The sequence below is a fragment of the Kibdelosporangium aridum genome (assembly GCF_900176515.1).
Lineage (GTDB): Bacteria > Actinomycetota > Actinomycetes > Mycobacteriales > Pseudonocardiaceae > Kibdelosporangium > Kibdelosporangium aridum.
On sequence record NZ_FWXV01000005.1, the window covers coordinates 474,270 to 531,940 of the forward strand.

Below are 57,671 nucleotides of genomic sequence, written 5' to 3' on the forward strand. Positions count from 1 at the left end.
GAGTCGCATTGGCGCGTGCGCTCGCGCCCAAGCCTGGCGTCATTTTGATGGACGAGCCCTTCTCATCGCTTGACGCAGGTCTGCGCGACGAGCTGCGCGGTGACGTGCGGGCAGCCCTCAGGGCCACGGGTGCGACGGCTTTGTTGGTCACGCACGACCAGGAGGAGGCGCTGGGTGTCGCGGACCTGGTCGCGGTTCTGCGGGACGGAGCGGTCGCGCAACTCGGGACACCGCAAGAGATCTACACGTCCCCGGCCGATCTCGGGGTGGCGTTGTTCGTCGGCGAGGCGGTGACTTTCCCGGCCACGGCAACGCAGGGGTCGGTGGAGACACCGTTGGGCAGGTTCGGGGTGAAAGGCCAAGGCGCGGGCACGGTGCTCATCAGGCCGGAGCAACTACGCCTGGGTGAGGGAGCGGAGGCGGCCGTGGTCGACGTCCGGTTCCACGGCCATGGCGCGACTGTGCTGTTGCGGCTGCGCGACGGCACGCAGGTGCGTTCCAGAGTGCTGGGAACGCACGTCAAACCGGGGGAGAACACTGCGGTGACCGTACGGGGGCCGGTGCTGTTCTTCCCTGGAAATGAGCTATGAGCCAGACAATCGAGACCGTTGGTGCCCTGTTCGACCTGCGCAGGCACGGGCATCGGCTAGCCGTCGTCACACCGGACGGTACCGAGGTGTCCTATCACGACCTTGCCGATCGTGTGTCCGAAGTGGTCGATGAGCTCGGGTCTGACCGACGGCTTCTGCATGTGACGGCACGCAACGACCTCGACTCGCTCGTGACCTATCTGGCCGGTCTGCAAGGCGGTCACGTGGTCCTGCTAGCCGCGGACGACAGCCTGCGATCGGTGTACGACCCGGAAAAGGTGCACGATCTGCACCCGGATCTCGCGTTGTTGCTGTCCACATCGGGCTCGACCGGCTCGCCGAAGCTGGTCCGGCTTTCCATGGCGAACCTGCGGGCGAACGCTGCGAGCATCGCCCAGTACCTGGACATCCGTGCCACTGACCGCGCGTCCGCGACGCTGCCGATGCACTATTGCTACGGCCTGTCCGTGATCAACAGCAATCTGCTGTCCGGGGCCGGTTTGCTGCTGAGTGACAAGTCGGTGGTGGACAACGACTTCTGGGACATGTTCGGGCGATACGGCGGCACGAGCCTGCACGGTGTTCCGTACACGTTCGAGCTGCTGGACGAGCTCGGGTTCGACCAGATGGACCTGCCCAGCCTGCGGTACATCACCCAGGCGGGCGGCCGGCTCGCTCCGGCTGACGTCCGCCGCTACGCCAGGCTCGGACAGCAGCGCGGATGGCGATTTTTCGTCATGTACGGCCAGACCGAGGCCACGGCACGGATGGCGTACCTGCCACCGGACCTGGCCGCGGACAACCCCGCGGCGGTGGGTGTGCCGATCCCCGGCGGATCGTTCGACATCGCCGAGGACGGTGAGCTGATTTATCGCGGCCCGAACGTGATGCTCGGATACGCCGAGAAACCGGCGGATCTGGCTTTGGGGCGAACGATCGACGCATTGCCGACCGGTGACATCGCTCGCCGCAACGCCGCCGGGCTGTACGAGATCGTCGGCCGCAAAAGCCGGTTCGCCAAGATGTTCGGACTGCGGATCGACTTGCCGAACGTCGAACAGCTGCTTGCCGGCAACGGATTCCAAGTCGTGTGCGTGGACTCGGGTGATTCGTTGGTCATCGCGGTACTCGATGGGGATGTTGAGCGCGTGAGCGAAATTGTCCACGCGCGAACAGGTTTGCCACCAAGCAGCATCTGTGTCGTGCGAGTGGAGCGATTTCCGCGATTGCCCAACGGCAAGATGGACTATCAGGCGATCCGGCGGATGGCACCGGATCGGCCGGCCAGGGAACGGACTGTGCGCCAAGCGTTCGCCCGTGTGCTGGGGCGCCGTGAGATCGCTGATGACGCGTCCTTTGTCAGCCTTGGCGGCGATTCACTGTCGCATGTACGGATGTCGATCGAGTTGGAACGTGTCCTTGGCCGGGTTCCGGTCGGCTGGCATACGATGCCGGTGGCGCAATTGGAACGGCTGCGGCCACGGCGCTCGGCCGGAGCGATGGTGGAGACCGACATCGTATTGCGTGCCATAGCGATCACGCTGATCGTCGGCACCCACGTCGGCTTGTTCACGATCATGGGTGGCGCGCATTTGCTGCTGGTGATCGCGGGCTGGAGCTTCGCCAGATTCGGCCTGTCGCACGCTCGTCCGAGCGGCGCGATTCTGCGCAGTACGACCAGGATCGCGATCCCGTCGATGGCATGGCTGACCTACCGGATGTTCGTCTCGGACAATGTCACGCCGGCGAATGTGTTCCTGGTCAACAACTATCTGGACACCGGCACGTGGGCGTACTGGTTCATCGAAGTGCTGGTGCAGATCCTGCTTTTCCTCGCGATCGTTTTCGCGATCCCCGGTGTCGCGAACTTCGAGCGGCGGCACCGTTTCGGCTTCGCCTTCACCGGGCTGTGCGCTGCCGTCGCCGTGCTCGTTCTCCTGGAGTCCACCGGGGTCACTCCCGAATGGGGACTGAGCACCCACGGTGTGTTGTGGTTCTTCATGCTTGGCTGGATGGCGCAACGGGCGACCACGGGGACGCGGAAATGTGTCGTACTGGGTGTATGTCTGTTGCTGGTACCGGATTTCCTCGGCCATCCACTCCGAGAGATCGTAGTGATGGGCGGTGTGCTCGCGTTGATGGTGGTACCGAGATTGGTCGTGCCGAAACCGTTGGTACGACTGGTCGGATTGCTCGCGGGCGCGTCCCTCTACATCTACCTCACGCACTATGCGGTCTATTTGTCGCTGTTGCCGTACCTGCCACTCTTGCCCGTTGCCGCGATCACGCTCGCGATCGGCGTCGTCGCTTGGCGTGGTGCCGAGTGGGTCCGATGTGGATGGCGCCGGTCGCATGCTTACACTGCGCTGGAGACTTAGGCTTGGCTTTCCTAATTGCAGTGAGGTGGCGGTGGGTGGACGGCGGCGTTCGCTGGTGCTTGTCGGCGCCGGCGTGCTGGCGATTCTGGCGGTTTTCGCCAGCCTCGCCGTCGGCAACCTCGGGATCCCGCTCGGCGAGGTGTGGCGGGCGCTGGTCAGCCCGGACGACTCGGCGAGCAGCCTGATCGTCCAGACCCAGCGGATCCCGCGAACCGTGCTCGGTGTGGCGGCCGGAGCGGCACTGGCGGTCGCGGGCGTGCTGATGCAGAGCCTGACCCGCAACCCGCTCGCCGAACCGCGGATCATGGGCGTGAGCTCGGGGGCGTCGCTCGGTGTGGTCATCGCGATCTTCGTGTTCGGGGTCGAGACGCTGCCCGGATATGTCTGGTTCGGCATTCTCGGTGCGCTGGCCGCGGGCTTGCTCGTGTACGGACTGGCCGCCAGGACCCGCAGCGGATCAAGCCCGGTCACGCTCGCCCTGGTCGGCGCCGCACTCGACGCGTCGTTCGGCGCGGTGGTGATCGCGGTGCTCACGCTGGACGCGCAGACGTTCGAGCAGTACCGCTACTGGGTGATCGGGTCGTTGACCGGACGGCCCGCGGACGTCTCGTTCACCGTCCTGCCTTTCATCGTGGTCGGCCTGCTGCTTGCGATGATCTCGGCACGCGGCCTGGACGCGCTCGCACTCGGCGAGGACGTGGCCGTCGGCCTCGGTAACCGGGTCGCGATCACCCGCTACTCGGCAGCGGCGGGATCGGTGCTGCTCACGGGCGCGGCGGTGGCGGCAGCGGGCCCGATCGGGTTCGTGGGACTGGCCGTGCCGCATTTCGCCAGGGCGCTGGTCGGCAGCGATCACCGGTGGCTGCTGGCGGTGAGCGTGCCGCTGGGCGTGGTGTTCCTGCTGGGTGCGGACGTGATCGGACGCGTGGTCCTGTTGCCGGACGAGATCCGGGCCGGCGTGATCACGGCCGTGCTCGGCGCACCGTTCCTGCTGTTCCTGGTCCGCAGGCCCCGGTTGGTGACGGCATGACACGACTCGTCGTGCGGCCCGCCACGGCCGTGTCGTTCACGCTGCACCGGCGCGGCATCGTCACAGGCGGCGGGCTTGTCGTCGCGCTGGTTCTCGCTGTGGTCGCTTCGCTGAGCATTGGTTCGACGTTCGTCGAGCCCGGCGACGTGCTGCGGGCAGTGTTCGACATCCCGACGTGGGCCGAGAAGGTCGTCGAGCTGCGCACACCCCGGATCGTGCTCGCGATGGTCATCGGGGCCGCGTTGGGCCTGGCCGGGGCGTTGCTGCAGGGCGTCAGCCGCAACCCGCTGGCCAGCCCGGACGTCATCGGCATCTCCCAAGGCGCGGGCTTGGCCGCGACGATCGTGATCGTGGCCGGCGCGCCGATCGCCGTACTGCCGCCGCTCGCGTTGCTCGGCGGTCTCGGCGCCGCCGCGGTCGTCCTGCTGTTCGGGTCCGTTCGGGCGAATCGCTTTGTGCTCGCCGGAATCGCGGTCGCGGTGGCGCTCAAGGCGTTGACCGAGATCGTGATCATCGGTGCGGCTCCGATCGACGGGCAACGCGCGCAGGTCTGGCTCGTCGGGACGCTCGCGGGTTGGGGCTACGACGAGGCATTGGTCGTCGCCATCGTGATCGCCGTACTGACGCCCGTGCTGTTCTGGGCTGGCCGCGCGCTGGACACCTCAGCCCTGTCGGATGACGTCGCGCGAGCGATCGGCGTCCGGGTCGGCCCGCGTCGACTCGTGATGGCGTTGTCCGGCGTCATCCTCGCGGCGTTCGCGACCTCCCAGGTCGGGTCGGTGGACTTCGTGGCGCTGGCCGCGCCACAGATCGCACGCACGCTCGCCAAGGCCGAGCGGCCACCTTTGTTTTGCGCCGCGCTGACCGGCGCGTTGCTGACGGTCGTCGCCGACACCGCCGCGCGGACCGTCTTCGCTCCCACCCAACTTCCAGTCGGTGTACTGACCGCCGCGTTCGGCGGCGTGTACCTGGTCTGGTTGCTAGTGCGCCGCAAGCGCTGAAGGAAAGGAACACCCATGCGGAAGATCGCGACGCTGCTCGCTGCCGCGCTCGTGCTGAGCGCGTGCGGGACGGGCACCACCCCGCCTGGCGGCGCACCCGCTCCCGAGTCCGGCCAGACCCGGGCGATCAAGCACGCCATGGGTGAGACCCAGGTGCCCGCGTCGCCGCAGCGCGTTGTCGTGCTGGACACCGACAAGCTGGACTCCATGTTCAGCCTCGGCATGACGCCGGTCGGTGCGGCGCAGGCCGCGCAGAACGCGACCATCCCGAAGTACCTCGGCGCGGGGTTCCAGTCGGTCAAGCCGGTCGGCACCCTGACCGAACCCGACCTCGACGCGATCAGGGCGCTGAAGCCGGACCTGATCCTCGGCTCGAAGTTCCGCCAGGAGAAGTTCTACGACGAGCTGGCCACGATCGCTCCGACGGTGTTCACCGAGAAGGTCGGCATCACCTGGAAGGAGAACTTCCTGCTCGACGCGGACGCGTTGAACAAGAAGGCGGAGGCGCAGGCGCTGCTGGACAAGTACAAGCAGCGCGCCACCGGGTTGAAGCGCACCTCGCAGAAGGTGTCGATCGTGCGGTTCCGGCCGGACGAGATCCGGGTGTACGGCCCCGAGTCCTTCAGCGGCATCGTGCTGAAGGACGCCGGCGTGCCCCGCCCGGCTCGCCAGGAACTCGCCGACAAGTCGGACAAGCGGTTCGACGCGGTCTCACCCGAGCGCATCCAAGAGGTGGACGGTGACGTCATCTTCGTCTCGGCCTTCGGTGAGAAGGCCGCGCAGAAACAGGCCGAGACGACTGCCGGTCCGTTGTGGAACAAGCTGTCCGCGGTGGCGGCCGGCCGCGTGTACGTCGTGGACGACGAGATTTGGATGACCGGCATAGGCGTGACCTCGGCCAACAAGATCCTCGACGACCTGGAGAAGCTCCTCACCGCCTGACCCCTCCGGCGTGTCCACCACTCCGGCACACCGAAATACACATTCCGGCACACCGAAATGCCCGGCGCGACCAGCCGCCGGGCGTTTCGCCGTGTGGGCTTACCCCGTTTTGGCAGACATCGTTCACTCGATCCTGGTGCGCCAGCGTTGCCGGTCGAGTTGCTCGGTGTGCGGGCGTGCCCAGAATGCCTCGGCCAGGGCGTTGTCATACGGGTCGCCGACGGTGCCCAGTGAGGGCGGACTGCGTAGGCATCAGCTTCTTTGGTGGCGGCGGGACTCAGTCTTTGGTGGACGCCCCTGGTCCAGTCGCGGCGTACCGGGCGGCGATGGTGCGGACGGCCTCGTCGACTACCTGAGCGACGCGTTCGGCGCTAACCTCCCAGCCCGGCACTAGGAGTGTCGGCCAGAAGACGTAGTTGGAGATCATGCCCAGGAACTGGGTGGCTGCGAGATCCACGTCCTCTACCCGCACCGTTCCCGCCTCGTGCTCGGCTAGGAGGTAGCTGCGTACGGACTCGAAGTAGGGCATCTTCCCGTGCGAGAACTGCGCGTGGGCCAGCTCGGGGAATCGCGGCAGCTCGGCGATGACGATTCGGAACAGGTCGGTCATCTGGGGGCGGCTCAACAGCTCGGCGTAGCGGCGACCGATGCTGCTGAGCCCGTCGATGACGTTGCCTGCTGGCGGAGGATCCTCTTCGTCAGCGGTCGACCAGGACTCCGTGACGATGGCGTCGAAGAGGGCAGCTTTGCTCGGGAACTGCTTGAACAAGGTGGCCCGCGAAACGCCCGAGCACTCTGCGATCCGTGCCAGCGACGTGCGGTCGTAGCCCAACTCGAGGAACAGTGCGGTCGCGGCCGTCACGATCAGCGCGCGCTTCTCTTGGGCGACGCGCTGGTGGTACGTCGTCACAACCCTGCCCATGGGCCGAGCATACGAGGTGAGTGGCTTGACTCGCCACTGCGGCCGACCTAGTGTCAGGGATGGTGAGTCGCCCGGCTCACCATTGGCCGCCGTCCTTCATTGATGATCCCGGTCATTCACGCACGTACCGAAGGAACATTTGATGCCTCGCTTCGACAACCAGACCGTGCTCGTGACCGGTGGGACCGGTGGTCAGGGCTCGAGCCACGTGCGCGCCTTTCACGCGGAGGGAGCGAACGTGGTGATCGGCGGCATCGACGCGGAACGCGGCGCCGCTCTCGCGGACGAGCTCGGGACCCGTGCTCGCTTCGCCCGCCTTGACGTTACCGACGAGAGGTCGTGGTCCGCCGCTGTGCTAGCCGCCGAGAGCGCCTTCGGCGCCCTGAACGTGCTCGTCAACAACGCGGGCGTGCAGAACCCGCCTGCAACAATCGAAACCACGGACCAGGCCACGTGGTCGCGCATCCTCGACATCAACCTCACAGGGACCTTCCTCGGCATCAAGGTCGCAGCCCCCGCTCTGCGCCGCGCAGCAGGGGGAGCCATCGTCAACATCGCCTCGACCATGGGCCTGGGCGGCACGGCTCACTACGCGCCGTACGTCGCCAGCAAGTGGGCCGTGCGAGGCCTCACCCAAACGGCAGCACTCGAGCTCGGCCGCGACCACATCCGGGTGAACACCATCCACCCCGGCGTGATCGCGACCTCCTTCATCCACGAACCAGCAGCTGGCGCAGTCGCGGCAATCGCCGACTTCTACTCACCCGAGCCGTTCGCCATTCCCCGGCTTGGAGAACCGGCCGACGTCACCCAGCTGCTCCTGTTCCTGACGTCATCAGACGCCTCGTTCATCACGGGGTCGGAGTACGTCATCGACGGTGGACTCCTCCTTGGCCCCGCCCTTCAGACCGAGACCGCATGAGCAGTCCGGACACAACCGGATGGAACGACTCCGCACGGGACGCCACGACTACACCCTCAACCGTGAAGAGCCGGATAAGGCTTCGGCACGACCAACGATCTCCTTCGGCAAGATCGTCGAACCGCATCTCTCCAACATCCGTGCCCGCCAAACGGGTCAACCCCGTGCCGGAAAGCGCATCTCGACGTGCTGGTGTGGTGGACACGGTGTGCTGGTGTGGTGGACACGGGTTTAGAGGGGGAGGGGCTCGGCGGCTTGCCACCACTCGGCTGGTACGGCGTCGAGCCCGGTCCGGGGCGCGATGATGCCCGCGACCATCGCACTGTTGGTGTCCGTGTCGCCGCCTGCGATGACCGTGTCCCACAATGCTTCGACGAGGTCGTCGAGGCGCCTTGCCGCGCTCCACACCACGAACGGCACGGTGTCGGGCGCGGACAGCTTGCTCCCGTTGCCAAGCGTGCCCGCCGCGTTGCGGGGATCCACCTCGAACCCGATCCGCTGAGCCCGCCGCAGACCCTCGCGGACCAGTCCGTCCGGCACGCGGTCGATCACCTCGTCGAGCAGCTCCGAGCCAGTCACACCGTTGATTGACAACGCTGTCGCCACCGCGACAGCCACGGCTCCGGCCGCCGCCTCGGGATGAGCATGCGTCACGACCGCGGACTTGATCGCCTGGTCAGCGACCTCATCCAGCGGGAAGTACGCGCCGACCGGCGGGACTCGCATCGCCGCGCCATTGCCCCACGATCCCAAGCCGCCGAACTGCCGGGCCGCCACTTCGCGCCACGGTTCGCCGTTGTGGATCGCCTGGAGAACGTCGTGCATCGCAGGCCCGTAGTTCCGGTGCGGGTCGCGGGTGTACTCGGCGGCGAACTCCTGCGCCAAGGCGTCCTGGTCGATCTCGCCATGGCGGTTGAGCACTCGAAACACGCCAAGGGCCATCGCGGTGTCGTCAGTCCAATGCCACGGACCTGGCGCGAGCAGGCGCGGTGCACGGGTGCTACGGAACCACGTCTCGCCGAATGCGTCGCCCAACGCCAAACCCCGCAACGAGACCTCAGCACTGTCCATGTCCACGATCGTGCCAGGCAACCTTCGGCGGGTTCCGCCGACGCCGAACAGGGCCATAACATCGGGCTATGGCGCCGGCATGAACCCCCGGCGCCACGGTTACTCCAAACCCCTGCAAAGCGAGGAGTAAATCGTGCTTCGACGCACAATCACAGGTGTCATGGTCGGCGCGGCGCTGGCTATGCCCGTCACGGTGGTCACCGCGACCTCGGCCGCTGCGGCGCCCGCGGTCCTGGCGACCACGCTCACCTATGACGACAGCCAGGCAACGCAGTACTCGAGCCAGATCGCGGCGGCCGTCCAGGTATGGAACAGCAGCGTGACGAATGTGCAGATCCGCAAGGCCACCGCGGGCCAGCGGGTGAACATCCGGCTGATCGCTGATCCAGGCTGGCCGCGCGCCCAGCTCGGACCGGTCCGTCCCAACCAGACAGTGACGATCTGGATGGGCAGGCAGGCGGTCGACCAGGGGTACAACGTGACCCGGATCGCGGCCCACGAAATGGGCCACAGCCTCGGGCTGCCGGACGTCAAGCCCGGTCCGTGCTCGTCGCTGATGTCCGGCTCGACGGGCGGCGTGAGCTGCACGAACCCCAACCCGAACGCCAGCGAGAAGGCCAGGGTCGAGCGCAACTACGCGGGTACAGCGCAGGTTGCTGACACCAGCGTCGTCCTCGAGGACGCCGCGTACTGAGTGATCAGGGGGCGCCTACGGGCGTCCCCTGGTTCAGTTGTTGAGGATGGCGTCGGCCTTCAGCGCCGCCTGGGTGCGGCTGGGCACGCCGAGTTTCGCCAGCACGTTGCCGACGTGGACCTTCACCGTCCGTTCGGCAAGGCCCAGCTCGCTCGCGATGTCGCGATTGGACAGTCCACGGCCGAGCATCGCCAGCACGTCACGTTCTCGCGGCGTCAGCACCGGATGGTGGATGGACAGGCTCGTCGCCGCTACCGGGCTGATCACCGTCATTCCGCAGTGGACCGCACGGACCGCGGAGGCGAGTTCCGACCCGGTGGAGTCCTTCAGCACGAAGCCGCCGGCGCCGAGACTCAACGCCTGACGGATGTCCCTGTCCCGGCCCACAGTGGTGAGCATCAGCGTTTTGGTGACCGTGCCGATCCGCCGCAAGGTCTCCAGACCGTCCATCCCGGGCATGTAGAGATCGAGCAGGATCACGTCGATCCCGTCCAGTGCCTGTGCGAGCAGTTCCTCGCCGGACGCGCACTGCGCGACGACCGTGATGTCCGGGTGGGCATTCAGGACGAAGGTCAGTCCTTCCCGGACCAGAGTGTGATCGTCGACCACCGCCACGCGGATCATCGGACCACCTTAACCTAAGGCGTGCGATCGAGGTGGCCGGCCGACGCCGGAATAGCGCTCATGGTGGCCGTGTTGTTCTGGGGCAGCGGTGTTTGGTCCACGACCTTGGCCATTCTGCTTGGTACCGCGCAGATCGTGCCGTTGCTGGCGCGCAGACGCGCGCCCGTAACAGTTCTGGTGGCAGTCACGGCCGCGACGGTCGTCCACGTGTTACTCGGTCTGACAGTGAATATTGGATACGTTCCCGTACTGATCGGTATCTACAGCGCGTCGAGCAGGCTGTGGCTGTGTTCCGGTGCCGCGCTGGCCATCGCTTCGGCGATGTCCACAGTAAAGGGACCGGTCAACGGCGGCATGCTGACGCTCGCGATTTCCGCTGTGGCGTGGACACTCGGCGTCGAGCGGCAGAAGCACCTGTCCGAACGGGCTGAACTGGAGGCGGCGCATCGCCGTGAGCGCACGGCGATGCGCCTGCACGACACGCTCGGGCAGACCACGACCGTGATGTTGGTGCAGGCCGAGGCACTGCGATCGGCCGGCACACTGACTGAGGCGGAACGCGGCCGGGTGGACGCGATCCTTGCCGCTGGGCGGGAAGCGATGACCGAAGTCCGGCGTACGCTGGCGGACTTGCGTGACGACGTCGTGCCGGACCGGGAAACCGACCTGTCTGAACTTGTCGAACGCTTGCGGCAAGCCGGACTCGTCCTCGACGACCTGCCGGACATCCCGGAGTGGGCGCAACGCGTTGTCGCAGAGGCGTTGACGAACGTTCTCAGACACGCGGGCCCCGGCACCAAGGCAACGGTGACTGTCAACGATGTCCACGTCGAAGTCCGCAACCGGATCCCGGGCGTGATCAGGCCGCGCGGCGCAGGTTACGGACTGTCCAGTTTGGAACGCCACTTCGGATCGCGGCTGGTGTACGGCCGGCGAGGGCTGCACTGGGTAGTTCGTGTCTACTTCCCCTGATACGTCAGCAGTTCGCCGACGGTGACGAACCGGTAGCCGTCCGCCTTCAAGCGGTCGAGGATCGGCCCCACCGCCCGCCGAGTCTGCTCGCGGCCGGCGTACATGCCGTGCAACAGGATGATCGAGCCCGGCCGGACGTGCTCGACGGTGAAGTCGACGATCCGCTCGGCACTGGCGTCCACGTCCGGGTAGGTGTTCGGCTCGACGTCCCACATGATCGTCTTGCGGTTGTGCTCGTCCAGGTAGTACGGCAGCGCCAGCAGTTTCTTGCCGTTCGGCGGGCGGAAGGTGATCTCACCCTGGAAACCGGCGTCCCTGATCAGCTTGTCGGTCCGCTCGACCTCCTCGGCCACGAACCCCGGTGTCACCAACACCATCCGCTCATGCGAATACGTGTGATTGCCCAGCTCGTGCCCGGCCGCGACGATCGACCGGGCCAGCTCGGGGTGTTTCTCCATGTCCTGGCCTATCAGGTAGAACGTCGCAGGCACCTGCGCACGGGCGAGCTCGTCCAGCAGCGGCTGCGTACCTGCTGGAACCGGCCCGTCGTCGAACGTCAGCGCGACGACTTTCTGCGTCGTGTCCACGCGGTCGGTGAGCCCGCCGAAGAACTGCCACGTCCGGGCACTGGTCAGCGCTTGCAGCCCGAACGTGCCCGCGACCAGTACCAACACGGTGGCCACCGCGATGATCGTCCACCTGCGGGCGCGCCGGGATGAAGGAAGAACTCGCACGCGGTCACTCTGGCAATCGGTCCTCCGACAGGGAAGCGGCAGAGGTACTAGTACCTAAGACAGTCCACACCGCAGTGTCCGGCGGCAGCAGGTCCCCGACGAGCGGCCCACTGTGATGCAGTGGGTAACCGGGGAATGTGACTGGCTGTTGGCCGGTGTTGAGCACGCACGCCACGTCACCACGCCGAAACGCCAGCACATCACGCCTTTCCGGCAACCAGTCGAACGGCTGGCCGACGAGGAAGCGCTTACGCAGCGCGATTGCCTTGCGGTACATCGTGAGTGGTTCGGCGGGCAAGCTGTCCCATGGCATCGGTGCACGGAACCCGTCTCGGCCGCCGGGATCGCCGTAGTCCACTTCGGCGTTCTCCATGCCCAGTTCATCGCCCTGATAGATCCACGCCGAACCGGGAAACGCGAAGGTGACCAGGGCTTTCGCCAGCGCGCGGCGCAGTCCGTAGCGGCTTGCCACGCGCGGGAGGTCGTGACTGCCCAGCACCCACGTCGGCAGGGCGCCGACCTTGCCGAGGGCCTCGATCGCCTGCGCCGCGGTGTCCTGCAGGAACTCCCACGGCGCCACCGCCCAGTCGAACTGGAAGACCTGGTGCAACCGGCCGGCAGTGACCCGGGCGGCGATCCGGTCCGGCGAACCCCAGAGTTCACCGATGGCGACGCGGTCGTCGTACGAGTCCAGCACCGCGCGCCAGCGGCGGTGGATCGCTTCGGTTTCCGGCCGGTCCCAATGCGGGTGGATCGCCTGCGAGTCCACATCGGCGTAGTCCGGGTGCTTGGCCAGCCCGCCCGCGACGTCGATCCGGACGCCCGCGAAGCCACGGTCCAGCCAGAATCGCAGGGTCTGGTCGAAATCGTCGGCCACGTCCGGGTTCGTCCAGTTCAGATCCGGCTGCTGCGGGCTGAACAAGTGCAGGTACCACTGACCGTCCGGCGTCTGGGTCCACGCCGGGCCACCGAACATCGACTCCCAGCCGTTCGGCTCGGCGCGGAAGTGGTAGCGGGCCCGCTCGGGCCCGCCCCGCAACGCCGCCTGGAACCAGGGATGCTCTGCCGACGTGTGGTTGGGCACGACATCGGCGATCAGCCGCATCCCGAGCCGCCGTGCCGCATCGACCAGCATGTCCACATCGGACAAGGAGCCGTACAACGGGTCCACGGCACGGTGATCGGTGATGTCGTAGCCGGAATCAGCCTGTGGTGACGGGTAGAACGGCGAGATCCAGACCGCGTCCACCCCCAGGTCGCTCAGGTGATCCAGCCGGGACAACAGGCCGGGCAGGTCGCCGATCCCATCGCCGTCGGAGTCGCGGTAACCACGCAGGTAGACGTGATAGCCCACGGCCTCTCGCCACCAGGTCACCGCGGGACCAGCTCGATCAGGGAGATGGCCGGCATCGGAAGCGTGAACGCCATCTCGACATCCGCGTCCACTTCGATATCCTCCCCGATCCGCGCCAGTTCGTTGGCGGCGTGCAGCCGCTCCCATTGCTCCTCGGTTGGCCATGCGGCGCCATTGCTCATCCGCCCCCAGACTCCTGTGATGTTCGAGTGGTGCTCGTCCACGCGGAAATGCCTCAGGGTGTAGCGGCCCGACAGGCCTGTGAACCGCAGCTTGACGGTCCGGTTCAGCGGTGTATGTCCGTCTGCTTTGGACTGGTCGAGGGTGCCGTTCCACACCACGACCGCCACGCTGCCGTCAGGATCACGGCCTGCCCACGCTTCGACCAACGATCCCGCGCCGTCGCCGTGCGCCGAGATGTGGAGTTCTCGATCGCCCAGCCGTTCCAGCATTGTCAGCGCCCAGAACCTCGGCTTCGCCAGATCACCGACGGTGCGCAAGCCGAAACCGCCGTGCGCCAAGGATTGTGGCCGGCCGAGCTCCTCGAAGTGGTCCGAGGCGACCCAGTACGACAACGCCTCGATCCGCCCGGCTGCCGACCGCATCCCTCGCGCGAGGAATGCCGCCGACAGCACCGAATCGTTGACCGGGTGGAAGTGCTTCGGACTCACACCCCATTCCGTCCACCAGATCGGAAGCCCTGGCCGTCCGTGCCGGGCGAGTTGTGGCCGGATGTCCAGTGGCGGGCTGCCGTAGGTGTGCGTGGACACGAAGTCGACGGGGGTGTCTGGGTCTATTGTGGACAGCATCTCGTCGATCTGGCCCGCGGCGGCCGATGCCGGGCCACCCACCTTCAGCGCCGGATCGACGTCCTTGACTGCCCTGGCGGTCACCTCGTACAGACGCCAGAACTGGGCCGGTGTCCCGCTCCAGAACACCTCCAGGTTCGCCTCGTTCCAGACCTCGAAGCTCCATTCGAGCACCTCGGCCCGCCCGTGGCGTTCGATCAGGTGGCTGACCAGAGCGCGGATCAAGTCTGCCCATTTGTCCCAGTCCTTCGGCGGGGAGATGATCGCCCGGTAGAAGAACACCGTTCTGTCCGGTTCGGACGCCAGATCCGCCGGCATGAAGGACAGTTCGACCACCGGCCGCAGACCCAGTGACAGCAGCCGGTCGTAGATCCGGTCGACGCCGGTGAAGTCGTACACCGGCCGACCGTCGACCTCACGATAAACGCCCAAGTCATCGCACAGAATTCCGTGTGCCCGGACTGTCTGGGCGCCGAAGTTGTCCTTCGCCGCGACCAGAGCGGCCGCCAGCTCAGTGCCGATCGGACGTCCGCCGGTGGTCTCGGTGCTCAACAGGTGCGACAGGTGCTCCGAGCCGATCATGAATCGCCAAGGCCGTTGAAGCACACCGGCGTCCGAGTCCGCGGCCACCACGAACTCCACCTCAGCCGATCCACTTGTCCATGGTGTGGCCGCGATCGGCGCGGACGGCGTACCCGGAGTGTCCACGGAACTGAGCGCTGCCACGGAATACCAGTACTGACGCCCGGGTTCGCCGGTCGTGTCGCAGTACGGCGAGTGCGGAACCGCCAGCACGTCCAACCCGAGGTGGTCGACCGGCTCGAACGGCCCGTCCGCGCGATCGGCGCGATAGACCTGATACCCGCAGGCACCTTCGACGGGATCCCAGGACAGGGTCACCTGCGCCCGCCCGCCTGCCGCGACGACGTTGGCGGGCGGGCGCAAAGTTTCCAGGTCGGTAATGCTCATGCCCTCTCCTCGCTGTGCCCACTGAAGTCGCATGAGCTGCTCACTGTGTTGAATGGTTCGCTCGCAAGCTCGCTCACGTGCCTACCCTTCGGATACTGAACTCCTCGATGGCCAGCAACGGCCGGATACCTCGTTCGATCTCGCCACGCGTGAACGCGTTGCGCACGAGGTCGTGGCGTAGTGAATTGCCGATCGCGCCGAGGACCATGGCTTGGTCAAGCGACAGGTACCGATCGGCGACCTTGCCGCTGCGCACCGCGATCGAGTCCTTGAACCCGCCAGGGCCGTAGACGTTTCCGAAGCTCCGCTTCAACTTCGCCAAGTTGGCCAGTGCCGCGTCTTTGGCATACGGCAGAGCCAGGAACACCGCGTGCGGCGTCACGACGCCGTCGCCCCACTTCTGCGGTGCCGGTCCGGGCGCACGGCATTCGCCGAAGCCGTAGTCCACCTTGGTGCCTTCAAGGTCCGACGGATATCCGGCAGGGTCCATGCCAAGCGGCGGCGCGCCGTAGGCCGCGTAGCCACCGAGCGGGTTGCTGGCGGGGGAGAAGCCCCAGTAGCCGTACTTCGCCTCGCCGAGGCCGTGCTCGATCTGGCCTTGGACGTAGATCGGGTGGTTCAGGCCCCAGCTCTTGGGCGCCCAGCGTTCCTCGGGCACGAACAGCGCGGGCATCAGGGCCTCGAACATGTCGCCGCCCCACGTCGGCACGAACCGCTTGCCGTTGTAGCTGTACGTGCCCTCGAAGACTGGAACACCCAGATAGGACCGGTGCACGCCAACAGGCTTCTGCTTGAGCCATGACCAGTCACAGGTGTCCGGGAACGTCCGGTACGTGCCGAAGTAGTGCTCGCGCGGGATCTGGCCGAGCGCGATGCCGATGTAGCTGGCGATCCTGGGCTCGGTGTTCAGGATGTCGTAGTGGTTGCAGGTGTAGTAGACGTCCTTGTCGAACACCGAGCAGCCGGGCGGTTTCTCCGGCCAGAACCCACCTCGCAGCTGACCGGCGGGGAAGTCGTCGCCACGGGACTTCGGGTTGTAGTAGAAGCCGAAGTCCATACCGTAGAGGAGTTTCTCGGCCTTGTGGCGGGCTGACGGCTCGGCGGTCCGTACGACCATCAACGCGGCCGCCAGCCACCCGTTGTCCACACTGGACAAGAAGGGGTGGACCGGGTTGCCGTCCTCCGGCCAGATCCTCAAGACCTCACCGTTCGCCGGGTCGTACCAGTTGAAGTACATTCCGGTGGGTTCGTGCTTCTTCAGCCGGGCCAAGGTGTCCAGAGTGGCGTCGATCCGGGTACTTGCTTCGCGGCGGTCGATGATGCCCAGGTCACGGGCAACCACCGTGCTCCACAGGTAGCCGCCGATGTTCGTTGGTGACGTGTACTTGCTGCGAGTGACGGGGTTGAGGTCACCGCCGATGTTGTCGGCGACCAGGTTGGTCCGTGGGTCGAGCATCGCGGTGAACGACCGCCATGTGTCCACGGCGTATCCGTACAGCGCTGGTTTTGGTTCCGCTGTGGCTGCCGGAGCGGTGCCTAACAAGAGGGTTGCCGCCAGGATTGATACGAGTTTCATTGCCTCACCTGAATCCCGTTGTGGCGATGCCTTGAGTGAAATGCCGTTGCAGGAACGTGAAGAGCAGCAAGACCGGCACGACAACGACGACCGCACCGGCCAGCAACAGGCCGTAGTCGATGCTGTTCTGCCCCACCGAGTACAGCGCCAACGCGACGGGCATCGTGTACATGTCCTCGGTCTGGGCCACAACCAGAGGCCACAGGAAGTTGTTCCACGAACCCAAGAACGTGATGATGCCCAACGTCGCCAGCGCGGGACCGCAGAGCGGCACGACGATCCGGGCGAATATCCGCAATTCGCCCGCGCCGTCCACCCTGGCCGCGTCGATCAGCTCGTCCGGCAACTCGGAGATGAACTGCCGCATCAGGAACACACCGACCGGCTGCACCAGGTACGGCAGGATCAGCCCGGAGTACGTGTTCGCCAGGCCGGCGTTGCTGACCAGGATGAACAGCGGCACGAACGTGACCATGCCCGGCACCATCAGCATGCCCATGACCAGCCCGAACAGCAGCCTCCGCCCTCGGAACGACAGCTTCGCGAGCACATAGCCGAGCATCGAGCAGAACACCATGTTGCCCACGGTCACCGCGACCGCGACGAACACGGAGTTGGCCAGGTACGTGCCCAGATCGAGCCGCTCGAACAGGGACCGGAAGTGCTCGCCGGTGAACTGCTGCGGCCACCATGTAGGCGGTGAGCTGAGGACTTCCCGTGTCGGCTTGACCGAGCTGAGCAGCATCCACACGAACGGCGAGATCACCGCGGCCAAGCCGGCCGTGAGGATCAGATAGACCCACCAGTGGCCCGGCCTGGCAGCTGGTTTCGCTGGGCGCTCCACTGTGGACACAGTGGGTGGTGCGGGGAGCTGTGTGGTCGTCATGGCATCACGTCTTCGGCCGCAGCAGCCGGAACTGCAACACGGTCAACCCGACGATCACGGTGAACAGCACGTAGCTCATCGCGGCGGCGTAACCGTAGTTGCCGAAGCCGAACTGGTTGTAGATGTAGTACGAGACCGTCAGCGTGCGGTCCAGGGGAGTGCCCTGGGTCATCACGAACGGTTCCTCGAACACCTGCAGATACCCGATCCCGGTGATCACCGCGGCGAACAACAGCGTCGGGCGGAGCATCGGCAGGGTGATGCCGCGCAACCGCTGCCACGGGCCAGCTCCGTCGATCTCCGCGGCCTCGTACAGCGTCCGCGGGATACTCTGCAAGCCAGCGAGGAAGATCACCATCAACGTGCCCATCCCGCGCCACGCCGCCATCACGATCAGACTCGGCAACGCCAGGTCCTGGTCGGCCAGCCAGTTCGGCCCGTCGATGCCGACCAGCCCGAGCAACCCGTTCACCAGTCCGCTCTCCGGGTGCAACAGGAACCGCCACACCACGGCGACCGCGACTATGCTCGTCACGACCGGCAGGTAGTAGCCGACCCGGAACACCGTGCGGAACTTGGTGATCCCGCGGTCGATTCCGAGAGCGACGGCCAGCGCCAGCGCCATCGTCAACGGCACACCGATCACCACGAACTGCACGGTGTTCCACGCGGCCTGGATGAACCGCGTATCGCTGAACAGCTGGATGTAGTTATCGAACCCGATGAAGCCGACATTGAGTGGCGTCCGCAGGTCCGTGCCGCGGATGTCGCTGAAGCTCATGCCCAGCGAGGCGATCACCGGCCCGGCCATGAACACCAGGAACAACACCGCGAACGGCAGTGCGAACGTCCAGCCGACGATCGTGCGATGGGTGGCGCGGGACAGCGCCACGTCAGTTCCCCGTGCCGATCGAGTTCGCCGAGGCCTGCATGGTCTTCAGCACGTCCCCGACGGGTGCGCCGTTGGCGGCCTGCTCGATCCCGCTGTCGATGGTCGCGGCGACCTGCTCCCACGTCGGGATCGACGGCGGTGCCTTGGCGACCTTGAGCTGCCGGGAGAACACCTGCAGGAACTCGTCCTTGGCCAGCACCGGATCCTGCCATGCGGCCTGGACCGCGGGCGGATCGGCCTGGATGGTGAACCACTCGGCCTGGACTTGCGGCCTGCTCAGGTACTTGATGAACTTCCAGGCGCCGTCGCTGTTCTTGGCCGACTTGAACACCACGAGGTCACCGCCACCGGCGAAACTCGCCGCCCGGTCGCCCTTGGGCAGTTCGGTCACGCCGTACTTCGACTCGAACTCCGGCCCGCCCTGCTTGAGGATGACCGACCGGTCGTACGCGCCGGAGATGAACGCGCCGATCTTGCCGTTGACGAAGTCCGCCACCTGGGCGCCGGGCACCAACCGTTCCGATGAGGACAGCCGGGACTTGTGGAAGGACGTGTAGTACTCCAGCGCGGTGCGCATCTGCGGTGTGTCCATTGTGAACTTGCCGTCGCTGCCGACGAGTTCGGCGCCCGCTTGCCAGCCGAACGGCATGAACGTCTGCCACGCGCCGGACCCGGCTGCCTGGAGGTTGATTCCTTGTGCCGCGCCGCCTTTGTCCTTCATGGCATGGGCGAAGGACTTCAGCTCGTCCCAAGTGGCCGGTGGTTTGACGCCTGCCTTCTCGGCCAGATCCTTGCGGTAGTAGAGCGACCGTGTGTCGGCGTACCACGGAACTCCGTACGACGTGCCGCCGACCTCGGTCGTGGCCCACAGGCCGGGGAAGAAAGCGTTGCGGTCGAAGGAAGACGGCGTCGGCTGCAGTGCGCCGGTCTTGGCGAACTCGCCCATCCACGTGGTGCCGACCAGGCTGATGTCCGGTGTCTGACCCGCGGCGATCGAGTTCGCGATCTTGTTGTGCGCGCCGTCCCACGGCACCGGCGTGACCTTGACCTTGGCTTCGGGGTTCTCCCGTTCGAAGCCGGCGGCCAGCTTGCCCAGGTTCTCGCCTTCGCCGCCCATGGCCCACACGGTGATCTCACCGGTGGCTTTGCCTTCGCTGACGGCGCTTGCTTGGGTTGGTGCCGCGCCGGTCTGCGTCTCGCGACCGCACGCGGCGATGGTCAACAGGCTTGCTATAAGGACAACGAGACACCTCACTGTGCTCCTCCTTAAGCGCTGTGTCCCCCGCAGCTGTTCCTGATCATCAGTTCGGTCGGCAGCACCCGGTGGATCAACTCGGTGCGGGCACCGGCGATCCGTTCGTCCAATGCCGCCGCGGCCAGCGCGCCCAGTTCTCGCATCGGCTGGCGGACGGTGGTCAAGGCCGGCCTGGCGAACCGCGCGGCCATCACGTCGTCCCAGCCCGTGATCGCCACGTCGAGGCCCAGTTCCTCGGCGGCGAGCATCGCTCCCAGTGCCACCTCGTCGTTGAAACACACAAGCGCGTCCGGCCTGTTGGGCGCCTGCAACAGCGTGGTCGCGGTCGTGTACCCGGCGTTCTCGTCCGCACCGCACGGTGCGATCAGACGGCGCCTTTTGGCTTCCTTCAACGCTTTCGACACGCCAGCCCACCGGCCTGCCGCGTCGGCGGACGCGTTCGGGTCGCCGAGGTAGACCACCCGGCGATGGCCGTGACTGAGCAAATGCTCGGTCAGCTCGTACGCGCTCCGCTCGTTCTCCGTCGTGATCACGTCCGTGCCCGCGACTGCCGGTCTGTTCAGCAGCACCACCGGAATGCCAGTGGCCACGACCTCGCGGACCACCTCGTCGCTCACGGTCCGGCCGAACAGCACCATCCCGTCGACCCGGTCTGCCAATGACAACACCGCTTGTGCGGCATCTTCTCTGTCTCGTGTGGACAGAATCAGCACGGACCTGCCCCGCTCGGCCGCCATCTCCTCGTAGCCGAGCACGACCTCGGTGTAGAAGGGGCCGGACAGGTCGGGGAACACGATCCCGTTCGCCGCGTGCTTGCGCTCGGCGAGCGCCACGCCCAGCCTGCTCGGCCGGAATCTGAGCTCTGCCACCGCCTTTCGGACTCGCTGCTCGGTCGCGGGTGCCACCGGCTGCGTGCCGTTGAGCACCCTGGATACCGTCGCAGGAGAGACGTTAGCGCGTTGCGCCACGTCGTAGATAGTGGCCGGCACCTCGGAAACCGGTTTCACAACCGCTTTCATGGCTCGGAGCGTGCCACAAAGTGCAGGTGACGTAAAGACTTCTACCCACATTCGGCGCGTTCAGCGGTACTCAGGTGCGGCTTTCGAGCGGTTCACCAAGCGTGGCAACGCTACTACGTTCCGGGGTTGGAAACCGGTTTCACCACCATGAGGAGGGGAGATGCGCAGACTTGTCACCACGGCCATCGCGGCCATGACGTTCTCGGGCCTCGCAGTCGCCGGATCGACGAGCGCGCAGGCCGCGCCTGTGCCGGGCGCCGCATGCACGTCGGCGGACCTCGGCAAGCGACACCATTGGGTCGAGACAGCCGAGATCACGCCGACGATCACGCACTACACCGCCGTCAACGTGACCGAAGGAACGACCGGCTTACGCGAGTACGAGCTGACACAACAGACTGTGGTCACGACCGAGGTCAACAAGAGCGCCGAGATCGGCACCGGCGCGGAGGCGCTGCTCAAACTGGTCTCGATCAAGGTCGGGTTCAGCACCAAGACGTCGAAGGCGACCACGGCCATCGAGCGGCTGAAGATCGTCTGGAACTTCAACCAGCCCGGGTACTACGGCCTCTACAAGGGAACCCGCGTGGTCCAGGGCACCCACGTATCGCTGAACTGCTCGGCGGTGTCCCGTGCGGGTGAACCCGCGCGCACCGAGTGGGTTCGCAGGCCAGGTGGCACGTACACGACCTTCTCGTTCATCGAGGAGGGGTCCATCAGTTGTGATGACGCCGTCCCGCCCAACACACTCCGCGCCTTGGCCAGGGCGCAACTGGGCTGTGAAGGCGCAAAGCCCAAGCCTCAGCCTGCGCAGATCGGTGGCGGCACGGACTCCGACGTCGGCGTGCAAGGCCTGCCAGCGGGTTTCGTGTGCGAACCGGGCTACTACCGCATCTCCACCGGCAACCAGGACGCGCTCAGCGGTTCTGCTGAGGCCGTCATGCTGCTGCCGTGGACCAATGGGACGCACCAGCACTGGCGGGTGTGCCACAGCCCGTTGACGGCCGAGTTCCCGGAATACGCCTTCCTGGCAAGGAAGACGAATCGATGCCTTGAGGTGCCGAGCAGGCAGGTGGCCGACGGTGTGGCGCTGAAGGTGGACGGGTGCAAGGGCAGCGTCAACGACAAGCACCACCGGTTCTACGTCTACAAGGACGTGGCGCCGTCCAACGCGGTAGGCATCCAGAACATGCACTCGATGTCGATGATCGCACCGCTGAACGGCGAACCCGGGCCCGAAGTTCCGTTGGCGCAGTACGCTTCCGGCCAGGAGAACGGCTCCGGCACGTTCCAGCTGGAGAAACTGCCGTAGCGCCGGCGTTGCCTCGCGGGCGGTGCGTGCGCTCGCGAGGCAACGGCGAGTTCTCGACACCCTGCGACTCGTTTCATGCGGTTGAATCTGATTCAACGTTCAACGACTTTCACGGGGCAGGGGAAAATGTCGCAGCGACTACTGATCAGCAACGGGTACGTGGTGTCGGTCGACCCGCAGGTCGGCAACCGGCGCGCGGACGTGCTGGTCGAGAACGGCAAGATCACCGCCATCGGCACCGGCCTGCCGACCGGCGACGCGGAGGTCATCGACGCGACAGGCACCGTCGTGATCCCCGGCTTCGTCGACACGCACCGGCACACCTGGCAGACCGCGGTGCGTGGGCTGCTGCCGAGCTGCACGCTCGACGAGTACATCGGCGTGATGATCGCCAAGCTCGGCGGGATCTACCGGGCCGAGGACGTCTACGTCGGCAACCTGATCGGCTCGTTGGAGGCGCTGAACGCGGGCATCACCACGCTCGTCGACTGGTCGCACTGCAACAACACACCCGAACACGCCGACGCGGCGATCCGTGGACTGACCGAGGCCGGCATCCGGTCGATGTACGCGCACGGAACGCCTGCTCGTCTTGACTACTTGACGGACGCGTCCAAACCTCACCCGGAGGACGCCCGTCGCGTCCGCGAGCAGTACTTCTCCTCGTCCGACGGGCTGCTGACGTTCGCACTCGCCCTGCGGGGACCGGGCTTCGGGCCAGCCGAAGTGTACGAAAAAGACTGGCAGCTGGCACGTGAGCTGGACGCCCGGATCACCGTGCACGCGGGCATGCGGGTGACCGGGCTACGCACGGAACCGATCAATGACCTGCAGCGGTCCGGACTGCTCGGCCCGGACACAACGTATGTGCACGTCAACGAGTTGAGCGAGGACGAGTTCAAGCTGGTCGCGGACAGCGGCGGCACGGTGTCCATCGCCCCCTATGTCGAGATGATCATGGGGCACGGGCATCCGCCGACCAGCCGCTCACTGGCCGCGGGTCTTGCCCCGGCGCTCAGTGTGGACGTCGTGAGCACGGTTCCCGGCGACATGTTCACGCAGATGCGGACCACGTTGGCGCAGGACCGTATTCAGAGTTTCGGCGACGACCCGGATGTCCCGTTCCAGGCGACGTTGACGGCCGAGGACGTCCTTCAGTTCGCGACTCGCAACGGCGCCGCGGCGTGTGGTCTCGACCATCGGACCGGGACGTTGACCGTCGGCAAGGACGCCGACATCGTGTTGATCCGTGCGGACAGCATCAACACCATGCCATTGGTCGACCCCGTCAGCACCGTCGTCACCAGCGCGGACACATCTAATGTGGACACCGTGATCGTCGGCGGGGAGATCCGCAAACGCGACGGCAAGCTCGTCGGCGTGGACATGGCACGGCTTCGGACACTCGCCGAGAATTCCCGCGACTGGGTCATCGCCGAGGCAGGGCTAGCACTTTAGGGCGTCGGTTAGCCGCTGGGTGGCGTCAGGCGGCAGCCCGCCGCCACTCAGCAGCATCGGCCTGACGATGCCGCGGAACGTCTCGGCGAACCGGACGTAGCACGGGGTCACCGGGCGGAGTTTGGCGTTGTTGATGGCATCCAGCAGCACTTCGGCATAAGGGCGTTGGCGCTGGACCTCGGCATCTCGGTACACGACTTCGCGCGTGGCCGCGAACCCGCCACGCTCGAAGAGGATCTGCTGGCTGCGTGGGCTGGTGAGGAACTCGATCAACGCGCGAGCCGCGCGCGGCTTGGTGGATTTGCTGGACACGGCAAGGTTCTGGCCGCCGAGCACGCTGGGACCGGGCAGCGCGGCCACGGCGAAGAAGGCGGGTTGATTGGCGTCATCCGCCGCCAGGCTCTGCAGATTGCGGAACGCCACCGGCCAGTTGCGCATGAACGCGACCTTGCCCTCGCCGAACGCGGTCATGCTCGAGGTTTCGTCGTGGTCTGGTGCTTCCGGCAGGATCAGGCGCGGATTGCTTGTCGCGCGCAGTCCGTCGGCGAGTCTGCGCAGGCCAGCGCGAGCCTCAGGCGAGTCGATGCGCACCGTGCCTTGCTCGTCGACGACCTCGCCGCCCTCGTCCCAGATCGCTTCCAGGGCGTTGACCACCAATCCTTCGTAGTCGGCGAGCTGCGCGGTGTAGCCCGCCGCCAGGCTGGTGTTGTGCGGCTCGGCGAACAGCCGCCGCGTCTCGTCGGCGATGTCGTCCCATGTGGACGGCTTCTTCACGCCGGGATTGCGGTAGTACATCAGACCTGCGTCGGCGTTGAACGGCAACGCCCACAGTTTCCCTTCATACCGGGCGGTCCGCAGTGGCTTGGCCAGGAAGCCGTCCGTGTTCACGTCCTCAAGCGGCAGCACGTAACCGCGTTCGGCGAACAAAGCCGTCCATGCCACGTCGAGGTTGTAGACGTCAACATCGGCACTGTTGGACTGGGCGTGCGCGACCATCTCGGTGTACTGCTCGTCCGCGCCGAGCGGAAGTTCTTTGATCTTCGCCTGGTTGTTCGGGTGCATCTGGTTCCACTGGTCGACCAGTTCCTTGCGCTGGCCGCCGTTGCTCTGGTCCTTGCCGGACATGATCACCAGCTCGCCTGGTTCGAGCCCGGCCTCATCCGGCGATGGCCACGCCACCAGTGCCCAGACCAAAGCGGTGGCCAACACACCCGCCGACGCGCCGAGCCCGAACGATGACCACTTCACTGTCGAGTCCTCCCCAGTCACACGCCCTGCAGCAGGCTGGCCAGGTCGGCGGACAACGTGTCCACACCTGCCTGACGGCATCCGCCGCCGGTCCTGCTCGTCAGGTCCATCAACACCTGGGTCCCGCAATTGGCCTCACCGAAGGCCAGCACAAGCACCCGCACTCCGGTCTGCGCGGCCAATTGGTCCGGTGACACGTCGTTCACGTTGTTGTTGCCGTCGGTCACAAGAACCAAGACGCCGCCCTGGCCCACGGTGTGCATGCCATCGAGGATCGCGCGATGCTGCGGCGTGTTCCCGGCGGGCTGGACCTGCCCGATCGAGGCCAGGTCGACCTGGCGCACACCCATCGTCGAGGAGAAGACGTTGTACGACATCGGGGCGTGTTTACCCGCCACCTCGGTGATCGCCTTGACGGCCAGTTCGTACCGGGTTTCCGCACCGACGCGTTCGCGCATCGAACCGGATGCGTCCAACGAGATCAGCACCCGTCCGGTCGTGCGGACTGCTTGCTGGATCGTGAGGAGCTCCGCGCGAACCCCAGCAGGGGGACTGGTCAGCTTGTCCTTGGCGTTGGCCACCGGTCCGCCTTGCAGCACACCGTTTTCCTCCGACAGCGGCGCCTGCAGCGGTGTTCCCGGTGGCGGGCGGAGCCGTTGCAACACCATCGCGGTACGGCCATCCGGGCTGTCCAGCCAGGATTTGAAATCCTCGGCGGCCTTCTCCTGCGCGGCGCTGCGCCGCACGCCTGCCCACTGCAGCATCACCAGCGGGAGATCCAAGGTGTGCGTGTCCACTGGGTACACCGCGAACATGCACTTTTCCGGGCCGTTACGGGCATCGCAGCCACGACCGCGGGCACCGCGCCGGACTTCCTCGTTGTACCGGATCAGGTCCAGCTCGGAGAGGACCATCGCCGCGGCGGAGGGGCCGAGTTCATGTTGCCTGCGCAGCAAGGCTGCGACGCTCCCACCGGGAGGATACTGGCCTGCCCGCATGGAACTGTCCAACCAGGATTCGATCGACCGCGCCCGTTCCGGACTCGATCGCAAGTGGACCGTGCCGCCTTCGCTGGCGTAGATCGCCACGGTGGCGAACTCGCTGACGGTCGACCTGGCCGGCCGGACAAGGCCGATTCCGGCTTCCTGCAGCTGCCGGATCAGCGCGGCCCACGTCTGTCCTTTCCATTCCGGCTGCTTCGGGTCGATCCCGCTGGCCGCGGGCACCGCGAGGACGACAGGGGTCGACCCGATCGAGTCCGTGATCTTCATCCCTGGGCCGAACCTGGTGATCTGACCGCGGGTGTACACCTCGTCCACGTGCATCTTGGTCTCCGGCAGCCAGATGTCCGGCCGCGGCGCCTCACGCAGGTACTCGTCGGTCCACTCGGCACTGATCCCTTCGGCCGCCCTGGCCGCGGGCATCGCGGACACGTGGACTTCCACCGGACGGCAATCGCCGTTCCGTTCGGCCACGGCGTCCTCGAACTGGTTTGCCAGGGTCCGGTAGGGCGCCAGCAGCTCCGGTGTCGTCAGCGCCTTGACCTGCGTCGACTGTGCACAGGGGACGAACACGTCCTCGATCGCCTGCGCGATCCAGGGTTTCGCCACCCACATCACGCCACTTGCCACCGCGCCAACGACAACCACGGCACCGATCCGCCGATACGGCAGTCTGCGCAGCCAGCGCAGCACGAGTTCGACCATTCCGGCGCCGACCACGGCGAGAAGCAACGCGCCGAGCGTGAACGCAGTCCAGCCGAGCACACCGTCCGGTGGGTCTGTCACAACGGCGACAGTGACTGTCCCGATGGCGATGAGCGCGGCGTTGATCACCTTGGTCCGGCCGGGTTCCGCCGATGGAACTTGACCGTTCATCGTGTCGAGCACACCTCCCCGGGCAGACACCTTAGGCGGCGAGGGAAGGAGCTTTCCGTTTTCGGCCACTTCCGGACAGACAATCACTCTGCAGGACCAGCGGAACCATCCGAACGGGTTGTGGCTCTGCCTGGTATGGATCGAAGAACTCTGCTACGCGTAGCCGCGGCCGTTCCGGCGGCTTCCGCTGTCGGCGTTTCGTCAGCGTGGGGTGCCGCGGCGAGCGGTAACCGCGTTGTGGTGCTGGGTGCGGGCTTGGCGGGACTGACCGCCGCGTACAACTTGATGCGACACGGATACGACGTGATCGTCCTGGAAGCACAGAACCGCCCTGGCGGGCGCGTGCAGACCGCACGGGAGGGATTCGTGCGCGGCGGGCACGCGGAGCTCGGCGCTATCCGGATCTTCGAGACGCACGAGCACACCCTCAAGTACGTCAACGAATTCGGACTGCAGCTGGTGCCCTACGACACCGGTCAGCGGGCGTACTTCATCCAGGGCAAGCGGTTCCTGCACCCGCCACAGGGAACCGCGTGGCCGCTGGACGGGTTCGGGCCGGGGGAGCAGCCCGATCCGGTCACGCGGATCTTCGAGATCCTCGGGTCGGGAATCGCGAAGCTCGGCAACGTGTTCGACCCCGGCTGGCCGGGAAGCGTGCCGTCGGCCGTCGAACTCGACCAGCACACGCTCGCCTCCTACGGGCGTTCGTTGGGTGCGTCGAACACGTTGCTGGAGATGTTCTACGCCCAGGAAGGCCGATGCGGGGAGTGGAACGCGGCAGCAGTTCTGGCGATGGAGGCCGTCAGTTTCGGCTCCACCCCGCAGAGCATCAAGGGCGGCAACGACAAGCTGCCGTACGCCTTCGCAGCCGCGCTGGGCAAGCGGATCAAGTACAACAGCGAGGTCATCCGGATATCCCAAGACGAACGTTCGGTCCGGATTGGATATCGGGACCGCTCCGGGCGCCACGAGATCCGCGCCGATCGCTGCGTGTGCGCTCTGCCGTTCGCGCCATTACGCCGCGTATCGACGGATTTCACCGGCACCAAGGCCGACGCGATCGCCAAACTGCGGTACTTCCCGGCCGCGCGCTGCTACTTCCAGACCCGCAGCCGGTTCTGGGAGAAGGATCCACTCGGGCCGCTCGGCGGCGTCAACCTCGTCGGTACCGACACGATGGCGGGCCGCATCTGGAACACCAGCTCGCAACAGGCCGATCCGCGGTTCGGCATGATCCAGAGCTACATGTTCGACACGGATGCCCTGGCGTACGCCGGATACGGCCGTCGCCGGGTCGGCAGGATGCGCACGATGGTCGAGAACTTGTTGCCTGGCAGCAGTGGGCAGCTCATCGGGTGCGCTGAGAAGGTGTGGCAGGAGGACCCGTGGGCAGGTGGCGGTTGGGGCTGGACTCGTCCCGGCGAACTGACCTGGATGCGTCCGGCGATGATGCAGCCCGCAGGGCGAGTGCATTTCGCGGGCGAGCACACGTCACTGTGGATCGCGTGGATGAACGGCGCCATCGAGTCAGGTGAACGGGTGACGCAGGAGATCCTCGCGGCCTAGTGGTGCCGGCGGTGCTGCTTCGGGTGGTGGATCTGGTCGCTGGACACCCTGGGGCGCAGGTCTTTCCCGGTCGCGCAGCGGTCCGCGCCCGGGCAGCCGCGCAACAGGGTGACCTTCGGCGGCTTGGTGATCACGGTGGGCGCGTGGTGGGCGCGATCCGGCCACTGGATGGCGAAGGCCATCGACGAGGTGTTGTTGTCGTAGTTGGTCTCCAGCAGGGACCGGTTCGCGTTCACCGTGTTGACCAGGTCGTACGTCCCCGACGGGACGTGCGTGATGTCCAGCCACTGGAAGTCGACGTCGTAGCGGTAGTCATCGCCGTTGCCGACCGAGATGCCGACTTTGACGTCGGTCACTGACGGATCCTTGAAGGCGCATTGGTTGTCCTGCAAGTACTCCGACAGCCGGTACTCGGGGGTGTCGGCGTCGCGGGCCGCGTTCGGCAGGGTGTCGAAGTCGGCGTTGATGTACCGGTCGCCGAGGCAGAAGCCGTTCTTGCGGTCGCGTACAACGGTTTCGCCGTCAGGGGTGCGCAGCTGCATCTGTTCGAAGCCCATCAGGTGCCAATGCTGGTGCATCGGCGCGGGTTCGTAGTACATCGAGTTCGCCGTCTGCTGCCGGGCCTCGGTGTAGGACGCCGGGATCTGGCCGTGTCTGCCTTCCTGGAAGGCTTGCCGGACGTCCATTGTGTCCGATTGGACGTCCCGGCGGCCGAACAGCAGCAGCGGTCCGTCGCCGACGTTGTCCTCAGCCGTGGTGAACCGCAGTCGTACGGCCCGGATCGCGCCGGAGGTGACACAGTCCCCGTTCGGCGCGTCCGGGTCCGTGACCATGCAGACGTCCCAGTCGTAGCACTCGGACGGGTCGCCGGCGTACCCACCGGGACAGCCCGGCGGCCCTTGACGCAGGTCCGGAAGCAGCAGCTGCTCGGTCGCGCTTGTCGGGGTGATGACCACGATCGCCGTGAACACCGCCATCGTGCCAGCGATCCAGGTCCTTCGCATGGCGCCACAGCTTAGTGATCTTCACGTCCGGAATGTCCATCCTGGACGCAGATGCACCCGGCTGGGTGACGACTAGACGAACTCCGCTTCGCGGGCAGGCAACCACAACGCCGCGAGTGCGGCGGTCACGAGCATCACGCCCGCGCTGACCAATGCCGTCGTGGCCAGCCCGTCGAAGAACGCGGCCTTGCCGGCCTCCGCGATCGTGCGCCCGCCGAGTTCCGCGGCCATCACGCTACCCAGGATCGCGACCCCCAGTCCCGCGCCGAGCTCGAACGACGTCTCCTGGATCGCCGCCGCACCACCAGCCCGCTCCGGCGGCGCGCTCGTCATGATCGCCTGCGCGCCCGCGGTGGCGGCGATGCTCGCGCCGATGCCGAGGCCGACGAAGCCGAGCACGATGATCACGTTGTCCGAGCTTCCGCCGAGCAGAGCGAACAGGCTGAGCGACACCGCGATCAGGCCGAACGAGCCGGCCAGCGCGATCCGCATGCCCAACTTCCGAACGATCGCTCCGGTCAGCGGGGACGCCAGCAGGCTCGCCAGTGCGAGCGGCAGCAGCCACACGCCGGTCGTCAGCGGGCTGAAGCCTTCGTACACCTGGAAGTACTGCGTCAGGAAGAACACCACGCCGAAGAACCCGAAGAACGACAGCAACACTGAGAGCGTCGCGGCCGTGAACCGCTTGGCCTTGAACAGCGACAAGTCCAGCAGCGGGCTGTCCAGCCGGTTCTGCCTGCGGATGAACACGGCGCCGAGGACCAGCCCGGCTGCCAGGGCCACCGCCGCGGTCGTCGAGGCGTGACTGGCCAGTTCCTTGATGCCATAGACGATCCCGACGATCGACGCCATCGACAACACCACACTCGGCGGGTCGAAGCGGCCCGGGTTCGGGTCGCGCGACTCCGGGACGTGCACGATCGTCAACGCGACGGCCACAACGATGATCGGCAGGCTGGTCAGGAACACCGATCCCCACCAGAACCGCTCCAGCATCGCCCCGGCCACGATCGGCCCGATCGCCGCCCCGGCCGCAGCGGTGGACGTCCAGATACCGATCGCGAACGCCCGTTCGCGGTCGTCGGTGAACACCGTCCGGATGATCGACAACGTGGCCGGCATGATCATTGCCCCGCCGATGCCACGCAGCACGCGCGACAGCAACAAGATCGTCGTGGAGTCCGCGGCCGCCGCGACCACGGACGCGACGCCGAACAGCACCATTCCCGCGATGAAGAACCGCTTGCGCCCCAGGCGGTCACTCGCAGTGCCCGCCGTGACCAGCAAACCGGCCACGACCAGCGAATACAGGTCCACGATCCACAGCAGTCCGGTCGCGCTCGGCCGCAGCGACGCGGCGATCGCGGGCAGCGCGACGTTGAGGATCGTGTTGTCCATCGCCACGAGCAGCAGCCCGCTGCACATCAGCCCCAGAACGAGCCAGCGATTGTCTCGTACTTTCATACCGTATGACGGTACAGTATCGCCGTGAGTAAGGTAACCCCATGAGCCCACGGCGAGCTGGCGGCGAGAAACGCGCGGAGGTCCTCAACCACGTGGTCGAGGTGCTGGTCGAGCGGGGCTACGACCGCACCCGCTTCACCGACGTGGCGAAAGTGGCCGGCGTGGCCGTCAGCACGTTGCAGTTCTACTTCGGCTCTCGCGACGACATGCTTGTCGAAGCGCTGCACTTCTCCTGCGCTCGCGAGGTCGAGCGCCTCGCTGCGATCAAACCCGATGCGCCACCGTGGGACCGGCTCGTCGCGTTGGTCGACCACTCGCTGGATCCGAACGACCTGAACATGTGGCGGGTGCTGATCGAGTTCTGGTATGCCTCGATGCATGACGAGGAACTCCGGGAGCACAGCGACAAACTGCAGCGCGACTGGAGCCGTCCGTTCTTCGACGCCATCAGCCGCGGCGTCGAACAGGGGGTCTTCAAGGTCGACAACGTCGAGAACATGGTGACACTGCTGGTCGGCATCCTTGACGGCCTGCTGCTCCCGCAGGTCCTGCGGCACAGCTACTACGACGTCGAAGGGGTTCGGGCGACGGTGCTTGATGTTCTCGCCAAAGCATTGGGGGTCTGATGTACGACGAGGGCTATCAGCGCTGGCGGGCCAGTGCCAGACATCTCGCCTTGTTCGGCGAGGGCCTGCCTGACTCGATCCAGCCGTTCTCGTTCGTTCCCATGCAGGGCATGGAATTCGTGTCCTCGCTGCTGGCTCTTTCCCCTGGCAGCACGCTGGTCGACTTCGGCTGTGGCCGGGGCGGGCCGGGGATGTGGCTGGCCGCCCAAGCCGGTGCCGGTGTGATCGGCGTCGATTCCTCGAAGGTGGCTGTCGCGGACGCTGCTTCGCGTCAGGATCTCTTTCCTGGCTTGGCTTCGGCTCGTTTCGTGGTCGCGGACGTCGCCGATACGGGGTTGCCGTCAGGGTGTGCCGATGCTGTGGTGTCCATTGATGTGTTGCAACTCGTGCCGGATCCGGCCGCGATGGTCCGGGAGATCACGCGGGTGTTGAAGCCCGGTGGCCGGGTCGTGGTGACCACGTGGGAGAACACGGGCGTGGAAGTCGAGCGCTTTCCCAGCGACATCCCGGGTCTGTTCACGGAAATGTCCGATGTGGAGGTTTACGGCCGCCCGGAGTGGCTGCCCCGGCAGTACGCGATCTACGACGCCGCCGTCGAGGCCGACGACGGCACAGACCCCGCCATCGCCGACCTCGCCAAGGAGGCGAAGATGATCGAGCCGTTGCGGGAGAACTCACGCCGGCTCGTGGTCACCGCGTCGCGACGATGACCTTGCCGCGGAACTCGCCGGCTTTCCGGTGCACCTCGGCCATCGCATCGAGCGGATAGCGCGCCGTCACGTCCACTGTGACCAGTCCAGCGTCGATCATTTCGACCAGTTCGGCCAGCATGTCCCGGTTGTAGCGCATCACGACGTGTTTCGTGGGCACGTCGGCTTCGACCGGGGCGGCGGCGGAAATGACCAGTTCACGCGCCGGGGGAGGCCATGGCGGGGGAGTGCCGACCAAGTGGATCATCACGTCGACCGGGGTCTTCGGCACTTGCCTGGTGTAGTCGATCACTTCGTCGGCTCCGTAGCCGTGGACGGCTTTGGTGCTACGGGAACTCGCGGTGGCGATGACGTAGGCGCCTTTCCTTTTGGCCAACTGGACGGCGAAGCTCCCGATCCCGCCGCCCGCGCCGTTGATCAGTACCTTCTGGCCTTTGGTGACGTACTCGACCACCTGCCACGCGGTCAGGCCGGCAAGCGGGATCGCGGCGGCATCGCGCAGCGGAATGCTCTGGGGTGCAGGCACAATCCTGTCCGTCGGGGCGATGGTGAACTCCGCCGCCGCACCGCTGTCGACGAAGCCGACAACGGGCCGGCCGTCGTGATGTCCCGCGAGATCCCACCCGAGGGTGTGCGGGAGTTCGATCTGGAAGATCCCTTGGCGGACAGCCAGTTCCGTCGGGTTGAACGACGTCGCCTCGGTGTCGACCAGTACTTCGCCGTCGCCCGGCGTGGGGATGTCGATGTGGTCGATCCGGATGACCTCGGGACCGCCGTGCTCGTGGATTCGTGCAACCTTCACAAAAGAGGACCCTATGGCGGCAAAATGAGACGAACCATGGTTTTCAGTCTTCGATTTATATGAGATCGTCTCGATCTGTGGATCTGCTCAGCGACGTGATAGCGGTGATGCGAACCGGCGAGCCCCGTTCGGCCAAGATCGCGTGGCGTGCGCCGTGGAGCCACTGGTTCGACCCGGTCGCGGGTGCGGCGGGCTTCCAGGTGATCCTGCACGGCAGCTGCTGGCTCACCAGGCCCGGCCATCCACCCCTTGAGCTGCGCGAAGGCGACGTGGTGTTCATGGCCCACGGCCAGGGCCACACCTTGAGCTCGGACCCCGCGTCCCACGCGACCGGAGCCCAGACCGTGACCCTGTGCGGTGCCTACGAGCTGGACCCGAGCCGAGCCCATCCACTTTTGCTGACTTTGCCCGAAACTATCCATCTCCCCGCCCGGCTGGGCATCGACCTGCGGCTGGCCATCGAACTGCTGAGCGCTGAGCTGACCGAGCCACGCCTAGGCACCCAGGCGCTCGTCCCGGCGTTGCTTGAGTCCTTGCTGGTGTACATCCTGCGCACGTGGTTCTCCGCTGAGGACTCACCGGGCTGGGCGCACGCCCTGCGCGACCCCGTCGTCGCGTCAGCCCTGCACGCGATGCACCAAAACCCCGCTCACCCGTGGACAGTCGCGACCCTTGCTGCTGTCGCCGGACTGTCCCGCGCCCCTTTCGCCCGCCGGTTCGCCGAAAAGGTGGGGCAGCCGCCACTCACGTACCTGACGTGGTGGCGGATGACCATCGCCGCCCAGATGCTCCGCGACACAACGGATCCCATCGGTGTGATCGCCGGGAAAGTCGGCTACGCCTCGGAGTTCGCGTTCGCTACCGCGTTCAAACGGCAGTTCGGCCTGCCTCCCGGGAAGTACCGCCGCGGTCAGAACGGTGGTGGGTAGACCGCCGGCCGGTAACAGGCGATCAGCCTCGTCCACCCGCCAGCTACCGCTGCCGATCTGGTAGCGAGCCCCGATCGCCCAGCGGTCACTGCGGTAGCGGTCTACCCGTCGCCGTCCTAGGACCGGGCCCTGACGCGGCCGACGATCCAGTCGATCACCAGGAATCCGGCCAGCGAAACACCGAGAACCGGCAGATACCAGGCGAGCGCGGCCGTGACCACGATGAGTCCGATGAGGACTGGTTTGGGGACGCTGCGCCACGCCCCACGCGGGAACGGTCGGCCGAAGCCCTTTGTCGGCCTGCGATGCCACCACATCCGGTACCCCCAGATGATCATCGCGAGCAAGGACACACAGACCGCTGCCAGTACGAGCTGGTTCGCCAGACCGAACAACATCCCCATGTGCGCGTCGATGCCCCAGCGGGTCAGCTTGGCGCCCAACGGGTAGTCGTCGAACCTGAGCTTGGCCAACACCTCGCCGGTGCCCGGGTCGATCGCGACCGAGTCCTGTTTGGTCGGCCATGCGCTCTGGATCTGTTTGACCACATAGGCTTTACCGGGCCCGGACGGCACGGCAACCTCGACAGGACCGTCCAATCCGGAGCCACGAGCGATGTTCAGCACCTGGTCGACGTTCGCGCCCGTCACCTGACCGCCGCCACCGTGATGCTCGCCGTGACCGCCGTGGTCAGGCACGCTCGCGGGAAGCGTTGGCGTCTCCCACGACAGCGCCGCACGAACGTCGTCGACCGTTTCGCCGGCGTACTGCGACCACGTCAAACCTGTTGCCGACAGGAACAGCAGGACAATCGCGACCCAAGTGCCGGTTGTCGCGTGCCACGACAGCAGTTTCCGGCGGCCCTTGCCCTTGGCTGGTCTGCGGCGACCCCACCACAGGATTAGGCCGCCGAGCACGACCACCCAGAGCCAGCTCGCGGCCAGTTCGCTGTACAGCCGTCCGAAGTCGCCGAGATGGAGGCCTCGGTGCAGCTCGTCGATCCAGGTACGTACGGGACCTGCCTGGCTGGAGCCGTATGTTTCGAGAGTGCCGCGGACCTCACTGGTGTACGGGTCCACATAGGCCGTCAGCCAATGGCTGGCCGCCAGGTCTGACCGGCTGAAGATGACCTGCGTCGAGGCGTCTTCGGCCTCGCCAGGGCGGACACGCACGAACGTCGCGTCCGGCAATGCCCGCTGTGCCGCCTCCACCTGAGCCTGCAGCGGCTGCCTCGCCTGCCCGACCGGAACGGTCAGCTCATGGGCGTAGATCGCCCGCTCCAACTGCGGCGTGAAGATGTACAACAACCCGCTCAACGCGGCGACGAACAGAAACGGCCCGACGAACACGCCCAGGTAGAAGTGCAGCCTCAGCAGCAACGGCCGTAAGGATCCCCGTCTGGCGCTCTTCGCCGGCGCGGCGGTGTCCGGCTCGATCAGTTCGTCGGTCGTCATCGTCGTCCTCGGATTTCGCAGGGTGTTGGACAACGAGTCGGATGAAACCGCCGGTTGGTTCCCGGCCACTTTGCTGGGTACACCGTCGAAGTGACGATCGGAGTGGAAGAGGAGTTCCTGGTGGTGGATCCGGTTACCCGCCGGACCGCGCCCTACGCGGACTTCGTGCTCAAGCAGGTCGGGCGGTTGCCTGCCGGTGCGCGTGTGCACCCCGAGCTGCTCAACACCCAGGTCGAGTTCGCGACCGGGGTTTGTCAGACCGTCGATGAGCTGCGGGGTCAGTTGGCCGCGGGTCGTGCCGAGCTGAAGGCGGCCGCGGGCAGGGAGAAGCTGGGGCTGGTCTCGTCGGGCACCGCTGTGCTGTCCGGGGCGGATGTGCATCTGACCGCTGGGGCGAGGTTCGAGCGGATCGGGGACATCTACCAGGGGCTGGTTGAGGACTACCAGGTCTCGGGCTGCCATGTGCACGTGGGGATCTCCGACCGGGACACGGCCATCGCCGTGATCAACCACATGTCGTACTGGCTGCCGACGTTGCTGGCGTTGTCCGCCAATTCGCCGTTCGACAATGGGCGGCACACTGGGTACGCGAGCTGGCGGATGATTCAGCAGTCGCGGTTTCCTGGCAGCGGGTTGACGCCCTGGTTCGGTTCCGCCGCCGAGTACGACCACTTCGTCGACCAGCTGGTGGATTTCGGCGTTCTGGTCGACCACGCCATGACCTTCTGGCTCGCGCGGCCGTCTCCGCGATATCCGACGATCGAGGTGCGGGTGGCGGACGCGGCGGCGACCGTGGACGAAGCCGTCCAGCAAGCCGTGCTGACCGAAAGATTGGTGCGGTACGCACTCGCCGAACTCGATGCCGGGCGCGAGGCGAAGCCGATCGGCGACCAACAGGCGAAAGCGGCAGTCTGGGCGGCTGCCCGCCACGGCATCAACGGTCCAGCCATCGACCTGAGGTCGGGACGTCCGGTGCCTGCCCGGCAGTTGCTGACCGAGTTGACCGATCTGCTTGGGCTGCCGCCAGTGCATCCCAGGCCACGGGTCACGGGCCACCCGGTGGCCGTGGTCGACGCCCTCATGGAGGACCTGTGAAGCTGCCCGAGCCGCGCGGCGACCTTTCCGCGGCCGTGATCGATCTACTCGGCGGGACCAGCAAGGCCCTGCCCGAGGTCGATCACGACCCCTATGGCGAAGACCTCCAGTTGGCGCTGCACACCGCGTACGAACTGCACTATCGGGGTTTCCCGGACGTGGATCCCGAATGGGAGTGGGACCCCGATCTGCTGCGGTTGCGGCGCGACATGGAAAAGGTGTTCCTCGCAGCGCTGCGGGAAGACGTGCCCGGCGGTGACGACATCTCCGGTGTGCTGGCGCAGTTGCTGGTTGAGCCGGTCGACGGCGAGGGAGTCAGCCACTTCCTCAAAGACGACGGGGAATGGTGGCAGATACGGGAGTATTTCGTACACCGCTCGATCTACCACCACAAAGAGGCCGATCCGCACATCTGGGTCGTTCCCCGGTTGCAAGGCCGGGCCAAAGCGGCACTGGTCGCGGTCGAGTTCGACGAGTTCGGTGGTGGCCGTGCCGAGCGGCTGCACTCGCAGCTGTACGTCGACCTGTTGGCCGGGGCCGGACTGGAAACCGGCTACCTGCACTACCTCGACGACGTTCCGGCCCAGATGCTGGCCGTGGTGAACATGATGTCGCTGTTCGGGCTGCACCGCGCATTCCGAGGTGCGTTGGTCGGCCACTTCGCCGCTGCGGAGATCACCACGGCGCCCAGTGCGCAGCGGATGGTCAAGGCGCTCAGCCGGTTCGACGCGGACGAAGCCTGCCTGCACTTCTACACCGAGCACATGGAGGCGGACGCGGTCCACGAACAAGTGATGCGCCGTGACGTCATCGGTGATCTTCTCGACCGCGAGCCCGAGCTGACCGAATCGGTTGTTTTCGGTGTCCAGGCAACAGAACTGCTCGAGGAGCGGTTCGGCGAGCACGTCCTCAGTTCGTGGCGGGCCGGGCAGTCGTCGCTTCGTCGGAGGACGACCTGACGCGGGTTCGGTGGCTGGTATCGCAGAACGGATACCGTTTGCTGCGACGGCATGCGCAGATCGCGACGACGAACCGGTCGGACTGGACCACGGTTCCGTCGTCCATGGTGAGCTCGACCGGCCCGTCGATCAGGATCGGGCCACCAGGTACGACGACCACGCGGCGCGCGTCATTGGCTTGTGACATCGGCCCGGATCACCACCAGTTCTTCGTGCCGCTGGCCTGGTTCGATGAGCCCGGCCGACTCCAGCCATGCTGCCCGTGACCGCATGACCGGCCCGAACGGAATGACCTGCCGGGCGATCACGGCCGCCTTCAGGTTCGCGCCGCGCAACTGGTGCACGGTTGCGTCCGGATCGCACAGTTCGGAGTGGACGATCAAAGCCATGCCTTTGTCGTTCAGCAGCAAGGGAATGACTGCGCAAAGCCGGTTGAGAACGGCTCTGCCGCGGTCTCCGGCGTCCCATGCCCTTGCCTTACCGCTTCCCGGAACATCTGGTGCCGGGACGTAGGGCGGGTTGGCGAGCACCACGTCAAAGCGTTCGCTACCAACAAGATCGCCGAAATGACCGCATATCGTGCGGATCGGCACGCCGTTGACCCGTCCGTTCATCCAGGCAGCCGCGGCCGCCCGGCGGGACACGTCGACCGCGGTCACCTCAGCCGCGCCGAGTTGCCCGGCTGTCACGGCAAGCGCCCCGGTACCAGTGCATACATCCAAAACGGTCGCTCGTGGCGGAAGCGGCGCGGTCCGCAGCGCATCAGCCAGAAGCCAGGTGTCCTCCTGGGGGCGGTACACGCCGGGAGGTCGGAGCAGCCACATAGGACTTCTGTTCCCGTCGGCGGACCAGTCAAACGGCTTTCAAGCGCTGGACTTCCCCGCGTTCATGCGTTGCGTGTAGCGCTGCTGCGCCTCGGCGAGCAACTCGTCACCCAGCCACGCGATCGGGGTGACGTTCACGAGCAAAGGCTCGTTGTCCGGGCCGTGGCTGGTGACCTCGCCGGTCAGCACCCACGGGCGGGCACCCTCCTCGAGTTTGCGGAGGTACTGGCAGATCCGGCGGGCCATCCAGTCCTCTGTGGGCAGTGTCCACCACGACGGCGGACGCAGCGGGTTGGCGGAGTGGCCGGGCATCTGCAGGCCGCTTTCGTGGTCCACGCTGGGATGCGCCGCGTCGGCCTCCGGGCCGGGCGAGTAGCGCAGGAACAGCGGCAGATCCATGGCCATGAGCTCGATCAGCTGATCGAGCTTGGTCAGCACGGGCATTCCCACGCCGCTGGCGTTCCCGGCATTGGTCGTATTAAACGTACGAGCCGGTGGGTAATCCCGCAGTGTCCGTACTGACTTGGAGGAGCCATGTCCACCGACGCCATTGTGCTGCTGAAGGAAGACCACAAGGAGATCCGCAGGCTGTTCACCGAGTTCGAGAACGCGGGGGAGAACGCGACAGCGACCAAGGGCAGGCTGGTCGACAAGATCCTCGAACTGCTCACCGTGCACACGTACATCGAGAACGAGTGCATGTATCCGGAAGTGCGCAAGCTCCTGCCGGAAGTCGAGGACGACGTGCTGGAGTCCTATGAGGAGCATCATGTGGCCGACGTGCTGTGCGTCGAGCTGTCGATGATGAAGCCGGAGGACGAGCGGTTCGACGCCAAGACGACCGTGCTGATCGAGAGCGTCAAGCACCACATGGACGAAGAGGAGTCCGAGTGGTTCCCGAAGGTCCGGGAAGGGCTCGGCCGCAAGCAGCTGCAGGAGATCGGCGCCAAGATGATCGAGCTGAAGAAGAAGGCGCCGCGCAAGCCCTCGCAGCCGAGCGCGCTGAAGAAGGCCGTCGACGCGATACTCTCGTAAGTGGCGGGGACGCCACCAGGGGAAATGGAGCAGCCGATGACCGAGCCGGATCCGAACATCATCGACGCCGAGATCGTCGAGACACCGCCGGTCAAGGCGCCCGAGTTCGACTACACCGACGGCGGCGTGCCCACGTTCGACTACGTCCGCGACCGGATCGAGAACCGGATGGCCACCTCGATCGGCGCCAACGAGCTGGCCGAGGGCATGCCCGAGGCCAAGTCGATCGACGAGCAGATGGCCGAGCGGGAGCAGGCCGGGCGCGACAAGCTGGAGGAGATCCGCAGGCAGCTACGTGGCGAGTAATCGACAGCGTTCTCTTCCTCGGAGAGGGTGAGGATATCCGAGAAGGAGGACGAAAATGACCGCTTACGGACTCGCTCACCTGCGTCAGGCAGGCCCACTGCACGACGACGTCTACGAATACCTGGAGCGAATTGACGCCACGTTGAAACCGTTCGGCGCGAAGTTCCTCGTGCACGGCGGCAAGATCGAAGTTCAGGAGGGCGTATGGCCGGGAACGCTCGTCCTGATCGAATTTCCCAGTATGGAAGTGGCGAAGCAGTGGTATGAGTCGCCCGGCTACCAGGAGATCCTGCCGCTACGCCGCAACCACCTGGTGGGCGACGTCATCCTGGTCGAGGGCGTCGGCGAGGACCACGACTCGGCGAAGTTCGCCGCCGAACTGCGAGCGGCCGCCGGTCACAGCCGGTAGCCGAGGTCCAGCAGCTTGGCGATCGGCGGATGGTCCACGAGCCGCTGGTGGAAGTCGGCGGCGTGCTGGCGGATCTCGGTCGCTCGCTTGCTGATCGGCCACAACCCGGCGACCAGCAGCGCGATGATCACCACCCACGCCAGCACCAGCACGACCAGGGAATGCGACGGCTCGAAGAGCAACCACAGGTAGCCGATCATCGCGACCAAGCCGAGCAACGCCGCCACCAGCATCCCGAAGCCGACCCGGGATGATGCCGTCGCCGTCTGCAAGGCCGAGATCATCCGCCGGTCTCGCACGTTGACCCGCTGCGACCAGCACCAATCGCAATAGGGCAGGTCCACCTGCTGGTCGGGGGCGTCGAGCTTGGTCAACACCACCACGAGCGGCCGCCGGGCCGTGCGCATCCCGCAGCACCAGCAGACCATCCGCTTCCACCGGTCCGGTCTTCGCCGGGTCTTCGTGGTGGTGGTCTGGTGCGTGGCGAACTTGCTTTCCGTGCGAGTCGCCCGCACTTTCCGATAGGCCTGCTGAATCAGCTGGAATGTGTCGACGTTGCCGCCGTTGTCCGGATGTGCGCGTCGGACAAGCCTGCGGTACGCGGACCTGAGTTCAGCGTCCGATACCGACTGGGGTACGCCAAGAATGGCGTAGTAGTCGACATCCGGCATGGCTCAACACAGTACCGCCGGTTGTATCCCCCAACTGTGTCACTTGGCACGCAGCAGCCACCCGGGACAACGGTGTCAGCGGTGCCCTCGAGGGTGACCAGCGCTGTTGTCGTCGCGGAATGGATCACACCCGGCGACGGACAGCGACCGCGCTGGTCCACTTGGCACGGTCACATCCGCTCATCGGGCCCGTGTCCAGTGTGCGATGTGCACCAATTGGCCGATCCTGCTACCGCCGTCTGTCCGATTTGCGATGTCCGCGACGAACCCCATCCCGTGTCGATTCGCCGAGGGGAACCGTCGCATGAAACGACTTCTGACTGTGCTGGCCGTGCTGGCCGGCGCGCTGGTCGCGTTACCTGGCGGGCTGGTGGCATCCGCCGCCGTGCCCGCAGGTTTCACTGACACAGCAGTGATCTCCGGACTGTCCGCGCCGACTCAGGCCGCGTTCGCTCCCGACGGACGCGTGTTCATCGCCGAGAAGAGCGGGATCATCAAGGTCTATGACGGTCTTGGCGACACCACGCCGACCGTGTTCGCCGACCTGAGGCCGCAAGTGCATGACTTCTGGGACCGTGGCCTGCTCGGGCTGGCACTCGACCCGCAGTTCCCGGCCACGCCTCATGTCTACGTGCTGTACACCTACGACTACCTCGGGTGGGGCGATGTCTGTCCCGACCCGCCTGGCGCGACCAACCAAGGCTGTCTCGTCCAAGGCAGGCTGTCGCGGCTGATCGCCAACGGCAACACGGCTTCCGCCGAACAAGTCGTGCTGACCGACTGGTGTCAGCAGTACCCAAGCCACTCCATTGGTTCGCTCGCTTTCGGACCGGACGGCGCCCTGTACGTCAGCGGCGGCGACGGCGCGAGCTTCAACTTCGCCGACTGGGGCCAAGTCGGCAACCCATGCACAGACCCGCCCGGTGCCGCTGGCACGAACCTCAGCCCGCCAACGGCTGAAGGTGGCGCGCTGCGTTCCCAGTCCGTCCGTCGCGCGTCCACCCAACCGCGCACATTGGACGGAACCGTCATCCGTATCAACCCCAGTACCGGTGCGGGCATGCCTGGCAACCCGTTCGCTTCGAGCACGGACGCCAACGCCAGGCGCGTGATCGCCTACGGCTTGCGTAACCCGTTCCGGATGGGAATCCGGCCCGGCACCAACGAGTTGTGGGTCGGCGATGTCGGGTGGGGAACGTGGGAAGAGGTCAACCGGATCAGCAACATCGGCGACGGTGTTGCGGAGAACTTCGGTTGGCCGTGCTACGAAGGCAACGCCCGGCAGTCAGGTTACGACAATGCCAACCTCAACTCGTGTGAAAACCTCTATGGCACAGGGCAGAACGCGCCACACCTCGCGTACAACCACAGCAATAACGTGGTCTCGGGGGACGGATGCCCGACCGGCAGCTCGGCGGTCGGCGGAATCGCGTTCGAGAACAACAGCAATTATCCGGCCGAGTACCGTGGTGCTTTGTTCTTCGCTGACGCCTCGCGCGGATGCATCTGGGCCATGCGCCGCAACGCATCCGGTACCCCTGACCCGTCGATGATCACGCCGTTCGTGACCGGCGCCAACGTGCCTGTGCACGTCTTGTCCGGCCCTGGCGGCGACATCTTCTACGTCACGCTGAACGGCGGCCAGCTGCGGCGCGTCAGCTATCCGACCGGCAACCGTCCGCCGACAGCCGTCGCCACGGCCAACCCGACCAGCGGCGCGCTGCCGTTGAATGTGCAGTTCAACGGTTCCGGGTCGAGCGATCCCGATGCACAGACCTTGGCCTACGCGTGGGACCTTGACGGCGACGGCGCGTTCGACGACTCGACCGCCGTGAACCCGACATGGACCTACACCACGGACGGGATCGTGTCGGTCAAACTCCGGGTGACCGACCCGGGTGGACTGAGCGACACCGCGACAGTGGTCGTGACGGCGGGCAATCCGGTCAACCCCGACCCGGTTCCGGTGATCGACAGCCCGGACTCGTCGTTGCGCTGGAAGGTCGGCGACCCGATCACGTTCTCCGGTCATGCCATGGACGCGCAGGATGGCTCACTTCCTGCGAGTGCGCTGTCCTGGCAGCTGATCCTGCAGCACTGTCCGAGCAACTGCCACTCGCACACAGTGCAGAGCTTCCTTGGGGCGGGGAATGGGAGTTTCTCGGCTCCTGATCACGAGTATCCGTCCTATTTGGAGCTCGTGCTCACCGCGCGCGACTCCAGTGGACGTACCGGAACGACATCGGTCCGGCTTGATCCGCGGACCGTGCAGCTGACGTTCGCCAGCAACCCGTCGGGACGGACGCTGACGCACTTCAGCCAATCGGCGACGGCACCGTTCACCCGGACTGTGATCGTGGGTTCGGCCAACTCGATCAGTGCGCCGAGTCCGCAGGGCAGTGGACTGGTCCGGTACTGCTTCCGGTCGTGGTCCGACGGTGGCGCGCAGAGCCACACCATCGTGGCTCCGGCGAGCCCGACCACGTACACGGCCAACTTCCGGACCGCGCTGCTGTCGTGTTAGCTCATTTGAGCTGGTAGAAGCGCCACGTGTCGGCCTCGATCGGCAGGATGGCGACATCGGTGAACCCCGCCTCCTCCGCGTACCGGCGGAGGGTGGCGGGGCGCATCACGGTCCCGGTCATCGCCGAGGTCGGATCGCCCATCGTGGGCGGCAGGCACGCGACCAGGCTCCAGCCGTACTCGAACTGTTCGAGCAGTGGTCCCGGGGCCTTGAACTCCTCGTCCGGCTTGACGTCGAACACCAACACGGATCCGCCCGGGGCCAGCAGGTTCCGGGCGGCCGTCAACGCGTCGACCGGGTGCTTCATGTCGTGCAGGGCCTCGATGATGAACACGACGTCGAACGGCTCGGCCGACGTGAGTTCACTCGCGTCCTTCGCGGAGAACGTGACCCGGTCGGCGACACCGGCCTCGGCCGCGTTGCGTTGTGCCGTCTCGATGGCCTTGGCGTCGAGGTCGAGTCCGTCGACGGTGATGTTCGGATATGCCTGTGCCATCGCGATGCTGGTCCAGCCAAGGCCACACGCGATGTCAGCGACCCTGGCTCCGGCAGACAGTCGCTTGTGGACGTCAGGGATCGCGGGAAGCCATTGCTTGCCAAGCAGATTGAGGTACTGGGCGCGGTTGGGGTTGGCTCGCCCTTCGGGCTCCCACGGGATGGGAGTGGGTGCTTCGCCGGTCCGGTACACCTCTACGAGCTCGGGCAACCGGCGGGCGACGCGGGCGAGGTCGATGCTGGGCTGGGTGCCGTACAGCACGTGATCAGGATCGGCCAGCACCGGAATGTGCTCAGCCGGCAGGGTGAACACCCTGTCGGCGTCCACTGTGAGCAGACCGCTTGACGCCTGGTGTTCCAGCCATTCCCGGGTGTAGCGCTCGTTGGTCCCGGTCCGCTCCGCGAGCTCGGCGGAGGTCATCGGGCCGCCGTCGGCGAGCGCCCGGTAGTAACCGAGACGCTCGCCGAGGTAGACGGCGTACATCCGCAACGTGCTGGTGGTGTCCTCGAACAGCAGGTTGGCCAGTGCGGCAGTCTCCATGACCGCCAAGCTAGCGCAGGTCCTCCGGCAGGCGCACGACAATGAACTCGTTGTTGTCCGCCTTGCCCGCGGTCCGGCCGGAGGAGAACGGGAAGTTGTTGTCGTTCAACACCCCGAGCGTCCGGTCGTCCAGCAGCACCAGGTCCTCGATGGTCTGGAACGGGAAGGTGAACGTCTCGCTGAAGCCGCCCACCCTGCGCGGGTTGGCGATGTTCATCAGGTCGACGAGCAAGGTCTTGTCCAGCTTGCCGTCCCGGTCACGGTCCCGCTTGTCGGCGACGTACACCCGCTTGATCTTGGCGTCCGCGCCCTGGCCGCCGTCCCGCTCGATCACCAGGATCCGGTTGCGGTCCACCGTGATCGCGTCACCGATGGCCAGATCGGGCGAACCGAGCTGGTAGATCCACCGCTTGCCGGTGTACTTGCCAGCGGCGATGTCGAACTCGTTGAGCCGCAGGGTGCCCGGCTCGTCACCCTGGACCGTGCCCTCGAGCAACGCGTTCAGCGTGCGGCCGTCCGGCGAGATCGCCAGGCCCTCGAAGCCCTTGCTGCTGCCGATGTTCGCCTGACCTGCTGGGTTCTCCGGCGCGAACACGCCAGGCAACGAGACCGGCGGCGCGAGCAGCCGGCCTGCGCGGTCGAAGTGCAGCAGGTAGGGGCCGAACTCGTCGCCGAGCCAGAACGTCCCGTCACCGGCGCGGACGATCGACTCGGGGTCGAAGTCCGCGCCGGTGAGAACCCGGTCCGGCCTGGTAAGCGGGAACGGAACGTGCCGGTCCGGGTCGGTCAAGGTGATCCCGCCGAGGACGTCGATGCGCCCTCGGGCGAAATCAGGCCCGATGTGGTTGATCCGCAGCGCGAAGTCGGCACTGTTGGCCTTGTTGCCGTAACCGTTGTCGGTCAGCACGTGGAACGTGCCGTCCTGGTTGCGGACGACTCCGCTGAAGCCCTGGATCGGCTGGTCGGCGAACGGCGGCGTGATGCCGTTCACCGGCGCGGTGCCGAGCGCCGCGCCGGAGGGCTCGCTGGCGGGCACGAACGTCTCCGCGGGCAGGGAGGCGAACTGCAGCAGCGTGGGCCGCTTCGACTCGTGTGCAGGCGCGGCCGGGGCCACCACAACCGCGGTGACCAGCACGGACAGGCCGATGGCCAGGGGTTTTCGCATGACGTTCCGATCTATCAGGTGCGTGAGCGTGCGGGGACGCTAAGACCACCAGATGAACGGAGCGTGGACAAGATCGATCAGTAGTCCCGCTGCGGCATGACGATCCACAGCACGATGTACAGCAGGAACTGCGGGCCGGGCAGCAGGCACGACACCAGGAAAAGGATCCGCATGGTCTTCGGTTTCCAGCCCATCCGCTCGGCCAGTCCGGCACAGACACCCGCGATCACCTTGTTGTGTCGTGATCGGGTCAAAGTCATGGTTGCCATGTCAGTTATGTTGCCAGTGTCCGGTTCACCGAAACATCGGTGAAGACCCCGGAACCGACCCTGAACTTGCCTGGTCAGGGCTGTTAGGGGGCAGGAAGGTGCCGTCGTTGCGCACAGACCGGCTCGAACTGCGCTCGTGGACGCCCGGCGAGGCGGCCGCTGTGGTGGACGGCGTCCGGCTGGCGGACTGGGCCGGCGATTTCCCCGCCGAAGGTGACCACGAGATCGCCGGATTGTTCGGTGACAACCCGTTGTGGTTGGGGGAGTACGGCCACAGGCTCGTCGTCGAGCGTTCCAGCGGCCTGGTCGTCGGCTCGATCGGGCTCTTCTGGCCGCCTGACGACGGCACGCTGGAGATCGGGTACGGGATCGTGGCTTCTCGGCATGGGCGTGGCTATGCCTCGGAGGCCACGCGTGTGTTGGTCGCGTTCGCCTTGGCGGAACCCGAGGTGCACACGATCTACGCCACCGTGGAGTTGTCGAACCCCGCGTCGATCCGGGTGCTGGAGAAGGTCGGCTTCCAGCGGATGACCACCGACATCGCGGAGAAGACCGTGCAGTATCAGTTCGGCTGAGCCATTGCGGCGATGCCGTCGAGCAGGGCGCGCAGGCCAAGGGTGAACGCGTTCGCGGCGGCCTCGGCGGCGCTGCGGTTGAACCCGCCCTTTTCCCAGATCTCGCTGATCGCTGGGTATCGCTCCGGGTCGAAGAAGTTTTCCCAGAACACCTGGCGTGCGGCCCACCAGTCGTCGTCGGATTGGCCGCTCAGCCGCTCGCCATGGGCGTGTTCCGCCTGCACAGCGGCCGCGCTTTCGACGAACGTGACGATGGCGTTGGCCGCCGCTCCCACATCGGTGGGGGACAGGCCAGTGGTCGACAGGGCGGCGATCAGGAAGTTCTCGCGAGCGAACAAGCCGGGGCCGAGGGGCGGGCGCGTGGTGGAGACCATCCGCAGCCACGGGTGACGTTTGTACAACTCCACGGCTCGATGGGCGTAGAGCTCGACCTGCTGCCGCCAGTCGTCCGATGTGGACACCAAGTCCAGCTCTTGCCATGCCGCGTCCAGCATGAGGTCCACGAGCTCGGTTTTGCCTGGCACGTGCGTGTAGAGCGTCATGGTGCCCACGCCCAGGGAAGCGGCGACCTTGTCCATGGTCATGGTGTCGAGGCCGTCCCGGTCAGCGAGGTCCATCGCCGCGGCGACGATCTTGTCCAGCGAGACCTTCGGCGGACGGCCACGGCCCGATCGGGCCTGCGGCGAGCGCCAGAGCAGGCGCAACGTCTCCCGAGGATCTCCGCCGCCGCTGTGTTCCATCCACCCTCCCTGATTTTTCGTATAGAGTACGGTATTGTTTAATCGTAGGTCGTACGGAAAAGGAGGACGGGATGCGAGTGCTGGTGACCGGCGCGACCGGGAACGTGGGGCGGCACGTGACAGCAGGCCTGGCCAAGGCGGGAGTTGAGGTGCGGGCGCTGTCCAGGGACCCGGCGCGGGCGAGACTGGCCAGCGCCGAGGTCGTCCAAGGGGATCTCACCAAGCCCGAGACTGTGCCGGTTGAGGACGTGGACAGGATGTTCCTGTTCCCGGAGCCCGCGACAGCCAAGGAAGTCGTCGAACGCGCCAAGCAAGCAGGCGTTCAGCGCATCGTGGTGCTCTCGTCGGGCGCGGTGACCGGCGGTTTCGACACGACGTTCCATCCGCCGGTGGAACAGGCCGTCGAGCAGTCCGGTCTGGAGTGGACACACATCCGCCCCGGCGAGTTCATGGCGAACAAGCTGTTCCTGTGGGGGGCGTCGATCCGGGCCGAGCGGGTGGTGCGGGACGCGAACCCGGACGCGGCGTGGTTCCCCGTGCACGAACAGGATGTCGCCGATGTGGCGCTGAAAGCCTTGCTGGAGGACGGTCATCACGGCAAGGCGTACGACATCAACGGACCCGAGCTGATCAGCCTGCGTGACCAGGCGAAAGCCATCGGAGACGCACTCGGCGAAGAAGTGCGCTTCGAGGAGGTCACCCCGGCCGAAGCCCGCGAGATCTACCTGAAGCTGGGTGGGTTCGCCGCCGAAGCCGCGGACTTCCTGCTGGGCTTCACCGACTACGACGGCAATCCGGCCGACCCGGCGCAAGCCGCGGACTTCGACCCGAGCCAGTTGGGCCCGCTACCCACCGCTCAGCCCGTGACGGGCAGCCCGCCGCGGACGTTCGCACAGTGGGCACGGGATCGGGTCGACGACTTCCGTTAGAAATGCCACGCTTTCCCTTATGGCCCATCACATGATCGTGGTGCTGGACATCGAGGGATTCGGCGATCGGCGAAGAACGAACCCGCACCAACGCGGCGTCCGCGATGGTTTGTACGACGTGGTCCGAACTTCCTTTGATGCCGTTGGCGTGCCGTGGGCTGACTGCTATCACGAGGACCGTGGCGATGCGGTGTTCATCCTAGCACCGGCTTCGACGAGCAAGGCGGTGTTCGTTGAAGCGTTGCCCCACAGGCTGATTACCGCGCTGCGAGTGCACAACGACACCCATCCTGAGGCGCAGCGGATGCGGTTGCGGATGGCGTTGCACGCGGGCGAAGTCCAGTACGACGACCACGGGGTGGCCTCCTCGTCACTCAACTTGGCCTTTCGTTTGATAGACGCGCAACCGCTGAAGGCCGCGCTCGCCGCGTCGCCCGGCGTGCTGGCGTTGATCACGTCCGACTGGTTCTTCGAGGACGTGGTGCGCCACACGCCGGGTGCGGCACCGGCTACTTACCGCCGGGTCAAGGTGGCCGAGAAGGAAACCAGCACGATCGCTTGGATCACGCTTCCCGATCACCCCTATCCCGCCGAGCGACGGCGGCCCGTCGACAGGTCACTGGTGCCGCGTCAGCTTCCCTTGGCGATCAGGGACTTCACCGGTCGAGCGGATCATGTCGCTGCCCTCGACGACCTGATTCCGGCTGATGACGAAGCGCCAACAGTGGTGATCACAGCGATCGACGGGACAGCGGGAATCGGCAAGACCACCCTGGCCGTGCACTGGGCTCACCGCGTGCAGCACCGATTTCCGGACGGGACGCTGCACGTCAATCTCCGCGGTTGCGGTCCCGGTGCCCCGGCGACTCCAAGTCAGGTTCTTGACGGGTTCCTACGCGCTCTTGACGTTCCAGCGGAGAAGATGCCAGTCGGGATGGACGAGCAGGCGGCGTTGTATCGATCCTTACTGGACGGTCGGCGGATGCTGATCGTGTTGGACAACGCCAACAGTGCCGATCAGGTTCGGCCATTGCTACCTGGCGCGGCGGGGTGCATGGTGATCGTGACCAGTCGCGACAGCCTCACCGGACTCGTCGTCACCGAAGCCGCACACCGGCTGTCGCTCGACCTGCTCACTCCACCCGAAGCGCTCAACCTGGTCACCGGAATCATTGGCACGGACCAAGCTGCGGCTGAACCAGAGGCTGTCGCTGAGCTCCTTCGGTTGTGTGCTCGGCTTCCGTTGGCGTTGCGGATCGCCGCGAGCAAAGTAGCGGCGCAGCGGCACACAACCGTGGCTGAGGTTGTCGCCGAACTGGCTAACGAGCATGGCCGACTGGATGTGCTCAGCTCTGGCGGTGACGAAAGTGCTGCGGTGCGAGCGGTTTTCGACTGGTCTTATCAGCGCCTCACCGTAGACCAAGCACAGTTGTTCCGTCGGTTAGGCCTGCACCCCGGTCCCGACCTGTCGTTACCTGCCGCTGCGGCAGTTGGCGAAGTCGACATGTCAGTCGCCCGGAGACTGCTCGACGACCTCACCGAAGCTCACTTGATTGAACCCACCGCCAGAGAACGCTATCGCTTTCACGACTTGCTTCGCGCCTACGCGGCCGACCAAGCACACCGCCACGATCCCGAAGAAGATCGCGACCACGCGATGCGGACTCTGCTCGCTTGGTACGCCCAAACCGCTTGTGCATCCGACCATTTGATAAATCCCAGCCACTATCGAATATCTCTCCGACTTCCTCCTCCGGCTCCTGCTTGCATCGCATTCCATAACCTTGCGCATGCTCTGGCCTGGTTGGAGGATGAACGCACGAATCTCCTTGCGGCGCTGCACGATGCGACGCAGCGAAAGCTCCACAGGCACGCTCTCCATCTCGCTGACGGCATGCGATTTCTGTTCTCATTGGGGAGCTGGGATGACGTCGTCGAAGTCGAGACGCTTGGCATCATGGCGGCCGGACACTGTGGAGACGCCAGCGCCGAGCGCTACTTTCTCACCAGACGCGGCGAGGCATTTGCCGACCAATATCGATGGGACGAGGCCTGGGCTGACTTCGAACATGCATTAACCACGGCCCGGGCGGCCGGCGACGCTGTCGGCGAAGGAATGACGCTCAACATGCTTGGTTTCCTGTGCTGTGAGCGTGGGGACTACGAGCAGGCGCGGGCTTACCTTCTGCAAGGACTACCTTTGGTCCGGAACAAGCATCCTCTACGGTATGAGGCCATAATTCAGGGAGACCTCAGTCGCGCATGTGCTGGGCTGGGGCTTTACCGGCAAGCCCTCGAACACGGTGAACGCAGCTTGGTTCTTCGCCGCCAGATAGGTGACAACAGGGGCGACCCTGAGGCCCTGTACCACTTGGCGCACGCATGGCAGGGGCTCGGTGAGCACGAGAAGGCCATCGGCCTTTGCCGACAAGGACTCGCTATCGGACGCGCGACCAGGAGTGAATACACGATTGCTGTTGGCCGTGCCACCAGAACACTGGTTACTTCAGTCGCCGCACTGTTGGACACCCTCGCCGTCTCGCTGTACCACATTGGCAACACAGGCGAGGCCATCGCCTGTTGGCGCGAAGCTGTTGCTGTGCTGGAGGAGTCCGGTTACGAGCATCTCGTCGCGGAAGTCCGACAACATCTTCAACGCATCAGTCAGGCCGATGGCCCACTGCGCGGGCTGTGACGGGCAGTTCGTCACGGCCCGCGCAGTGGGCGCGGGGTCGGGTCGAGTTACGAGAACTCAACCCAGTTCAGGTTGATCAGACCTGTTGTTGGTCCATTCGGGACACCGGTGAACACGAGGTACAGCTTGTGTGTTCCGGCCGGTTGACTGACTGGCACGCTCTGGCTGGCGAACCCGTTGTTGCCGTTGGTCGCTGCCAGTGTCGCCGTGGCGACCAGCGGGCCGGTTGGGGAGTCCAGCCGCAGTTCGACGTTCGCTCGTGGTTGGCCCACGGTCGTCGCCGAACCGCCTGAGTACCGGAAGGTCACCGTGTTGGTCCCGCCGAGGTTGATCGGGTCGAAGGCGATGTGGTCGCCCACGTCGATCGCGTTGACGTGCAGGCCTGCCCCGGTGTCCGGGGTGATCGTGAAGTCGACGCCCTGCTTGATCGGGGCGAACTCGGCTTCCTGGCGGTGCAGCTGGATCTTGGCTTGGCTGATCGTCTCCAGTGGGGGCTGGCCGTTGGCGCCGAGGTCGGTGTACTTGGCGCTGATGCCACCCCATAGGTAGCCGCCGGCGTGATCAGCGCCGTCGGGCGGTGACGGCAACGTGCCGGAGCATCCGCTGGTCTCGGCTTGGCCGTGGCCGTGTTCGTCGTGCCCGAGTACGAACGACACCGTCACACGGTTGCAGTCGATCTGGCCGTCCTCGGGGTCGGTCACCGTCACCGTGAACGGGATCTGGTCGCCCCAGTTGAAGAACGAGCCTGCGACCGGGGACGTGACCGTGACGGTGGGCGCTGTGTTGCCGACCGTGATGGTCCGCGTCAGCGACGTTGTCTTACCGCTGGAGTCGGTCACCGTGAGCTTCGCGTAGTACACCCCGTTGGCGGTGTACGTGTACGTCGCGTTCGGGTCGGCTGAGTCCACAGTGCCGTCGTTGGTGAAGTCCCAGGCGTACGAGATCGACTCACCCGGGTCGGGATCGTGCGTCCCGGCGCTGGAGAAGTTCACGGTCAACGGCGCCTGGCCGGACGTCGGTGTCGCGTCAAGCACCACGACAGGCGACCGCTTGCCCTTGACGTACCTGATCACCGACAGCTGGGCGTCCGGGTTCGGCCGGAAGAAGCCGTCGCCGTACTCCAGCACGTACAACGAACCGTCCGGTCCGAACTCCATTTCCATCGGGTTGTCGAAGACGAACCCGGGCAGGAACTGTTCGACACCGGTCAGGTTGCCCTTGCCGTCCGTGCGCATCATGAACAGCTTGTCGCGGGTGAACTCACCGAAGACGACCGAGTTGTTGTAGTACTCGGGGAACTTCGTCTCCGACGTGGAGTTCTTGTCGTACTTGTAGATCGGGCCGCCGTGCGGGCCGACGCCACCCGTACCGATCACCGGCCACTTGAAGTCACACGGCGTCGGCGGGTTCACCATGTACGAACCGGGGCACGGCGTGCGCGCCTCGTAGGTGTACCAGAACTGCGACGGCTGCACCGCTGGGAGCACGGTCCGTCCGGTGTTCTTCGGCGAGTTGTTCACCGGCGCGCCACAGTTGAACGGCTGGCCCGGCGTCCGTGTCGTGAAATCGAAGTCCACATAGGGCGATCCCGGCTGGGTGCAGAACGGCCACCCGTAGTTGCCCGCGGTCTTGGTGGCGAACCACTTCCCGGTGCCCTCCGGGCCACGCGTCGGCGATGACGTGCGGGAGTCGGGCGAATAGTCGGCCAGGTAGACCATTCCGGACGAGTCCACATCGAACCGGAACGGGTTGCGCAGACCCATCAGGAAGATCTCCGGCCGGGTCTTGTTGTCGAAGTCCTCGGCCTCTGGGAAGAGGTTGCCCTCCGGGATGGTGTACGTCCCGTTCGGACGGACCTTGATCCGCAACAGCTTGCCGCGCAGGTCGTTGGTGTTGGCCGACGAGCGCTGCGCGTCGTAACCGGGGCCCTGGGTCGGCGCGTCGTTGATCGGCGTGTAGCCGTCCGAGCCACTGGCGTTGGTGTCGTCACCGGTGACCAGGTACAGGTTGCCCTTGCCGTCGAACTTGACCTTGCCTGCCACGTGGCAGCAGATGCCACGGTCCACGTCCACCCGCAGGATCTGCTGCTCGGTGGCCATGTCCAGGTGCGGCGTCGGCGTCTCGACCAGCTTCACGCGCGAGAGCTGGTTGTAGCCCTTGAACGCGTCCCACACCTTGGGGTCGTTGCTGGTCGCGGGCGCGTCACCCTCGTTGACACCCGGCGTGGCCGGGTTGTCGACCGGGGTGTTCAGCGGTGGCGCGTAGAAGATGTAGACCCACTTGTTGTTCGCGAAGTCGGGGTCGATCGCGACCGACTGCAGCCCGTCCTCGTCGTGCGAGTACACCGGGATGGTGGTGATCACCGGGCTGGCCTTGGACTTGGGGTCGTACAGCCGGATCTGGCCGCCGCGGGTGTTGTGCAGCACGCGCCCGTCCGGCAGCACCGCGAGCGACATCGGCTCGCCGGGCTCGTCGTTGAGCGTGACCTTCTCGTAGTTGCCGAGCACGGTCGCGCCACAGTCACCCTCGACGACACCCGCCGCCCACTCGATGCCGCCAAGCAGGTGCTTGCGGAAGGCACCCTGCCGGTACGTCTCGATCGAGTGGCCGAGGCCGGTGTACCAGGAACGACCGCCGACGTGGTCCTGGCACCACGAGATCGGGTGGTCGAAGCCCATCGTGCCACCGGCGAACGACCGTTCGTCCACAGTGGCCAGAACGTGCTCGGAACCGCGCACGTTCTTCTCGAAGTTGTACCACTCCTCGGTCAGCGTGAGCGTCCGCGGCACGGTCTCGGTCGACGGGTGCGCGCGGTCAGCGACCTGCACGTTGCCCGCGCTGACGCCGGTCACACCGGCGACCTTGGACCCGACGAGGTCACGGTAGAACGGCCAGTCCGGCTCGGTCTCCGCAGCCGCGTGGACACCGACCCAACCGCCACCGGCCCGGACGTAGGACTCGAAAGCGGCTTCCTGCGCGGGGTTGAGAACGTTGCCGACGGTGTTGAGGAACACCACGGCACGGAAGTTCGCCAGGTTCTCGGCAGTGAACGCGGCCGCGTCCTGCGTCACCGTGACCTGGAACCCGTTGTTGCCTGCCAGCGACCGGATGGTCTGCACACCATCCTGAATGGACGCACGGCGTGGCCCGTCGGTCTTGGTGAACACCAGGACCTTGTAGCTCGGTGGTTTGCGGACGTCGGAACGCAGCGATGCCGGGCCGTTCTGCTCGGCGACCAACGGCTCAGAGGTGTCCCGGACAGGGGGAGGTGCTGCGGTCGCGGGTGAACTGCCCACGAGCACGATGGATGAGGCGACAGCGAAGCCGGCCGCAGCGGCCAGCCAGCGTCGCCCAGACGAGCGAAGCATAGGTGAGCGTCTCCTCAGCGGCGGCGGTAAATGGTCAGCTCGGACATGTTGGTGTAGCTCAGCGCGGCGAAGTCGAGCGACTGCGCCGGCGCGGTGGTGCCGCCGGGCGCGGTGTCCTGCTCCCAGTTCGCGTGGTGGAAGTCCTGCTCACCGATGGTCTGGAAGAACTGCTGGAAGTTGATGTCGCCCTCGCCGAACGGCACCATGTCGTGGCCGTTGGGCACGGCGGTGTTGCGGTTGCCGTCCTTGGCGTGGAACAGCGGGAACCGCAGCGGCTGTGGCGCGACGGTCAGAATCGGGTCGAACAGGGAGGTCTGCTGACGGCCCCAGCGGTCGGTGTACGTCTTGTGCTTGTAGCGCGCCACGTACGCCCAGAAGATGTCCAGCTCGAAGAAGACGTAACGGGGATCGGTCTTGTCGAAGAAGTACTCGAGACGCCGTTTCCCGGACGAACGCGTCGGCTTGCCGTTGGCGTCCAACGGGCCGGTGTCGAGCAGGAAGCTGTACGCGGCGTCGTGGTTGTGGGTGTAGAGCCGCAGGCCGCGTGCCCTCGCGCGGCGCCCCAGTTCGTTCCAGGTGTCCGCGGCGGCGTCCCAGTCGGCCTTGTAGGCGGTGTTGGTCGGGTCGCTGCCGGTGCCGATGTTCTTCATGCCCAGTTCCTGGGCGATGTCCATCTGCTGCTCGAACGTCGCGGGGTTGATCTGGGTGTGCGTCCCGTTGGCGACCAGCCCGTTGTCGTCGAGGATCTTGCGGATCTCCTTCGGCGTGATCTGACGGCCGAGGATCTCGGTGCTCTGGTTGTAGCCGGCGAACTCGATCTCCTTGTAGCCGATCTCGGCAAGGCGGGCGAGGACCCGTTCGAATCCGTACGGCACTCCGCTGTTGTCCGGGGCCGCGCTGATGCGGTCACGGACGCTGTACAGGATGATCCCGCGGTTGCGGGCCGGGATCAGCGGTTCGACGCGCAGGCCGCGTCCCCTGTCGTGATCGGTGTCCGCGAGTGCGGGCGTTGCCGTGGCGAGCACTGGTAAACCGGCTGCGCCGAGCACGGCGGCGGCTCCGGCGGACGCGGTGAACACGTCACGGCGGGTGAACCGTCTGTCCTGTTTTTCTTCCATGGCGAATAGCGCCTTTCTCAAACCGGGCGTGCGCATACTTCGGGCGGCTGACGACACCCATGGCGGCGGGCTTCAGACAACGACCGGTCGTCTGACGCGGAGGAGGTACCTTCCTCCGTCAAGCAGTCAACGGATGTTAGCTACTTATGACGGACAAATGAAGACTTTCGCATCCGGCAGACAGAAGTTTGGTCCAGTCGGGCGTACTTTTGCGTTACGCAGCGAAATCAGGGGAGGCGAAGTGGTCACGCATCCGATCGAACTGGCCGGTCTGGACCTGTTCGAGGTGTGGACTTCGGCCCAGCCGCTGAACGAAGTGTTCGACCCGTTCCGCTTCTCCCACCGGATGGCCGCCTACCGGGAGATGATCGACGCCACGAACCGTGACGACCAGTTCGGCCCGGACAACCGGCGCAACCCCATGTGGGGCCTGATGTTCCAGCACCAATGGCAGTTCAGCAGTGGCCGGCTCGGCTGTCATGACGATCGGATCGCCCCTGATTCCCCTTGGGGATACGGCAACTATGCACTGTGCGTGATCCCGTGGCTGGGTGCGACCGCGGCGGGCGTCGTGCCGCAGATCGCGATCGCGCCGCCGCCCGCGCCCTCGCGGTTCGGCTACCGGCCGGAGGACTTTGGCTCTGCTGTCGGGGATTGGCGGTCCTACTTCGAGATGGTCATGGGGGACACCGACAACGAGACAGTCCGGTTCGCGCTGTGGAAGGCGCACAAGACGTCGCTGGACATCGTTGCCGAGAACCTCGTGGGCATCGACCCCGCACCGTTCGCGCACGCCGAGCTGGAGTTCCTGCGAGGGTGGTGCCGGATGGTCGACTACCTCTGGGCGGCCGCGTGGCGCACCGACTTCGACTTCATGACCGAATACGGTCTCGACATTCTGCCCGACCGGCTCCTCGGCCCGAACGCTGAACGGTTTCCGACGAAGGTTCACCACAATGTCCGCAATGTTGTTGCCCTTGCCCGCACGCCGAGGTGGCGGCATCGCCTGAACCTGCGGATGTGGCAACGGGTGATGCGGACAAAGGCCGCGAGGGACGAAGTGGTCACCATGCTCGACGCACTGTTCAATCCCAACCCCGGCAACGCGGCCGCCCGGCGGCGAATGCTCGGTTACCTCCTGCGCTATTGAAGCCCTTTTGGAATGATCTTTTCGGGGCAAGATCTTTACGCCGGTTAAGTGACGTCGTTACCGTGGTTGGTTCTTTCCACAGTGCCGCCGGAAATGGCGAATTGTCGTTGACGAACTGACCAGCTACGTTTTTCTGCGAACAACTTTTTCTGTGGTGAATAGCTGCACCAGGCCTTGTGTGGCATCTGCACGCGGAGCAGACTGTCCCAGGTCACACGTCTCATGGGTCAACAGGGAACTGAACGGCGGCTGCCGGACGTGGTTCGTCCTCCGACGGTCTGACAATGCCGCACGCTCTCCTCGCCGCGAGGCGCAGCTTGTCGAGGAGTGAATTATCCATGACCACAATCGAACCGAATTCGAGTACGCATGTCCCGGGTATTAGGGAGCTCGAGGGCATGGCGGAGAACGTCGAACAGATCGCATTTCGGGTCCCGGTCAGCCCGGCCGGACTGACCGGCGATCCAAGCGGACCGCTCGCCTCCGCGACACAGGCGATCACCGGCGAAGAACTCCTTCGCGCCGACGGCCAGCAAGACCTCACCGAACTCGACGTGGCCGCCCCGGTCGTGCCACCCGTGCCGATTCCGTTGCCGTTCCGCATCGCGAGCGGCCGGTACCGGTCCCAACCTCTGGGCTTCCAGCTCGAACTGCGGGTCGACGTCGACGGACGGCACCCGCTGGGCAAGCTGAGCGGCGACTACTACGTCGTTTCCGGTGCCACAGTCAGCTATTTCGGGTCATGGACCGTTGACGCCGTCACGGTCTCCGCGACGCCGACGACCCTCACCATCGTCGGTACCGCTCGTACGACCTGGCCGACGACTTTCACGGTCGCCACGGTGACCGTGCCACGCGCCCGGATCTTCCAGCCGGCGCCGCCCGCGAGCATCCGTTGGTCCACTCCGACCGGCGCCATTGGCGCGACCTATGTCTGTGCGTGGGCTGCTGGCGCGTTCCGGACCGTCGAGCTCGAGCAGGACTGTGAATCCAGTGTCACGCCGTTCGCCAGCTACAACACCGGATCACAACCGAGCGGCGGACCCGCGCGGACGCTGAGCACCGCGGGCTCGTACGCCGAAGCCGGCATTCAGATGCTGGACACCGGCGGCGGCAACGTCATCAACACCGCGGCCAACCACGTCTGGAACAACGCGAGCCTGCACAACGCGATGCAGGCGCACTTCTCGCGGTGGCAGGAGACACCGCAATGGAAGGTGTGGCTGCTGCACGCCCAGCGGCACGAGCTCACCACACCGACGTCGACCCTGCTGGGCATCATGTTCGACCAGCAAGGCCTGCAGCGGCAGGGCTGCGCGTCCTTCTACGAGCGGATGGCGACCAACCTCCGCACCCAGCTGTACACGTGCGTGCACGAACTGGGGCACTGCTTCAACCTGTTCCACTCGTTCCACAAGCAGTTCATGAACCCGCCGATGCCCAACCGGGTGCACAGCCTGTCGTGGATGAACTATCCGCGCTTCTACCAACCACTCGGCGGCGGCACGGGCGGTGAAGCCGCGTTCTGGGCAGCGTTCCCGTTCGTGTTCGACGACCTGGAACTGGCACACCTGCGGCACGGCTTCCGCAACGCGGTCATCATGGGCGGCAACCCGTTCGGCACCGGCGCGGCGTTCGAAGCGGCGGCCGACAACATCTCCGACACGACCGGGCTTCGGCTGGAGGTCAAGCCGACACACGAACGTCCCGTAC

52 protein-coding genes (2 of these 52 cut by a window edge) are annotated in these 57,671 nt (G+C 65.9%); 25 read left to right on the plus strand and 27 right to left on the minus strand.

The annotated features are described in order from the left end of the window. The 5 genes in view from B9C43_RS29515 to B9C43_RS29535 are tightly spaced (at most 31 nt apart) and all read left to right on the plus strand, a layout consistent with a single transcriptional unit that may run on beyond the window. Positions 1-590, plus strand: partial view of an ABC transporter ATP-binding protein gene (locus B9C43_RS29515; RefSeq protein WP_084430197.1) — the 3' portion only. 409 nt of this gene lie to the left of the window's left edge; only the last 590 of its 999 coding nucleotides appear in the window; its start codon lies off the left edge, out of view; its stop codon occupies positions 588-590. After that, the gene (locus tag B9C43_RS29520; protein ID WP_084430198.1) at positions 587-2,968 is read left to right on the plus strand and encodes an AMP-binding protein; all 2,382 of its coding nucleotides are present in this window, start codon (positions 587-589) and stop codon (positions 2,966-2,968) included. Before B9C43_RS29515 ends, B9C43_RS29520 begins: the two co-directional genes overlap by 4 nt. Before the next feature lie 31 nt (positions 2,969-2,999). Beyond that, complete coding sequence (locus B9C43_RS29525; protein ID WP_235038903.1) at positions 3,000-3,998, plus strand: FecCD family ABC transporter permease; 999 nt, start codon at positions 3,000-3,002, stop codon at positions 3,996-3,998. After that, entirely contained in the window at positions 3,995-4,999 is a 1,005-nt protein-coding gene (locus tag B9C43_RS29530; protein WP_084430199.1) for a FecCD family ABC transporter permease, read from the plus strand. The genes B9C43_RS29525 and B9C43_RS29530 overlap by 4 nt, the downstream gene beginning before the upstream one ends. A 15-nt stretch (positions 5,000-5,014) precedes the next feature. Beyond that, the gene (locus tag B9C43_RS29535; RefSeq protein WP_084430200.1) at positions 5,015-5,941 is read left to right on the plus strand and encodes an ABC transporter substrate-binding protein; all 927 of its coding nucleotides are present in this window, start codon (positions 5,015-5,017) and stop codon (positions 5,939-5,941) included. Positions 5,942-6,218: 277 nt separating this feature from the next. Here B9C43_RS29535 and B9C43_RS29540 read toward each other — a convergent pair whose 3' ends face one another. Next, complete coding sequence (locus B9C43_RS29540; RefSeq protein WP_084430201.1) at positions 6,219-6,863, minus strand: TetR/AcrR family transcriptional regulator; 645 nt, start codon at positions 6,861-6,863, stop codon at positions 6,219-6,221. A gap of 142 nt (positions 6,864-7,005) precedes the next feature. Here B9C43_RS29540 and B9C43_RS29545 point away from each other — a divergent pair, with 142 nt between their 5' ends. Beyond that, positions 7,006-7,785, plus strand: a complete 780-nt coding sequence (locus B9C43_RS29545) for a glucose 1-dehydrogenase (RefSeq protein WP_084430202.1) — start codon at positions 7,006-7,008, stop codon at positions 7,783-7,785. Between the two features lie 231 nt (positions 7,786-8,016). On the opposite strand, the gene B9C43_RS29555 is transcribed toward B9C43_RS29545, so the two are convergent. Further along, entirely contained in the window at positions 8,017-8,913 is an 897-nt protein-coding gene (locus B9C43_RS29555) for an ADP-ribosylglycohydrolase family protein (protein ID WP_235038904.1), read from the minus strand. Between the two features lie 76 nt (positions 8,914-8,989). Here B9C43_RS29555 and B9C43_RS29560 point away from each other — a divergent pair, with 76 nt between their 5' ends. Then, positions 8,990-9,550, plus strand: coding sequence for a snapalysin family zinc-dependent metalloprotease (locus B9C43_RS29560; RefSeq protein WP_033382934.1), 561 nt, complete (start codon positions 8,990-8,992; stop codon positions 9,548-9,550). Positions 9,551-9,583: 33 nt separating this feature from the next. Here the strand turns inward: B9C43_RS29560 and B9C43_RS29565 are convergent, their stop codons facing one another. Continuing rightward, positions 9,584-10,174, minus strand: coding sequence for a LuxR C-terminal-related transcriptional regulator (locus tag B9C43_RS29565; protein ID WP_084430204.1), 591 nt, complete (start codon positions 10,172-10,174; stop codon positions 9,584-9,586). A 21-nt stretch (positions 10,175-10,195) separates the two neighbouring features. On the opposite strand from B9C43_RS29565, the gene B9C43_RS29570 reads away from it, so the two are divergent. Then, positions 10,196-11,146 (plus strand): sensor histidine kinase, encoded by a 951-nt coding sequence (locus B9C43_RS29570; RefSeq protein WP_143446668.1) that lies wholly within the window; start codon positions 10,196-10,198, stop codon positions 11,144-11,146. On the opposite strand, the gene B9C43_RS29575 is transcribed toward B9C43_RS29570, so the two are convergent. The 8 genes from B9C43_RS29575 to B9C43_RS29610 form a co-directional block, all read right to left on the minus strand. After that, complete coding sequence (locus B9C43_RS29575) at positions 11,134-11,880, minus strand: polysaccharide deacetylase family protein (RefSeq protein ID WP_084430206.1); 747 nt, start codon at positions 11,878-11,880, stop codon at positions 11,134-11,136. The genes B9C43_RS29570 and B9C43_RS29575 overlap by 13 nt on opposite strands. A 4-nt stretch (positions 11,881-11,884) precedes the next feature. Further along, positions 11,885-13,255, minus strand: coding sequence for an alpha-amylase family glycosyl hydrolase (locus B9C43_RS29580; RefSeq protein WP_143446669.1), 1,371 nt, complete (start codon positions 13,253-13,255; stop codon positions 11,885-11,887). After that, positions 13,252-15,012 (minus strand): GH39 family glycosyl hydrolase, encoded by a 1,761-nt coding sequence (locus B9C43_RS29585; protein ID WP_200825735.1) that lies wholly within the window; start codon positions 15,010-15,012, stop codon positions 13,252-13,254. The genes B9C43_RS29580 and B9C43_RS29585 overlap by 4 nt, the downstream gene beginning before the upstream one ends. 73 nt (positions 15,013-15,085) lie before the next feature. Then, positions 15,086-16,588, minus strand: coding sequence for a glucoamylase family protein (locus B9C43_RS29590; protein WP_084430209.1), 1,503 nt, complete (start codon positions 16,586-16,588; stop codon positions 15,086-15,088). Between the two features lie 4 nt (positions 16,589-16,592). Continuing rightward, a complete protein-coding gene (locus tag B9C43_RS29595) occupies positions 16,593-17,474 on the minus strand; it encodes a carbohydrate ABC transporter permease (protein WP_084430210.1) in 882 nt (293 codons plus the stop codon). Positions 17,475-17,478: 4 nt separating this feature from the next. Continuing rightward, entirely contained in the window at positions 17,479-18,366 is an 888-nt protein-coding gene (locus tag B9C43_RS29600; protein WP_235038905.1) for a carbohydrate ABC transporter permease, read from the minus strand. A 1-nt stretch (position 18,367) separates the two neighbouring features. Next, on the minus strand, positions 18,368-19,588 hold the full coding sequence (locus B9C43_RS29605) for a sugar ABC transporter substrate-binding protein (protein ID WP_200825736.1): 1,221 nt from the start codon (positions 19,586-19,588) through the stop codon (positions 18,368-18,370). 44 nt (positions 19,589-19,632) lie between these two features. Then, positions 19,633-20,640 (minus strand): LacI family DNA-binding transcriptional regulator, encoded by a 1,008-nt coding sequence (locus B9C43_RS29610; RefSeq protein WP_200825737.1) that lies wholly within the window; start codon positions 20,638-20,640, stop codon positions 19,633-19,635. A gap of 160 nt (positions 20,641-20,800) precedes the next feature. Here B9C43_RS29610 and B9C43_RS29615 point away from each other — a divergent pair, with 160 nt between their 5' ends. Beyond that, positions 20,801-21,952, plus strand: a complete 1,152-nt coding sequence (locus tag B9C43_RS29615; protein ID WP_084430212.1) for an RICIN domain-containing protein — start codon at positions 20,801-20,803, stop codon at positions 21,950-21,952. A 126-nt stretch (positions 21,953-22,078) separates the two neighbouring features. After that, entirely contained in the window at positions 22,079-23,410 is a 1,332-nt protein-coding gene (locus B9C43_RS29620; RefSeq protein ID WP_084430213.1) for an amidohydrolase family protein, read from the plus strand. On the opposite strand, the gene B9C43_RS29625 is transcribed toward B9C43_RS29620, so the two are convergent. Together B9C43_RS29625 and B9C43_RS29630 are read right to left on the minus strand one after the other, a co-directional pair. Next, positions 23,399-24,658, minus strand: coding sequence for an extracellular solute-binding protein (locus B9C43_RS29625; protein WP_160096768.1), 1,260 nt, complete (start codon positions 24,656-24,658; stop codon positions 23,399-23,401). The genes B9C43_RS29620 and B9C43_RS29625 overlap by 12 nt on opposite strands. Positions 24,659-24,675: 17 nt before the next feature. Next, the gene (locus tag B9C43_RS29630; RefSeq protein WP_143446671.1) at positions 24,676-26,535 is read right to left on the minus strand and encodes a vWA domain-containing protein; all 1,860 of its coding nucleotides are present in this window, start codon (positions 26,533-26,535) and stop codon (positions 24,676-24,678) included. Between the two features lie 135 nt (positions 26,536-26,670). On the opposite strand from B9C43_RS29630, the gene B9C43_RS29635 reads away from it, so the two are divergent. Beyond that, a complete protein-coding gene (locus B9C43_RS29635) occupies positions 26,671-28,101 on the plus strand; it encodes a flavin monoamine oxidase family protein (RefSeq protein WP_084430216.1) in 1,431 nt (476 codons plus the stop codon). Here the strand turns inward: B9C43_RS29635 and B9C43_RS29640 are convergent. Continuing rightward, the gene (locus tag B9C43_RS29640) at positions 28,098-29,105 is read right to left on the minus strand and encodes a lysyl oxidase family protein (RefSeq protein ID WP_084430217.1); all 1,008 of its coding nucleotides are present in this window, start codon (positions 29,103-29,105) and stop codon (positions 28,098-28,100) included. The two genes, B9C43_RS29635 and B9C43_RS29640, sit on opposite strands and share 4 nt — an antisense overlap. A 72-nt stretch (positions 29,106-29,177) precedes the next feature. Further along, entirely contained in the window at positions 29,178-30,569 is a 1,392-nt protein-coding gene (locus tag B9C43_RS29645; protein WP_084430218.1) for an MFS transporter, read from the minus strand. A 41-nt stretch (positions 30,570-30,610) separates the two neighbouring features. Here B9C43_RS29645 and B9C43_RS29650 point away from each other — a divergent pair, with 41 nt between their 5' ends. Further along, positions 30,611-31,195: a TetR/AcrR family transcriptional regulator gene (locus B9C43_RS29650; RefSeq protein WP_051895363.1), complete on the plus strand. Its 585-nt coding sequence runs from the start codon at positions 30,611-30,613 to the stop codon at positions 31,193-31,195. After that, positions 31,195-31,905 carry a class I SAM-dependent methyltransferase gene (locus B9C43_RS29655; RefSeq protein WP_084430219.1) on the plus strand — a complete coding sequence of 237 codons (711 nt, stop codon included), beginning with the start codon at positions 31,195-31,197 and terminating at the stop codon, positions 31,903-31,905. Before B9C43_RS29650 ends, B9C43_RS29655 begins: the two co-directional genes overlap by 1 nt. Here the strand turns inward: B9C43_RS29655 and B9C43_RS29660 are convergent. Next, positions 31,886-32,707, minus strand: a complete 822-nt coding sequence (locus B9C43_RS29660) for an NADP-dependent oxidoreductase (protein ID WP_084430220.1) — start codon at positions 32,705-32,707, stop codon at positions 31,886-31,888. The genes B9C43_RS29655 and B9C43_RS29660 overlap by 20 nt on opposite strands. A 77-nt stretch (positions 32,708-32,784) precedes the next feature. Here B9C43_RS29660 and B9C43_RS29665 point away from each other — a divergent pair, with 77 nt between their 5' ends. Further along, positions 32,785-33,636: an AraC family transcriptional regulator gene (locus tag B9C43_RS29665; RefSeq protein ID WP_084430221.1), complete on the plus strand. Its 852-nt coding sequence runs from the start codon at positions 32,785-32,787 to the stop codon at positions 33,634-33,636. 116 nt (positions 33,637-33,752) lie between these two features. Here the strand turns inward: B9C43_RS29665 and B9C43_RS29670 are convergent, their stop codons facing one another. After that, entirely contained in the window at positions 33,753-35,090 is a 1,338-nt protein-coding gene (locus B9C43_RS29670) for a PepSY-associated TM helix domain-containing protein (RefSeq protein ID WP_084430222.1), read from the minus strand. Positions 35,091-35,180: 90 nt separating this feature from the next. Between B9C43_RS29670 and B9C43_RS29675 the strand changes: the two genes are divergently transcribed. Both B9C43_RS29675 and B9C43_RS29680 read left to right on the plus strand, forming a co-directional pair. Next, a complete protein-coding gene (locus tag B9C43_RS29675; protein ID WP_143446672.1) occupies positions 35,181-36,185 on the plus strand; it encodes a carboxylate-amine ligase in 1,005 nt (334 codons plus the stop codon). Then, on the plus strand, positions 36,182-37,144 hold the full coding sequence (locus tag B9C43_RS29680) for an iron-containing redox enzyme family protein (RefSeq protein ID WP_143446673.1): 963 nt from the start codon (positions 36,182-36,184) through the stop codon (positions 37,142-37,144). Before B9C43_RS29675 ends, B9C43_RS29680 begins: the two co-directional genes overlap by 4 nt. Here B9C43_RS29680 and B9C43_RS29685 read toward each other — a convergent pair. From B9C43_RS29685 to B9C43_RS29695, 3 genes are read right to left on the minus strand one after another with little or no spacing between them, the layout of a single operon-like run. Next, complete coding sequence (locus tag B9C43_RS29685) at positions 37,095-37,331, minus strand: CDGSH iron-sulfur domain-containing protein (RefSeq protein ID WP_033382952.1); 237 nt, start codon at positions 37,329-37,331, stop codon at positions 37,095-37,097. The genes B9C43_RS29680 and B9C43_RS29685 overlap by 50 nt on opposite strands. Then, complete coding sequence (locus tag B9C43_RS29690; protein ID WP_084430224.1) at positions 37,315-37,968, minus strand: HemK2/MTQ2 family protein methyltransferase; 654 nt, start codon at positions 37,966-37,968, stop codon at positions 37,315-37,317. The genes B9C43_RS29685 and B9C43_RS29690 overlap by 17 nt, the downstream gene beginning before the upstream one ends. A gap of 39 nt (positions 37,969-38,007) precedes the next feature. Then, positions 38,008-38,412, minus strand: coding sequence for a DUF6098 family protein (locus B9C43_RS29695; RefSeq protein WP_033382954.1), 405 nt, complete (start codon positions 38,410-38,412; stop codon positions 38,008-38,010). A 90-nt stretch (positions 38,413-38,502) separates the two neighbouring features. Between B9C43_RS29695 and B9C43_RS29700 the strand changes: the two genes are divergently transcribed. From B9C43_RS29700 to B9C43_RS29710, 3 genes are read left to right on the plus strand one after another with little or no spacing between them, the layout of a single operon-like run. After that, complete coding sequence (locus B9C43_RS29700) at positions 38,503-39,003, plus strand: hemerythrin domain-containing protein (protein ID WP_084430225.1); 501 nt, start codon at positions 38,503-38,505, stop codon at positions 39,001-39,003. A 36-nt stretch (positions 39,004-39,039) separates the two neighbouring features. Further along, positions 39,040-39,309 (plus strand): hypothetical protein, encoded by a 270-nt coding sequence (locus B9C43_RS29705; protein WP_084430226.1) that lies wholly within the window; start codon positions 39,040-39,042, stop codon positions 39,307-39,309. A gap of 55 nt (positions 39,310-39,364) precedes the next feature. Continuing rightward, positions 39,365-39,718 (plus strand): DUF1330 domain-containing protein, encoded by a 354-nt coding sequence (locus B9C43_RS29710; protein ID WP_033382956.1) that lies wholly within the window; start codon positions 39,365-39,367, stop codon positions 39,716-39,718. Here the strand turns inward: B9C43_RS29710 and B9C43_RS29715 are convergent. After that, a complete protein-coding gene (locus B9C43_RS29715) occupies positions 39,706-40,389 on the minus strand; it encodes a J domain-containing protein (RefSeq protein ID WP_084430227.1) in 684 nt (227 codons plus the stop codon). The genes B9C43_RS29710 and B9C43_RS29715 overlap by 13 nt on opposite strands. A gap of 304 nt (positions 40,390-40,693) precedes the next feature. Between B9C43_RS29715 and B9C43_RS29720 the strand changes: the two genes are divergently transcribed. After that, positions 40,694-42,913: a PQQ-dependent sugar dehydrogenase gene (locus B9C43_RS29720; RefSeq protein ID WP_084430228.1), complete on the plus strand. Its 2,220-nt coding sequence runs from the start codon at positions 40,694-40,696 to the stop codon at positions 42,911-42,913. Between the two features lies 1 nt (position 42,914). On the opposite strand, the gene B9C43_RS29725 is transcribed toward B9C43_RS29720, so the two are convergent. The 3 genes from B9C43_RS29725 to B9C43_RS29735 form a co-directional block, all read right to left on the minus strand. Beyond that, positions 42,915-43,949 carry an SAM-dependent methyltransferase gene (locus B9C43_RS29725; RefSeq protein ID WP_143446674.1) on the minus strand — a complete coding sequence of 345 codons (1,035 nt, stop codon included), beginning with the start codon at positions 43,947-43,949 and terminating at the stop codon, positions 42,915-42,917. A gap of 10 nt (positions 43,950-43,959) precedes the next feature. Beyond that, entirely contained in the window at positions 43,960-45,114 is a 1,155-nt protein-coding gene (locus tag B9C43_RS29730; RefSeq protein ID WP_084430230.1) for an esterase-like activity of phytase family protein, read from the minus strand. Between the two features lie 77 nt (positions 45,115-45,191). Beyond that, the gene (locus B9C43_RS29735) at positions 45,192-45,383 is read right to left on the minus strand and encodes a PspC domain-containing protein (protein WP_033382966.1); all 192 of its coding nucleotides are present in this window, start codon (positions 45,381-45,383) and stop codon (positions 45,192-45,194) included. 107 nt (positions 45,384-45,490) lie between these two features. Between B9C43_RS29735 and B9C43_RS29740 the strand changes: the two genes are divergently transcribed. Beyond that, entirely contained in the window at positions 45,491-45,958 is a 468-nt protein-coding gene (locus B9C43_RS29740) for a GNAT family N-acetyltransferase (RefSeq protein WP_084430408.1), read from the plus strand. On the opposite strand, the gene B9C43_RS29745 is transcribed toward B9C43_RS29740, so the two are convergent. Then, positions 45,946-46,698, minus strand: coding sequence for a TetR/AcrR family transcriptional regulator (locus tag B9C43_RS29745; protein ID WP_084430231.1), 753 nt, complete (start codon positions 46,696-46,698; stop codon positions 45,946-45,948). The genes B9C43_RS29740 and B9C43_RS29745 overlap by 13 nt on opposite strands. A gap of 71 nt (positions 46,699-46,769) precedes the next feature. Between B9C43_RS29745 and B9C43_RS29750 the strand changes: the two genes are divergently transcribed. Both B9C43_RS29750 and B9C43_RS29755 read left to right on the plus strand, forming a co-directional pair. Continuing rightward, positions 46,770-47,627 carry an SDR family oxidoreductase gene (locus B9C43_RS29750; protein ID WP_084430232.1) on the plus strand — a complete coding sequence of 286 codons (858 nt, stop codon included), beginning with the start codon at positions 46,770-46,772 and terminating at the stop codon, positions 47,625-47,627. A 478-nt stretch (positions 47,628-48,105) separates the two neighbouring features. Next, positions 48,106-50,322, plus strand: a complete 2,217-nt coding sequence (locus B9C43_RS29755) for an ATP-binding protein (RefSeq protein WP_235038906.1) — start codon at positions 48,106-48,108, stop codon at positions 50,320-50,322. Between the two features lie 47 nt (positions 50,323-50,369). Here the strand turns inward: B9C43_RS29755 and B9C43_RS29760 are convergent, their stop codons facing one another. Together B9C43_RS29760 and B9C43_RS29765 are read right to left on the minus strand one after the other, a co-directional pair. Further along, a complete protein-coding gene (locus tag B9C43_RS29760) occupies positions 50,370-53,690 on the minus strand; it encodes a ThuA domain-containing protein (protein ID WP_084430234.1) in 3,321 nt (1,106 codons plus the stop codon). Positions 53,691-53,704: 14 nt separating this feature from the next. Next, positions 53,705-54,808 (minus strand): sugar phosphate isomerase/epimerase family protein, encoded by a 1,104-nt coding sequence (locus tag B9C43_RS29765; RefSeq protein ID WP_033382975.1) that lies wholly within the window; start codon positions 54,806-54,808, stop codon positions 53,705-53,707. 241 nt (positions 54,809-55,049) lie between these two features. Between B9C43_RS29765 and B9C43_RS29770 the strand changes: the two genes are divergently transcribed. Further along, on the plus strand, positions 55,050-55,958 hold the full coding sequence (locus B9C43_RS29770; protein WP_235038907.1) for a Leg1-related protein: 909 nt from the start codon (positions 55,050-55,052) through the stop codon (positions 55,956-55,958). 338 nt (positions 55,959-56,296) lie between these two features. Then, positions 56,297-57,671, plus strand: the 5' portion of a protein-coding gene (locus B9C43_RS29775) for a hypothetical protein (RefSeq protein WP_143446675.1). Its footprint extends 806 nt past the window's final position; the window shows 1,375 of its 2,181 coding nt (coding positions 1-1,375); its start codon is at positions 56,297-56,299; its stop codon lies off the right edge, out of view.

Coding starts and splice junctions, on each gene's coding strand:
- B9C43_RS29715 (WP_084430227.1), bottom strand. CDS start 40,389: ATGCCGGATGTCGACTACTACGCCATTCTTGGCGTACCCCAGTCGGTA.
- B9C43_RS29690 (WP_084430224.1), bottom strand. CDS start 37,968: ATGTGGCTGCTCCGACCTCCCGGCGTGTACCGCCCCCAGGAGGACACC.
- B9C43_RS29610 (WP_200825737.1), bottom strand. CDS start 20,640: ATGAAAGCGGTTGTGAAACCGGTTTCCGAGGTGCCGGCCACTATCTAC.
- B9C43_RS29750 (WP_084430232.1), top strand. CDS start 46,770: ATGCGAGTGCTGGTGACCGGCGCGACCGGGAACGTGGGGCGGCACGTG.
- B9C43_RS29765 (WP_033382975.1), bottom strand. CDS start 54,808: ATGGAAGAAAAACAGGACAGACGGTTCACCCGCCGTGACGTGTTCACC.
- B9C43_RS29655 (WP_084430219.1), top strand. CDS start 31,195: ATGTACGACGAGGGCTATCAGCGCTGGCGGGCCAGTGCCAGACATCTC.
- B9C43_RS29745 (WP_084430231.1), bottom strand. CDS start 46,698: ATGGAACACAGCGGCGGCGGAGATCCTCGGGAGACGTTGCGCCTGCTC.
- B9C43_RS29670 (WP_084430222.1), bottom strand. CDS start 35,090: ATGACGACCGACGAACTGATCGAGCCGGACACCGCCGCGCCGGCGAAG.
- B9C43_RS29595 (WP_084430210.1), bottom strand. CDS start 17,474: ATGACGACCACACAGCTCCCCGCACCACCCACTGTGTCCACAGTGGAG.
- B9C43_RS29585 (WP_200825735.1), bottom strand. CDS start 15,012: ATGAGCATTACCGACCTGGAAACTTTGCGCCCGCCCGCCAACGTCGTC.
- B9C43_RS29645 (WP_084430218.1), bottom strand. CDS start 30,569: ATGAAAGTACGAGACAATCGCTGGCTCGTTCTGGGGCTGATGTGCAGC.
- B9C43_RS29705 (WP_084430226.1), top strand. CDS start 39,040: ATGACCGAGCCGGATCCGAACATCATCGACGCCGAGATCGTCGAGACA.
- B9C43_RS29630 (WP_143446671.1), bottom strand. CDS start 26,535: ATGAACGGTCAAGTTCCATCGGCGGAACCCGGCCGGACCAAGGTGATC.
- B9C43_RS29725 (WP_143446674.1), bottom strand. CDS start 43,949: ATGGAGACTGCCGCACTGGCCAACCTGCTGTTCGAGGACACCACCAGC.
- B9C43_RS29650 (WP_051895363.1), top strand. CDS start 30,611: ATGAGCCCACGGCGAGCTGGCGGCGAGAAACGCGCGGAGGTCCTCAAC.
- B9C43_RS29565 (WP_084430204.1), bottom strand. CDS start 10,174: ATGATCCGCGTGGCGGTGGTCGACGATCACACTCTGGTCCGGGAAGGA.
- B9C43_RS29635 (WP_084430216.1), top strand. CDS start 26,671: ATGGATCGAAGAACTCTGCTACGCGTAGCCGCGGCCGTTCCGGCGGCT.
- B9C43_RS29695 (WP_033382954.1), bottom strand. CDS start 38,412: ATGCCCGTGCTGACCAAGCTCGATCAGCTGATCGAGCTCATGGCCATG.
- B9C43_RS29520 (WP_084430198.1), top strand. CDS start 587: ATGAGCCAGACAATCGAGACCGTTGGTGCCCTGTTCGACCTGCGCAGG.
- B9C43_RS29555 (WP_235038904.1), bottom strand. CDS start 8,913: ATGGCCCTGTTCGGCGTCGGCGGAACCCGCCGAAGGTTGCCTGGCACG.
- B9C43_RS29735 (WP_033382966.1), bottom strand. CDS start 45,383: ATGGCAACCATGACTTTGACCCGATCACGACACAACAAGGTGATCGCG.
- B9C43_RS29640 (WP_084430217.1), bottom strand. CDS start 29,105: ATGCGAAGGACCTGGATCGCTGGCACGATGGCGGTGTTCACGGCGATC.
- B9C43_RS29730 (WP_084430230.1), bottom strand. CDS start 45,114: ATGCGAAAACCCCTGGCCATCGGCCTGTCCGTGCTGGTCACCGCGGTT.
- B9C43_RS29720 (WP_084430228.1), top strand. CDS start 40,694: ATGAAACGACTTCTGACTGTGCTGGCCGTGCTGGCCGGCGCGCTGGTC.
- B9C43_RS29545 (WP_084430202.1), top strand. CDS start 7,006: ATGCCTCGCTTCGACAACCAGACCGTGCTCGTGACCGGTGGGACCGGT.
- B9C43_RS29540 (WP_084430201.1), bottom strand. CDS start 6,863: ATGGGCAGGGTTGTGACGACGTACCACCAGCGCGTCGCCCAAGAGAAG.
- B9C43_RS29530 (WP_084430199.1), top strand. CDS start 3,995: ATGACACGACTCGTCGTGCGGCCCGCCACGGCCGTGTCGTTCACGCTG.
- B9C43_RS29710 (WP_033382956.1), top strand. CDS start 39,365: ATGACCGCTTACGGACTCGCTCACCTGCGTCAGGCAGGCCCACTGCAC.
- B9C43_RS29535 (WP_084430200.1), top strand. CDS start 5,015: ATGCGGAAGATCGCGACGCTGCTCGCTGCCGCGCTCGTGCTGAGCGCG.
- B9C43_RS29590 (WP_084430209.1), bottom strand. CDS start 16,588: ATGAAACTCGTATCAATCCTGGCGGCAACCCTCTTGTTAGGCACCGCT.
- B9C43_RS29620 (WP_084430213.1), top strand. CDS start 22,079: ATGTCGCAGCGACTACTGATCAGCAACGGGTACGTGGTGTCGGTCGAC.
- B9C43_RS29615 (WP_084430212.1), top strand. CDS start 20,801: ATGCGCAGACTTGTCACCACGGCCATCGCGGCCATGACGTTCTCGGGC.
- B9C43_RS29700 (WP_084430225.1), top strand. CDS start 38,503: ATGTCCACCGACGCCATTGTGCTGCTGAAGGAAGACCACAAGGAGATC.
- B9C43_RS29685 (WP_033382952.1), bottom strand. CDS start 37,331: ATGTCACAAGCCAATGACGCGCGCCGCGTGGTCGTCGTACCTGGTGGC.
- B9C43_RS29760 (WP_084430234.1), bottom strand. CDS start 53,690: ATGCTTCGCTCGTCTGGGCGACGCTGGCTGGCCGCTGCGGCCGGCTTC.